46 protein-coding genes, 9 tRNA genes, 1 rRNA gene and 1 other RNA gene (1 of these 57 cut by a window edge) are annotated in these 57,671 nt (G+C 51.7%); 51 read left to right on the forward strand and 6 right to left on the reverse strand.

What is annotated here, in order from left to right:
* The 34 genes from SNR34_RS00680 to SNR34_RS00845 all read left to right on the forward strand — a co-directional run.
* Positions 1-2,007, forward strand: a 23S ribosomal RNA gene (locus SNR34_RS00680); it begins 919 nt to the left of the window's first position.
* A gap of 82 nt (positions 2,008-2,089) precedes the next feature.
* Positions 2,090-2,181: transfer RNA gene (locus SNR34_RS00685), tRNA-Ser, on the forward strand.
* A 43-nt stretch (positions 2,182-2,224) separates the two neighbouring features.
* Positions 2,225-2,301 (forward strand) — tRNA-Met (locus SNR34_RS00690).
* 9 nt (positions 2,302-2,310) lie between these two features.
* Positions 2,311-2,386, forward strand: a tRNA-Val gene (locus SNR34_RS00695).
* Positions 2,387-2,391: 5 nt separating this feature from the next.
* A tRNA-Thr gene (locus tag SNR34_RS00700) sits at positions 2,392-2,467 on the forward strand.
* 9 nt (positions 2,468-2,476) lie between these two features.
* Positions 2,477-2,554: transfer RNA gene (locus SNR34_RS00705), tRNA-Asp, on the forward strand.
* 21 nt (positions 2,555-2,575) lie between these two features.
* Positions 2,576-2,648: transfer RNA gene (locus tag SNR34_RS00710), tRNA-Phe, on the forward strand.
* Between the two features lie 13 nt (positions 2,649-2,661).
* Positions 2,662-2,747, forward strand: a tRNA-Tyr gene (locus SNR34_RS00715).
* 6 nt (positions 2,748-2,753) lie between these two features.
* Positions 2,754-2,826 (forward strand) — tRNA-Lys (locus SNR34_RS00720).
* Between the two features lie 537 nt (positions 2,827-3,363).
* Positions 3,364-4,233 carry a PucR family transcriptional regulator gene (locus SNR34_RS00725; RefSeq protein WP_486180939.1) on the forward strand — a complete coding sequence of 290 codons (870 nt, stop codon included), beginning with the start codon at positions 3,364-3,366 and terminating at the stop codon, positions 4,231-4,233.
* Positions 4,234-4,336: 103 nt separating this feature from the next.
* Positions 4,337-5,461 carry an ABC transporter ATP-binding protein gene (locus SNR34_RS00730; RefSeq protein WP_236420411.1) on the forward strand — a complete coding sequence of 375 codons (1,125 nt, stop codon included), beginning with the start codon at positions 4,337-4,339 and terminating at the stop codon, positions 5,459-5,461.
* 280 nt (positions 5,462-5,741) lie between these two features.
* Positions 5,742-6,680 carry an HPr(Ser) kinase/phosphatase gene (gene hprK, locus SNR34_RS00735; protein WP_236420410.1) on the forward strand — a complete coding sequence of 313 codons (939 nt, stop codon included), beginning with the start codon at positions 5,742-5,744 and terminating at the stop codon, positions 6,678-6,680.
* Positions 6,681-6,810: 130 nt separating this feature from the next.
* Positions 6,811-7,851: a prolipoprotein diacylglyceryl transferase gene (gene lgt / locus SNR34_RS00740; RefSeq protein WP_486180940.1), complete on the forward strand. Its 1,041-nt coding sequence runs from the start codon at positions 6,811-6,813 to the stop codon at positions 7,849-7,851.
* A gap of 7 nt (positions 7,852-7,858) precedes the next feature.
* Positions 7,859-8,515, forward strand: coding sequence for a pyrophosphatase PpaX (gene ppaX / locus SNR34_RS00745; RefSeq protein WP_236420408.1), 657 nt, complete (start codon positions 7,859-7,861; stop codon positions 8,513-8,515).
* Positions 8,512-9,039, forward strand: a complete 528-nt coding sequence (locus SNR34_RS00750) for an acyltransferase (RefSeq protein WP_236420407.1) — start codon at positions 8,512-8,514, stop codon at positions 9,037-9,039. Before ppaX ends, SNR34_RS00750 begins: the two co-directional genes overlap by 4 nt.
* 396 nt (positions 9,040-9,435) lie before the next feature.
* Positions 9,436-10,623, forward strand: coding sequence for an ATP phosphoribosyltransferase regulatory subunit (locus tag SNR34_RS00755; RefSeq protein WP_236420406.1), 1,188 nt, complete (start codon positions 9,436-9,438; stop codon positions 10,621-10,623).
* Position 10,624: 1 nt separating this feature from the next.
* A complete protein-coding gene (hisG, locus tag SNR34_RS00760; RefSeq protein WP_236420405.1) occupies positions 10,625-11,281 on the forward strand; it encodes an ATP phosphoribosyltransferase in 657 nt (218 codons plus the stop codon).
* 29 nt (positions 11,282-11,310) lie between these two features.
* Positions 11,311-12,615: a histidinol dehydrogenase gene (hisD, locus tag SNR34_RS00765; RefSeq protein WP_486180941.1), complete on the forward strand. Its 1,305-nt coding sequence runs from the start codon at positions 11,311-11,313 to the stop codon at positions 12,613-12,615.
* Positions 12,608-13,231, forward strand: coding sequence for an imidazoleglycerol-phosphate dehydratase HisB (gene hisB / locus SNR34_RS00770; protein WP_236420403.1), 624 nt, complete (start codon positions 12,608-12,610; stop codon positions 13,229-13,231). The genes hisD and hisB overlap by 8 nt, the downstream gene beginning before the upstream one ends.
* A 3-nt stretch (positions 13,232-13,234) precedes the next feature.
* Positions 13,235-13,867, forward strand: coding sequence for an imidazole glycerol phosphate synthase subunit HisH (gene hisH, locus SNR34_RS00775; protein ID WP_236420402.1), 633 nt, complete (start codon positions 13,235-13,237; stop codon positions 13,865-13,867).
* A 158-nt stretch (positions 13,868-14,025) separates the two neighbouring features.
* Complete coding sequence (gene hisA / locus SNR34_RS00780; protein WP_236420401.1) at positions 14,026-14,757, forward strand: 1-(5-phosphoribosyl)-5-[(5-phosphoribosylamino)methylideneamino]imidazole-4-carboxamide isomerase; 732 nt, start codon at positions 14,026-14,028, stop codon at positions 14,755-14,757.
* 33 nt (positions 14,758-14,790) lie between these two features.
* Entirely contained in the window at positions 14,791-15,552 is a 762-nt protein-coding gene (gene hisF, locus SNR34_RS00785; RefSeq protein ID WP_236420400.1) for an imidazole glycerol phosphate synthase subunit HisF, read from the forward strand.
* Positions 15,545-16,252 (forward strand): bifunctional phosphoribosyl-AMP cyclohydrolase/phosphoribosyl-ATP diphosphatase HisIE, encoded by a 708-nt coding sequence (gene hisIE / locus SNR34_RS00790; RefSeq protein WP_486180942.1) that lies wholly within the window; start codon positions 15,545-15,547, stop codon positions 16,250-16,252. The genes hisF and hisIE overlap by 8 nt, the downstream gene beginning before the upstream one ends.
* A 13-nt stretch (positions 16,253-16,265) precedes the next feature.
* Entirely contained in the window at positions 16,266-17,090 is an 825-nt protein-coding gene (gene hisJ / locus SNR34_RS00795; RefSeq protein WP_486180943.1) for a histidinol-phosphatase HisJ, read from the forward strand.
* A gap of 79 nt (positions 17,091-17,169) precedes the next feature.
* Positions 17,170-18,117: a ribose-phosphate diphosphokinase gene (locus tag SNR34_RS00800; protein WP_236420397.1), complete on the forward strand. Its 948-nt coding sequence runs from the start codon at positions 17,170-17,172 to the stop codon at positions 18,115-18,117.
* Positions 18,118-18,379: 262 nt separating this feature from the next.
* Positions 18,380-20,650 carry a helix-turn-helix domain-containing protein gene (locus SNR34_RS00805; protein ID WP_486180944.1) on the forward strand — a complete coding sequence of 757 codons (2,271 nt, stop codon included), beginning with the start codon at positions 18,380-18,382 and terminating at the stop codon, positions 20,648-20,650.
* 504 nt (positions 20,651-21,154) lie between these two features.
* Entirely contained in the window at positions 21,155-22,753 is a 1,599-nt protein-coding gene (locus SNR34_RS00810; RefSeq protein WP_236420395.1) for an extracellular solute-binding protein, read from the forward strand.
* A gap of 120 nt (positions 22,754-22,873) precedes the next feature.
* Positions 22,874-23,773, forward strand: coding sequence for an ABC transporter permease (locus tag SNR34_RS00815; RefSeq protein ID WP_236420394.1), 900 nt, complete (start codon positions 22,874-22,876; stop codon positions 23,771-23,773).
* A gap of 63 nt (positions 23,774-23,836) precedes the next feature.
* A complete protein-coding gene (locus SNR34_RS00820) occupies positions 23,837-24,709 on the forward strand; it encodes a carbohydrate ABC transporter permease (protein WP_236420393.1) in 873 nt (290 codons plus the stop codon).
* Between the two features lie 45 nt (positions 24,710-24,754).
* Complete coding sequence (locus tag SNR34_RS00825; RefSeq protein WP_486180945.1) at positions 24,755-25,714, forward strand: sugar phosphate isomerase/epimerase family protein; 960 nt, start codon at positions 24,755-24,757, stop codon at positions 25,712-25,714.
* Between the two features lie 78 nt (positions 25,715-25,792).
* Entirely contained in the window at positions 25,793-27,574 is a 1,782-nt protein-coding gene (locus tag SNR34_RS00830; RefSeq protein ID WP_236420392.1) for a hypothetical protein, read from the forward strand.
* Positions 27,575-27,738: 164 nt separating this feature from the next.
* Positions 27,739-29,484, forward strand: coding sequence for a tetratricopeptide repeat protein (locus tag SNR34_RS00835; protein WP_486180946.1), 1,746 nt, complete (start codon positions 27,739-27,741; stop codon positions 29,482-29,484).
* Between the two features lie 199 nt (positions 29,485-29,683).
* Complete coding sequence (trxB, locus tag SNR34_RS00840) at positions 29,684-30,643, forward strand: thioredoxin-disulfide reductase (protein WP_486180947.1); 960 nt, start codon at positions 29,684-29,686, stop codon at positions 30,641-30,643.
* A 163-nt stretch (positions 30,644-30,806) separates the two neighbouring features.
* The gene (locus SNR34_RS00845) at positions 30,807-31,838 is read left to right on the forward strand and encodes an AI-2E family transporter (RefSeq protein ID WP_486182376.1); all 1,032 of its coding nucleotides are present in this window, start codon (positions 30,807-30,809) and stop codon (positions 31,836-31,838) included.
* A 195-nt stretch (positions 31,839-32,033) separates the two neighbouring features.
* Here the strand turns inward: SNR34_RS00845 and SNR34_RS00850 are convergent, their stop codons facing one another.
* The 4 genes from SNR34_RS00850 to SNR34_RS00865 are packed head-to-tail and all read right to left on the reverse strand — an operon-like array spanning position 32,034 to position 35,474.
* A complete protein-coding gene (locus SNR34_RS00850) occupies positions 32,034-32,636 on the reverse strand; it encodes a response regulator transcription factor (RefSeq protein WP_236420388.1) in 603 nt (200 codons plus the stop codon).
* The gene (locus SNR34_RS00855; protein WP_343262115.1) at positions 32,633-33,769 is read right to left on the reverse strand and encodes a sensor histidine kinase; all 1,137 of its coding nucleotides are present in this window, start codon (positions 33,767-33,769) and stop codon (positions 32,633-32,635) included. The genes SNR34_RS00850 and SNR34_RS00855 overlap by 4 nt, the downstream gene beginning before the upstream one ends.
* Positions 33,770-33,778: 9 nt before the next feature.
* A complete protein-coding gene (locus SNR34_RS00860; RefSeq protein ID WP_339278297.1) occupies positions 33,779-34,516 on the reverse strand; it encodes an ABC transporter permease in 738 nt (245 codons plus the stop codon).
* Between the two features lie 7 nt (positions 34,517-34,523).
* Positions 34,524-35,474, reverse strand: a complete 951-nt coding sequence (locus tag SNR34_RS00865) for an ABC transporter ATP-binding protein (protein WP_343262114.1) — start codon at positions 35,472-35,474, stop codon at positions 34,524-34,526.
* Positions 35,475-35,838: 364 nt separating this feature from the next.
* Between SNR34_RS00865 and SNR34_RS00870 the strand changes: the two genes are divergently transcribed.
* The 7 genes from SNR34_RS00870 (at position 35,839) to SNR34_RS00900 (ending at position 42,475) form a co-directional block, all read left to right on the forward strand.
* On the forward strand, positions 35,839-36,789 hold the full coding sequence (locus tag SNR34_RS00870; RefSeq protein ID WP_236420385.1) for an ROK family glucokinase: 951 nt from the start codon (positions 35,839-35,841) through the stop codon (positions 36,787-36,789).
* A 51-nt stretch (positions 36,790-36,840) separates the two neighbouring features.
* Positions 36,841-37,740, forward strand: coding sequence for an RNase adapter RapZ (gene rapZ, locus SNR34_RS00875; RefSeq protein ID WP_236420384.1), 900 nt, complete (start codon positions 36,841-36,843; stop codon positions 37,738-37,740).
* A gap of 13 nt (positions 37,741-37,753) precedes the next feature.
* Complete coding sequence (locus tag SNR34_RS00880) at positions 37,754-38,740, forward strand: gluconeogenesis factor YvcK family protein (protein ID WP_236420383.1); 987 nt, start codon at positions 37,754-37,756, stop codon at positions 38,738-38,740.
* Positions 38,741-38,746: 6 nt separating this feature from the next.
* Positions 38,747-39,685, forward strand: coding sequence for a DNA-binding protein WhiA (gene whiA, locus SNR34_RS00885; protein WP_486180948.1), 939 nt, complete (start codon positions 38,747-38,749; stop codon positions 39,683-39,685).
* A 138-nt stretch (positions 39,686-39,823) separates the two neighbouring features.
* On the forward strand, positions 39,824-40,093 hold the full coding sequence (locus SNR34_RS00890) for an HPr family phosphocarrier protein (RefSeq protein WP_236420381.1): 270 nt from the start codon (positions 39,824-39,826) through the stop codon (positions 40,091-40,093).
* 147 nt (positions 40,094-40,240) lie between these two features.
* Positions 40,241-40,996, forward strand: a complete 756-nt coding sequence (locus SNR34_RS00895) for an SIMPL domain-containing protein (protein ID WP_486180949.1) — start codon at positions 40,241-40,243, stop codon at positions 40,994-40,996.
* A gap of 381 nt (positions 40,997-41,377) precedes the next feature.
* On the forward strand, positions 41,378-42,475 hold the full coding sequence (locus SNR34_RS00900; protein ID WP_486180950.1) for a PdaC/SigV domain-containing protein: 1,098 nt from the start codon (positions 41,378-41,380) through the stop codon (positions 42,473-42,475).
* A 446-nt stretch (positions 42,476-42,921) separates the two neighbouring features.
* On the opposite strand, the gene clpP is transcribed toward SNR34_RS00900, so the two are convergent.
* Both clpP and SNR34_RS00910 read right to left on the reverse strand, forming a co-directional pair.
* Entirely contained in the window at positions 42,922-43,518 is a 597-nt protein-coding gene (gene clpP, locus SNR34_RS00905) for an ATP-dependent Clp endopeptidase proteolytic subunit ClpP (RefSeq protein WP_290371490.1), read from the reverse strand.
* Positions 43,519-43,696: 178 nt separating this feature from the next.
* A tRNA-Arg gene (locus SNR34_RS00910) sits at positions 43,697-43,771 on the reverse strand.
* Between the two features lie 437 nt (positions 43,772-44,208).
* Here SNR34_RS00910 and SNR34_RS00915 point away from each other — a divergent pair.
* The 10 genes from SNR34_RS00915 (at position 44,209) to ssrA (ending at position 56,633) form a co-directional block, all read left to right on the forward strand.
* Positions 44,209-45,234 carry a sugar-binding transcriptional regulator gene (locus tag SNR34_RS00915; RefSeq protein WP_236420378.1) on the forward strand — a complete coding sequence of 342 codons (1,026 nt, stop codon included), beginning with the start codon at positions 44,209-44,211 and terminating at the stop codon, positions 45,232-45,234.
* 110 nt (positions 45,235-45,344) lie between these two features.
* Positions 45,345-46,352: a type I glyceraldehyde-3-phosphate dehydrogenase gene (gap, locus tag SNR34_RS00920; protein ID WP_236420377.1), complete on the forward strand. Its 1,008-nt coding sequence runs from the start codon at positions 45,345-45,347 to the stop codon at positions 46,350-46,352.
* Between the two features lie 152 nt (positions 46,353-46,504).
* Positions 46,505-47,686 (forward strand): phosphoglycerate kinase, encoded by a 1,182-nt coding sequence (locus SNR34_RS00925; protein WP_236420376.1) that lies wholly within the window; start codon positions 46,505-46,507, stop codon positions 47,684-47,686.
* Positions 47,687-47,719: 33 nt separating this feature from the next.
* Complete coding sequence (gene tpiA, locus SNR34_RS00930; protein WP_343262112.1) at positions 47,720-48,472, forward strand: triose-phosphate isomerase; 753 nt, start codon at positions 47,720-47,722, stop codon at positions 48,470-48,472.
* Position 48,473: 1 nt separating this feature from the next.
* The gene (gene gpmI, locus SNR34_RS00935; protein ID WP_236420374.1) at positions 48,474-50,018 is read left to right on the forward strand and encodes a 2,3-bisphosphoglycerate-independent phosphoglycerate mutase; all 1,545 of its coding nucleotides are present in this window, start codon (positions 48,474-48,476) and stop codon (positions 50,016-50,018) included.
* A gap of 225 nt (positions 50,019-50,243) precedes the next feature.
* Positions 50,244-51,530 carry a phosphopyruvate hydratase gene (gene eno, locus SNR34_RS00940; RefSeq protein ID WP_236420373.1) on the forward strand — a complete coding sequence of 429 codons (1,287 nt, stop codon included), beginning with the start codon at positions 50,244-50,246 and terminating at the stop codon, positions 51,528-51,530.
* A gap of 184 nt (positions 51,531-51,714) precedes the next feature.
* A complete protein-coding gene (secG, locus tag SNR34_RS00945) occupies positions 51,715-51,948 on the forward strand; it encodes a preprotein translocase subunit SecG (RefSeq protein WP_236420372.1) in 234 nt (77 codons plus the stop codon).
* 534 nt (positions 51,949-52,482) lie between these two features.
* The gene (rnr, locus tag SNR34_RS00950; RefSeq protein ID WP_486180951.1) at positions 52,483-55,209 is read left to right on the forward strand and encodes a ribonuclease R; all 2,727 of its coding nucleotides are present in this window, start codon (positions 52,483-52,485) and stop codon (positions 55,207-55,209) included.
* A gap of 285 nt (positions 55,210-55,494) precedes the next feature.
* Complete coding sequence (gene smpB / locus SNR34_RS00955) at positions 55,495-55,977, forward strand: SsrA-binding protein SmpB (RefSeq protein WP_236420370.1); 483 nt, start codon at positions 55,495-55,497, stop codon at positions 55,975-55,977.
* A 291-nt stretch (positions 55,978-56,268) separates the two neighbouring features.
* Positions 56,269-56,633, forward strand: a transfer-messenger RNA (tmRNA) gene (ssrA, locus tag SNR34_RS00960).
* Positions 56,634-57,671 lie beyond the last annotated feature (1,038 nt).

Below are 57,671 nucleotides of genomic sequence, written 5' to 3' on the forward strand. Positions count from 1 at the left end.
TTGGGTGCGGGGCCCGCAAGGGTTACCAAGCTCAGTCAAACTCCGAATGCCATAGACTTACTTCCGGGAGTCAGACAGTGAGTGCTAAGATCCATTGTCAAAAGGGAAACAGCCCAGACCATCAGCTAAGGTCCCCAAGTGTGTGTTAAGTGGGAAAGGATGTGGAGTTGCACAGACAACCAGGATGTTGGCTTAGAAGCAGCCATCATTGAAAGAGTGCGTAATAGCTCACTGGTCGAGTGACTCTGCGCCGAAAATGTAACGGGGCTAAACACACCACCGAAGCTATGGCTTGATCTTATGATCAGGGGTAGGGGAGCGTTGTATAAGGGTTGAAGGTGTACCGTAAGGAGCGCTGGACATTATACAAGTGAGAATGCCGGTATGAGTAACGAAAAGATCAGTGAGAATCTGATCCGCCGAAAGCCTAAGGGTTCCTGAGGAAGGCTCGTCCGCTCAGGGTAAGTCGGGACCTAAGGCGAGGCCGAAAGGCGTAGTCGAAGGACAACAGGTCGAAATTCCTGTACCACCGTAAATCGTTACGAGCGATGGGGGGACGCAGTAGGGTAGTGACGCAGGCTGATGGATGCCTGTCCAAGCAGTGAGGCTGGTTAGTAGGCAAATCCGCTAACCGCAAGGCTGAGCTGTGATGGGGAGTGAAAATTACAGTAGCGAAGGTCATGATCTCACACTGCCAAGAAAAGCCTCTAGCCAGATGAAGGTGCCCGTACCGCAAACCGACACAGGTAGGCGAGAAGAGAATTCTAAGGCGCGCGGAAGAACTCTCGTTAAGGAACTCGGCAAAATGACCCCGTAACTTCGGGAGAAGGGGTGCCCCGGTAGTGTGAATAGCACGAGGGGGCCGCAGTGAAAAGGCCCAAGCGACTGTTTAGCAAAAACACAGGTCTGTGCGAAGCCGTAAGGCGAAGTATACGGGCTGACGCCTGCCCGGTGCTGGAAGGTTAAGGGGAGCGGTTAGGGAGCAATCCCGAAGCTGTGAACCGAAGCCCCAGTAAACGGCGGCCGTAACTATAACGGTCCTAAGGTAGCGAAATTCCTTGTCAGGTAAATTCTGACCCGCACGAATGGCGTAACGACTTGGGCGCTGTCTCAACGAGAGATCCGGTGAAATTTTAATACCTGTGAAGATGCAGGTTACCCGCGACAAGACGGAAAGACCCCATGGAGCTTTACTGCAGCTTGATATTGAATTTGGGTACGATCTGTACAGGATAGGTGGGAGCCTGAGAAGCATGAGCGCCAGCTTGTGTGGAGGCACCGTTGGGATACCACCCTGATCGTATCTAGGTTCTAACCTGGTGCCCTAATCGGGTACGGGGACAGTGTCAGGTGGGCAGTTTGACTGGGGCGGTCGCCTCCTAAAGAGTAACGGAGGCGCCCAAAGGTTCCCTCAGAATGGTTGGAAATCATTCGAAGAGTGCAAAGGCATAAGGGAGCTTGACTGCGAGACCTACAAGTCGAGCAGGGACGAAAGTCGGGCTTAGTGATCCGGTGGTACCGCATGGAAGGGCCATCGCTCAACGGATAAAAGCTACCCTGGGGATAACAGGCTTATCTCCCCCAAGAGTCCACATCGACGGGGAGGTTTGGCACCTCGATGTCGGCTCATCGCATCCTGGGGCTGAAGTAGGTCCCAAGGGTTGGGCTGTTCGCCCATTAAAGCGGTACGCGAGCTGGGTTCAGAACGTCGTGAGACAGTTCGGTCCCTATCTGTCGTGGGCGTAGGAAATTTGAGAGGAGCTGTCCTTAGTACGAGAGGACCGGGATGGACGTACCGCTGGTGTACCAGTTGTTCCGCCAGGAGCACCGCTGGGTAGCTATGTACGGACGGGATAAGCGCTGAAAGCATCTAAGCGTGAAGCCCCCCTCAAGATGAGATTTCCCAGTATGTAAGACCCCTTGAAGACGACGAGGTAGATAGGCTGGGGGTGGAAGTGCAGCAATGCATGGAGCTGACCAGTACTAATCGGTCGAGGGCTTATCCAAGAAATGCAGGTTCTAAGATCGCAAGTTTCGTTTCGAATCCAGTTTTCAGAGAGCAATCTCTGAACGATCGTTAATTAGCTTTGGAGAGATACCCAAGTGGCTATAAGGGGACCCTCTGCTAAGGGGTTAGACTGCGTAAGCGGTGCGAGGGTTCGAATCCCTCTCTCTCCGCCATCTTTCAACTGGATGGACAAGCTTATAATACGATACTTAATATGGCGGCGTAGCTCAGCTGGCTAGAGCGTACGGTTCATACCCGTGAGGTCGGGGGTTCGATCCCCTCCGCCGCTACCATATTACCCAGGAGGCTTAGCTCAGCTGGGAGAGCATCTGCCTTACAAGCAGAGGGTCGGGGGTTCGATCCCCTCAGCCTCCACCATATACGCCGGTGTAGCTCAATTGGTAGAGCAACTGACTTGTAATCAGTAGGTTGGGGGTTCAAGTCCTCTCGCCGGCACCATTAATGTCTGGAACCGTGGTGTAGTTGGCCTAACATGCCTGCCTGTCACGCAGGAGATCGCGGGTTCGAATCCCGTCGGTTCCGCCATTAATCCTTACAATTAAATATGGCTCGGTAGCTCAGTCGGTAGAGCAGAGGACTGAAAATCCTCGTGTCGGCGGTTCGATTCCGTCCCGAGCCACCTTTCAAAACGTGGAGGCTTAGCGAAGTGGCCAAACGCATCAGACTGTAAATCTGCTCCCTTACGGGTTCGGTGGTTCGAATCCATCAGCCTCCACCAGTTTTTGAGCCATTAGCTCAGTTGGTAGAGCACCTGACTTTTAATCAGGGTGTCGAAGGTTCGAGTCCTTCATGGCTCATCTCACAAAAGAGTGATTAATCATTAAATTGATTAGTCGCTCTTTTTTTTGCATATCAGCGTGTTGCTGCGACCACGAAGGCGAGAACGTTTAAGATATGATAAGATAAATGTAAACGGCTATCTAAAGAGCCATAGGCGTGATCCCTATAAAGGGTTAGACAATTATAAGATTGTGTGTTTTATATTGCGGTTTTTATATCAGAAAATAAAGCAGAGTGGTGGCGTTCATAAGATGAAGCATGTTTCGGATCTTAAGCAGCGGATCGAGGAAATTTTAGACACTTCAATGAACACATTTCAATTTACTTTGGATGAGTGGAGTCAATACGAGAATCTCCTTCTCAGCTCAAATGATAGAGCAAATAATAGTACAGTCATGCTGGGTGTAGAACGGTCAGCAGACCGTGCAGGAAGCCTAACCATAGATCAACAAATATATTTTAAAATTGGCCGAAGTGCTGATCGTGAACATGTAATTTGCTGGGGGTGTTCTTCCGATCATCTGACGATAGAATCGCGCAGATTAATAGAGCTGTTGATTAGCAGCCATTCAGATGAAGCTCTTCATGAACAAACTGTAGGCGAGGGGAACGGCCAGGCGCAGCTTTTGATTGAGTTGGGCACCTGGCTGCGGGAGCAAATGAATCTGTCAAACGAAGGGTACAGTATCCCAGAACGTTTTCTGGCTGCAGGGCTGGGCGAGCATCTGGAACAAGAAAAGATTCCTTTCCTGTTACAGGGCGAGACGCCGGATGACCGGCGCGTTCATTCAAGCGAACTGAACAAGCTGCTCGAGAGCTATTTTGGTGAGGACATCGTTCTGATTCCCTTAGGAGAACAGGAGTGGGTATTTTTTGGTTCGGTTCAGACCGTTACGGCAGAGGCTGATGACGATACCACTGAGGCAAGGAAAGAGCTCTTGAATGCGTTTTGTCTTGGATTGTATGAGCTGATTGCCAGTGAATGGGCAGGTGGATTCCATTTGTCGGCAGCCTTGCCTTGTGTTCCTTACCAGCAATTGATATCTGTAACCTCTACACTTCGGGAGAGTGTAAAGCTGGGCAGATCGTTTCATGTCACTGAGCACATACATTTACCATGGAATTTGCATCTTGAACGATTGGTCGCGAGCATATCCGAACCGGAACGGCTGCGCTTTATAGAAGAGATCGGCAAGAACACATCGCTCTTCAGCGACAGTGAGACGATGGGCACATTGGAGACGTTTTTCAGTCTGGATTGCAATGTAAGCGAGACCGCAAAAAGGATGTTTATTCATCGCAATACGCTGGTTTACCGTCTGGACAAGATCAAACATGAGATCGGATACGATGTAAGGAGCTTTGAAAACGCGGTGCTGGTCCGACTTTTACTGCTGATGTACAAAGTGACGAAAAAGCCGTGATATTTTTGTGCAGTTTGCGAATAGTCAAACATCCCTTCCGTAGGTTACACTGAATTTACAAAATGTATTCGATTACAAAACGATCTCTAAGGAGGCAATAATCATGGCTGGTGTACGTTTAGAGCATATTTTCAAAAAATACCCTGGTGCTGACAAAGCGACAGTTATTGACGTTAACCTGGACATTAAAGATAAAGAATTTCTGGTGCTGGTTGGTCCGTCCGGTTGTGGTAAATCCACAACGTTGCGCATGATCGCAGGCCTTGAGGAAATTTCTGAAGGTAAACTCTATATCGGTGACCGCGTCGTGAACGATGTTGCTCCTAAAGATCGCGATATCGCGATGGTTTTCCAATCCTACGCCTTGTACCCGCATATGAGCGTGTATCAAAACATGGCATTTGGTTTGAAATTGCGTAAAGTGAAAAAAGATGAAATCGACAAACGCGTTCGCGAAGCAGCCAAAATCCTCGATATCGAGCATTTGCTGGATCGTAAACCAAAAGCGTTGTCCGGTGGTCAACGTCAGCGTGTCGCACTCGGTCGTGCGATCGTCCGTGACCCGCAAGTATTCTTGATGGATGAGCCGCTCTCCAACTTGGACGCGAAATTGCGCGGTCAGATGCGTGCGGAAATCACCAAGCTCGCGAAACGTCTGGAAACGACTGTTATCTACGTAACGCATGACCAGATCGAAGCGATGACGATGGGTGACCGGATCGTTGTTATGAAAGACGGTATCATTCAACAAGCGGCTTCTCCGGAAGAACTGTACAACCACCCAGCGAACCTGTTCGTGGCCGGTTTCATCGGTTCTCCTACAATGAACTTTATCTCGGGTAAAATTGCGGAGCAAGGGTCCAACCTGCATTTCGTAGCTCCTGGCGTGGACGTTGAAATTCCACAAGGGAAAGCGCAATTGCTGAAATCCAGAGGATACGCTAACAAGGAAGTCATTCTGGGCGTTCGTCCTGAAGACATCCACGAAGAGCCGGTATTCTTGGAAGCTTCCCCGAACTCCGTGTTCTCTACGCATGTAGACGTAACCGAGAACCTTGGTCACGAAATGCTCCTCTACTTGAGCGGTGTAGGTAGCGACACTACGATTGCTCGCGTAGACGGACGTTCCAACACGCGTGAAGGTTCCACCGTTAAAATGGCGATCGACATGAACAAAGTTCATATCTTTGATAAAGAGACTGAAGCGAACGTTCTCCTTCAAGACTAATATCCCGGGGTTCCCCGTATGGTCGGATCCTGTGTTTGATACGTAATTATATAATGAATTTCGAGCCCCTTCCGTTGTTGCTGGAAGGGGCTTTTTACATCAGGAGTCCATGGTTCAGATTGCATTCGGTCCCGAATTCATTTAAGATTTATAGAAAGCTTGCGCCTTCATTTTCGGTGTAACCATTCTTAATTGATCAGGGGATTCCCCGTTTGAATTCGAAGGACAAATATGACCAGATATACATAGATAAGCAGCCAATGCTGAAAGGAAGAGACAAATGGCGAAAAAAGTGAAGGTATCTGAATTGGTGCAGCAGTTTCAGCTTGAGGTCGTCTCTGGATCTCAAGGACTTAAGCGCTTCATTACCGTAGACGATTTGAACCGTCCAGGCCTGGAGATGGCCGGCTATTTTGAATACCACCCACAAGAACGGGTTCAGCTGTTAGGAAGAACAGAGCTGGCCTTTTTTGCAATGCTGCCGGAAGATGAACGCCGTGACCGGATGCAGAAACTTTGCACGGAGGAGACGCCATGCATTGTCGTTACGCGTGGACTTGAAGTGCCGACGGAACTGATCGAGATCAGCGAAGAGCAAAATTTGGCGGTGCTGCGCAGCAATATGGCAACGACGATTCTTTCCAGCCGCATTACCGGTTTCCTGGAACGGAAGCTGGCGCCAACCGCTACGATACATGGCGTGCTCTGCGACGTTTATGGCGTCGGCATGCTGATTACGGGAAGCAGCGGTATCGGCAAAAGTGAAACGGCATTGGAGCTCGTGAAGCGTGGACACCGTTTGATTGCGGACGATGCAGTAGAAATCCGTCAGACTTCCGACTTCCAACTGCACGGGACCGCTCCTGAATTAATCCGTCATCTTCTAGAGATTCGCGGGGTGGGCATCATTAACGTGATGACCTTGTTTGGTGCCGGTGCCGTGCGTAACAACAAACGAATTACGCTCGTCGTCCGCCTTGAAGCATGGCAGCAAGACAAACAATACGATCGTCTTGGTTTGGATGAGGAGACTACCCGGATCATTGATACGGACGTACCGCTCGTAACGATTCCGGTACGCCCTGGACGAAACTTGGCCGTCATCATTGAGGTGGCTGCGATGAATTATCGTCTCAAACAGATGGGACTCAATGCGGCACTGCAGTTTACGAATAAACTGACAGCAACGATTTCGGAAGATATGGAAGATATGGACTAGGCCATCTGGGATGTCTTCAAGAAGTGGATAGCGTGCAGAACTGACAGAGCGATTCAATGCTCTGTTTCTGCATGCATGAGAAGCTGGTTGGTACGAAAAAGTGTGAAGCAATTTATGGGAGTGTGAAGCAATGGACATGTATCTGCTGTTGAACCCAATCGCCTTCTCCATTGGTGCATTGAAGGTTCACTGGTATGGCCTGATCCTCGGCACGGCGGCATTGGTAGGCTTGCTGCTCGCGATTCGGGAGGGCAAGCGGTTCGGCATTCCTCAGGAAGTGTTCATGGACATGATCCTGCTGGGCGTACCGTCCGCCATTATCGGCGCACGTATCTATTATGTCGCGTTCAAATGGGAAGACTATAAGGACAACTTCTGGGATGTCTTCAAGATATGGAATGGCGGTATTGCCATCTATGGTGCACTGATTGGCGCAATTATTTGCGCGGTCATTTTCTTCCGCCGCAAAGGATACAATTTCTGGCGCATGGCAGATATTTGCGCACCCGGGTTGATTGTGGGCCAAATGATCGGCCGCTGGGGGAACTTCGTCAACCAAGAGGCGTATGGCGGGCCTGTGGAAGAATCTTTTTTGCGAGATAAGCTGCATTTGCCGGACTTTATCGTCAATCAGATGAATGTGGAAGGGGTATTTCATCATCCCGCATTCCTGTACGAATCCATGTGGAGCCTGGTTGGCCTGATTCTGCTGCTGATCCTGCGCAGACAAAAGTTTTTGCGTGCGGGCGAGCTGTTTATGTCGTATTTCATTTGGTATTCGATCGGGCGATTCTTCATCGAGGCGCTGCGTACGGACAGTCTGGGCTTCCAGGCGCCACAGTGGCTTGCTTCCCTGGTGAATGGACTATGGTCACCGATGACGGCGTTTGGTTTCGAACAAGGATACCTGGATCCTGCTTATGGCAATGTTAGAATTTCGCAGCTGTTGGCGATCGCCATTATTATCGCTGCGGCGGCGTTCATCATCGTAAGAAGGGTGACTGGCAAAGCTGAAGTACGTTACAGCGACCCGATTGTGTCGACCAAGGCGGTAACCGAACCTTCGGATGAGCTCCCGCACAGTGCCGGAACGGCACGCAAGCTGGACTCGGCGGCAACGAACCATGAAGCCGAAGAGGAACGCGAATCTGCCGATGACAAAAAGGAGTAATGCAAGCATGATTGAAACGGTATTGTTTGATCTTGACGGTACGATTATCGATACGAATGATTTGATTATCAATTCGTTCCTTCACGTCATGGAGGGGTGGGAGAACTCTGCCCCCTGGACGCGGGAACAGATTATCCCCCATATGGGCGGCACGCTGGAGCAGCAGTTCCGGACGTTTTCGGGTCAAGAAGACGTGGCTGAATATATAAAAGGCTACCGGGCATACAATGATATTCATCATGAGGCAATGGTCAATCCTTTTCCTTATGTGAATGAGGTTGTGGAAGCCTTGCACCAGGCAGGCATCGTAATGGGCGTCGTAACGACGAAGATTCGTCCATCGACCCTCAAAACCTTGGAACGGTTCGATCTTACCAAGTACATGAAATCGATCGTCACGGTAACGGATGTAACCCATCCCAAACCACATGCCGAACCGGTATTAAAAGCGATAAAAGAGCTGGGCGCTGATCCGGCCAAAACGCTGATGATTGGCGACAGTCCGGTTGATATTCAATCCGCTAAAAATGCAGGAGCGCTCGCGGCGGGGGTTGCGTGGTCTCTCAAGGGCGAGGCCGTGTTAAACCAGTACGGCCCTGATTATATGCTGCATGACATGAGAGATCTGCTCGATCTGGTCGGTATCAAGTCGGAACGTTCATGAGAAAGGTGACCCGCTACCCCATTGAGGGACACAATGCGTTGTGGCACATTTATCGGACTGTAAGTCCTTGGAAGGGTGTGCGCAATTTCATCTGGGTCCAGTTGTCACGCTACTGTCCGATCCTTCCGGTCAAGAACTGGATCTATCGTCGCATGCTGGGCATGAAGGTAGGGGAACATACGGCCTTTGGGCTGATGGTCATGGTGGACGTATTTTTTCCGGAGAAGATTACAGTGGGCGAAAATTCGGTCATCGGTTATAACACCACCATTTTGGCTCATGAGTATCTCATCAAAGAGTACAGGCTGGGTGAAGTGATCATCGGTGAAAATGTGTTGATTGGCGCAAATTCAACCATTTTGCCTGGTGTGACGATCGGCGACGGGGCGGTTGTGGCCGCAGGCTCGGTCGTTCACAAGGATGTGGCGCCAGGGGCATTTGTAGGGGGGAACCCGCTGCGCGAACTGACCCGGTCCACGGTGGCTCAGGACGAACCTGCTGCGATGCCGGACCAGCGAATATAAACCAATGAAACCTGCAAGAACGGTTATAAACGTTGAAGGGAACAAGCTGCTTAGGCAGCTTTTTTTCATATAACCAGGAATGTGTGCGGAACGTTAGATAGGAGAGCATACCGACGTTTTTGTTTATATTGAATGCAGCATGATTCGATGGCTGGACCAACGTTCGCCTTATTGACGGTTAAGCCGGATTCATGTTATCATATGCCATATTCTTTAGTTTGTTAGCACTTTACCATACGAAAGTAACTTAATGAAAATACATCGAGAATGTGGCGTCTATACCGAGCCATGAAGAATGAAATGAGTTAGACCGAACGGGGATTTACATAAACAAATCCTGTTGGAAAGCGGTACGCGGACCAATCTCAAATTATCGACACGGGGTGAATCGTAACAATGTCCAAACCAAAAGGCTTTGAAAAACCGATCGGTTTTCGCGACTATACGCCACGCGTGGTAAGTAAGCTGAAAACCATTGAACGGAGCGTGCTGGAATGCATGGAGCGCTGGGGGTATCGCCAGATCATCACGCCAACGATCGAATTTTACGACACGGTAGGAGTGGCCAGCTCCACATCGGACCGCAAGCTGTTCAAGCTGTTAAGCAGCCGGGGAACGACGCTGGTGTTGAGATCAGACCTCACGGCACCGATTGCGCGTGTTGTTTCTTCTTTGCTGAAGGATGAGCCATTGCCGCTGCGGCTTTCCTATCATGCGAACGTATTTCGTTCCATCGAGGAAGAAGCCGGAAGAGAGGCCGAGTTCTTTCAGACAGGCGTCGAGCTGGTCGGCGACGATTCGCCGGAAGCCGATGCGGAAGTCGTTGCGCTTGCCATTGCTTCGCTGCAGGCTGCCGGCGTAACGTCCTTCAAGATCGCGATGGGTCATATGGGTTTCCTGAACGGCTTGTTGGAAGAGGTCATCCCGGGACAGACGCAGCAGCAGGAGGAATTGAAGGAGTATTTGCTCGGGCGGGATTACGTCGGCTATCGCGAATCCATTCGTGCATTGAAGCTTGCACCGGAGCTGCAGGAGCAGCTGGAGGCCATTCTTCGTCTACGCGGGGGCAAGGAAGTGTGCGATCACGCGGCAGGGTTAAGCCGCAGCAATGAGGCGGCACAGTCGATTGCCCACTTGTGTGCGGTATTTGAAGTATTGGAGGCGTACGGCGTCTCTGAGCATGTCCTGATCGACCTGACGATGATTGGCGATTTCTCCTATTATACAGGCATGACGTTCGAAGGTTATGCTGCGGAGTTGGGCTCGCCGGTATGCAGCGGCGGACGTTACGACAATTTACTGCAGCAGTTCGGACGCTCGCTTCCGGCGACGGGGTTTGCGCTGAAAACGAACCGGATCATTGATGGCGTGCACGGCATCGCAGTGGATGAGAAGAAAGCGGTGCTGATCGAATACGGCACCGAGCACCGGGCACAGGCGTTGGCGGAAGCTGGAAGGCTCCGGGGATTCGGCCAAAATGTCGTTACCCGTTTGATCGAGTCTGGAAAGACGGGAACAAACGAAGCGGAACACGCTCAATACGAGCAAGTCATCACATATCCATCCGGGAAAGGAGCGCGTTGAGATGTCGGATATATTGAAGGTTGCGATGCCGAAGGGCCGAATCTACAAAAAAGCTTCCAAACTGTTCCGCGAAGCCGGACTGGATATTCCAGTGGATGTGGACGATACCCGCAAGCTTGTCATTGAAGTGCCGGAAGCGGGCATGGAATTCATCATGGCAAAACCGGTGGACGTGCCGACATACGTAGAGTACGGGGTAGCGGACATCGGCATCGTCGGCAAAGACGTATTGCTGGAGGAAAACCGGGACGTGTACGAACTGCTTAATCTGGGCATTGCACGGTGCCGCATGTCGGTTATCGGTCTTCCCGATTGGACCCCCGGCATCCAGCAGCGGGTAGCGACGAAGTATCCGCGAATTGCTTCCCGGTACTTCCTGGAACAGGGTCAGCAGGTCGAGGTCATCAAGCTGAACGGGTCCATTGAGCTGGCGCCGCTGATCGGACTTGCGGACCGCATCGTCGATTTGGTGGAAACCGGGCAAACGCTGCGCGAGAACGGGCTGGTCGAAATGAACGGCATCCTCGATATCACCAGCCGATTAATCGCCAACCGGGTAAGCTACCGCATGAAAAACGGACGCATCCAAGCACTGTGCGATGCACTGCAGAAGGTCATCCCGGCTTCTTCCGAAGCACCGGCTGAATTATCGCAGTAATCAGGAATCGAGAGAAGGAGGTTACGGGCATGAAAGTGGTATCTGCGCGTGAATTCAATCTGAAACGGGAAGTGGACTACGGCACCCCGGAACAAAACGAAACGGTACGGCGAATCGTCGGCGACATTCGCCGGGAGGGCGATGCGGCGCTGCTGCGGTACACCGAGCAGCTTGACCGCACCAGGCTGACGGCTGCGGACCTGCGGGTGCCGCAGGAGGAATTGCGGGCCGCTTACGCAGCCGTCGAGCCTTCTTTCGTGGAAGCGATCCGGCAGGCCGCTGCCAACATTCGCGCGTTTCATGAGAAGCAGAAACGCAATTCCTGGATGGACTGGCAGCCGGACGGCAGTCTGCTGGGCCAGGTGTTACGCCCGTTGAAACGGGTGGGCGTATATGTCCCTGGTGGTAAAGCAGCGTATCCGTCCTCGGTGCTGATGAACGTGATTCCGGCACAGGTGGCCGGGGTGCCGGAAATCGTGTTGGTGACGCCGCCGGCCACGAACGGCGGCGAGGGCATCGACCCGTACATTCTCGTTGCCGCTGCGGAAGCAGGCGTTAACGAGATGTACCGGGTAGGCGGCGCGCAGGCGATCGCCGCGCTCGCTTACGGCACGGAGAGCATCGCCCCGGTCGACAAGATCTGTGGACCGGGCAACATCTACGTGGCGCTCGCGAAGCGTGAAGTGTACGGCGCGGTCGACATCGACAGCATCGCCGGGCCGAGCGAGATTGCGGTCCTGGCCGACGACACCGCGAACCCGGTGTACGTCGCCGCCGACCTGCTCTCGCAGGCGGAGCATGACGAGATGGCGTCGGCCATTCTCGTCACCACGTCGGCCCCGCTGGCGGAAGCCGTGCGGGCCGAGGTGCAGCGCCAGCTTGAGGCGCTGCCAAGGCAAGCGATCGCTGCTGCTTCGGTGGAGCAGTACGGCGCGATCATCGTGGTCGATTCGCTCGATGAAGGCATCGACGTGGTGAACCGGCTCGCGCCGGAGCATCTGGAGATCATGGTGCAGGAGCCGATGGCCGTTGCCGGCCGGATCGAAAATGCCGGCGCGATGTTCCTCGGGCCGTACAGCTCCGAGCCGGTAGGCGATTATTTTGCCGGCCCGAACCATATCATTCCGACGAACGGCACGGCAAGGTTCAGTTCGCCGGTCGACGTGGACGATTTTATCAAGAAATCAAGTCTGATCTATTACAGCAAGGAGGCGCTGCTCCAAAACGGCGCTGCAATCATAGAATTGGCCCGGCACGAAGGGCTGGAAGGACACGCGCGCGCGATTGCCGTGCGTCTAGAACAGGAAGGAAAGGCGGAATCGGATCATGAGTAATCCAAACCAAGGGGTAGAAAACGCAAGCGCGGTTCGCCGCGCTCAAGTGGACCGCAAAACGAATGAAACAAACATTCAGCTTGCGTTTGCAGTAGACGGAACCGGGAAGGCGAACATCGAAACAGACGTACCTTTTCTGAACCATATGTTGGACCTGTTCACCAAGCACGGACAGTTCGACCTGGACGTTCAGGCTCGCGGGGATATCGAGATTGACGACCATCACACGGTCGAAGACATCGGCATTTGCCTCGGACAGACGCTGCGCGAAGCGCTTGGCGACAAACGCGGCATCAAGCGGTACGCGAACGTGTTCATTCCTATGGACGAGGCGCTCGCTCAAGTCGTCATCGACGTGAGCAACCGTCCTCACTTCGAATATCGCGCACAATACCCGTCCCAGCAGGTGGGCAGCTTCTCCACGGAGCTGGTGCATGAATTCCTGTGGAAGCTGGCGCTCGAAGCGCGCATTACGCTGCACGTCATCGTTCACTATGGACAGAATACGCACCACATGATCGAGGCAGTGTTCAAGGCGCTCGGCCGTGCGTTGGATGAGGCGACTTCCATCGATCCACGCGTAACGGGCGTTCCTTCCACGAAGGGAGTGCTGTAGGCGATGGCGATTGCGATTGTCGATTACGGTATGGGGAACCTGCACAGCGTCGGCAAAGCGGTCGAGCGCCTTGGCTACGAAGCGTTGATCACCGGGGATCGTGAGGCGATCCTGGGTGCTGACGGAGTGATTTTGCCGGGCGTAGGCGCGTTTGGCGATGCGATGGTGCATCTCCGTGAAAACAATCTGGATGCCGTCGTGAAAGAGGCTGCAGCCGGCCCGAAGCCGCTGCTGGGCATTTGTTTGGGCATGCAGCTGCTGTTCAGTTCCAGCGAGGAGCATGGCGAACATGAAGGACTGGATATACTGCCAGGTAAAGTTGTTCGGTTTGCCCCGGGTGAGTTGAAGGTGCCGCATATGGGTTGGAACCGTCTGGAGTTTCGCCAGCCTGAAAACCCGCTGTTTACGGGGCTGGAGGAAGGGCATGTTTATTTCGTCCATTCCTATTATGCCCAGCCTGAAGTGGCAAGCGACCTGCTTGCAGTGACGGATTACGGACATCCGGTTACGGCCATCGTCGGCAGAGGCTCGAACTTCGGTATGCAGTTCCATCCCGAGAAGAGCGGCGAACTCGGCATGCAATTGCTGCGCAATTTCCTCGCGCTTACGGGTGGGCCGAACGTTATCTCTCGTTAATAGCAGGAGAACCACAAGGTACGGCGTTATCGCTGCCATGGTGCGGGCGCTGAGGGGAACGGCCGGAGCAGTAAATCGCGGGTTCAGCGGGTTCGGACGGGATCAGAACATTCATTTCATTGCATTTCAATTTCAAACTTAGATTCGGGAGGCCTTGTATGTCATCTTTTATCATATATCCGGCGATTGATATCCGGGACGGCAAATGCGTACGATTGGTACAAGGAGATTACAACCAGGAAACGGTATATAACGATGATCCGGTGCAAGTCGCTCTTTCTTGGGAGAAGCAGGGCGGCACGTTTGTGCATCTCGTCGATCTGGACGGCGCCAAGGCCGGTCATCCGGTCAACGACGCTTTGATCGGGCGCATCGCTTCAGCGGTGCAGGTGCCCGTTCAAGTGGGCGGTGGCCTGCGGACAGTGGCTGACGTGGAACGTTTGCTAGGACTAGGTGTGAGCCGGGTAATCATCGGAACGGCGGCGATCGAGGATCGTGCATTTACCGAAGAAGTGCTGGGGCGTTATGGCGACAAGGTGGCTATCGGTATCGATGCCCGCAACGGTTATGTGGCAACACGCGGCTGGTTGGAAACATCGGAAGTTCAGGCAGAAGTGCTTGCCAAGGAACTGGCAGCCTTCGGCGCAGAGACGTTCATTTTCACCGATATATCGCGCGATGGTATGATGCAGGGGCCTAATGTGGATGCGATCGTATCTCTGGCCAAGGCGAGCGGCCGCACGGTTATCGCTTCCGGCGGCGTGAGCGTGATGGATGATCTCGTCAAACTGAGCAAATACACGCAAGACGGCGTTGGTGGAGCGATCGTGGGCAAAGCGCTGTATACGGGCAGCATCGACCTGTCCGAGGCCATTCGTACGATCAAGTAGCGCATCAATCATTGGGGAGAGAGGAAGAGGAGCATGCTGGCAAAAAGAATCATTCCGTGTCTGGACGTCAAGGACGGCCGGGTTGTCAAAGGCGTTAATTTCGTCAATCTCCGCGATGCGGGAGATCCGGTGGAACTGGCGGCGCTGTACGACCGCGAAGGCGCGGACGAACTCGTGTTTCTCGATATCTCCGCTTCCGTGGAAGGCCGCGAAACGATGGAAGAGGTCGTGCGGCAGACGGCGGGAGAGATCGCTATTCCGTTTACGGTAGGCGGAGGCATCTCGAAGGTGGATGACATGAAACGCATTTTGCGCGCAGGCGCAGACAAAATCGCGGTGAATACGGCTGCCGTGCTGAACCCGCAATTGATTGCGGACGGAGCACGGCGTTTTGGCTCCCAATGCATCGTGGTGGCGGTGGATGCCAAGTATAACGAAGCATGGGGAGAATGGGAAGTGTACACCCACGGCGGACGCAAGCCATCCGGAATCAAGGCGCTGGAGTGGGTGAAACAGGCCGAAGCGCTGGGCGCCGGAGAAATCCTGTTGACCAGTATGGACGCGGACGGAACCAAGGACGGGTTTGACCTGAAACTGACGGCCGCGGTATCCGAATCGGTACGGATTCCGGTCATCGCTTCCGGCGGCGCAGGCAAGGAGTCCGACTTCTATGACGTGTTCACGGCAGGCAAAGCCGATGCGGGCCTTGCGGCTACGATTTTCCATTACAAGGAAATCGCTGTGCCGGAGTTGAAGAAACATTTGAAAGAACAAGGGGTGGAAATCCGTGAGTAACGTAAGCAGAGAAATCAGGGAACAGTTGTCCCTGGAGCAAGTGGTCGAGCATATCCGTTGGCAGGACGGGCTAGTGCCCGCCATCGTGCAGGATGCAACAACCAACGAAGTGTTGATGATGGCATACATGAATCGAGAATCGCTGAAATTGTCGCTCGAATCGGGAGAGACCTGGTTCTGGTCGCGTTCCCGACAAGAGTTGTGGCATAAAGGCGCAACGTCCGGAAACGTGCAAAAGATTACTTCGATCAAATACGATTGTGACGGAGATACGCTGCTGGTAGCGGTCAAACCGGATGGTCCTGCTTGCCATACCGGCGAGGTAACGTGCTTCCACAACGAAATCGTGGGTTTGCCGCAGCAAACTGACGGCGAAAACGCGGCAGCTTCCCCGGCCTCGGGACGGTTTGATGTGCTCGCCGAGCTGGAGTCGGTCATTGCGGAACGTGAACGCGAGCGTCCGGAAGGAGCGTACACCACATATCTCTTCGATAAGGGCGTCGATAAAATTTTGAAAAAAATCGGCGAGGAAGCGTCCGAGACGATCATCGCCGCCAAAAATAAGGATAATGAAGAGCTCCGCCTAGAGGTTAGCGACCTGCTGTACCACTTGCTCGTCTTGCTGCAGGAGCGAAAGCTGCCGCTGGGCGACATCATGTCCGAATTGAGCCGTCGCCATGAGCGGCCACGCCGCGATTAGGGGGCAGCCACTTATGCGGATCGATTATCATACGCACCATGAACGCTGCGGTCATGCCGTCGGCAAGCTGGAAGAGTATGTACAGCGTGCGGTAGAGATGGGCTTTTCCCACATCGGGTTGTCTGATCATATGCCGCTGCTGCACGTCGACCCGGCTCAGTATTATCCGGAGATGGCCATGCCGATGGACGAACTCCCGCGTTATGTGGAGGAATGCTTCTCCTTGAAGGAGCGGTACCGCGGACAAATCGAAGTTCGTGTCGGGCTTGAAGGCGACTACATTGAAGGCTGGGAAAATGAAATCCGCGCCATCATCGAACGATATCCATGGGATTATGTGATCGGTTCGGTCCATTTTCTCGGCGAATGGGACATCACCGACTTCAGGCAGACGCATGGCTGGGAAGGACGCGACGTGCTGGAGGTATACCGTCAATATTATGATGCCGTCGGCAAAGCCGCAGCTACCGGCATGTATGACATCATGGGACATACGGACGTGATCAAACGTTTCGGATATGTACCGTCGGAGGAGCAGACCGGAGAACGCATTGCGCTGGAAAATGCAGCGCTTCAAGCTATTGCCCGCAGCGGCTGCGCAATGGAGCTGAACGCATCCGGCTTAACCAAACCCTGCGCCGAGATGTTTCCAAGCCGGCGCATGCTGGAGGAAGCCCTCCGGCTGGGCATTCCGCTGACGCTTGGATCGGATTCTCACGATCCGAAGAAGCTTGGCGAGAATCTGGAGCATGCCGAAGCCCTGCTCGCAGAACTTGGTTGTACGGAGGTTGCCGTGTTCGAAGGCCGGCGCCGTTCTTTCGTTCCTTTAAATGTATAGGGCACTGGAGTATAATAAGCTTGAAAGTCCTGATGCATCAAAGGACAATTAAGGGGCGTTAACGCTCGGGAGGGGCATTATGCAACAATCATTACGTATTTTTTCCGGTTCTTCGAACCCGAAGCTGGCGGAAGAGGTATGCGACAAGCTGGGCGTTGAGCTGGGCAAAATCAAGCTGTCTCGGTTCAAGAGCGGGGAAATCTACGTTCACTACGAGGAAACCATTCGCAATTGCGATGTGTTTCTTGTGCAGTCGTTGTCTCATCCGATCAATGAACTGTTTGTGGAGCTGCTCGTCATGATCGATGCAGCCAAGCGGGCTTCTGCCCGTACAATCAACATCATCGTTCCTTATTATGGATATGCCCGGCAGGAACGCAAGTCTGCCCCGCGCGAACCGATCTCCGCCAAGATGGTCGCCGATGTGCTGACCACGGCCGGAGCAAGCCGCGTGGTTACCATTGACCTGCATGCCGCGGCCATTCAAGGCTTCTTTAACATTCCGGTCGATCACATGACTTCCCTTGATTTGATCAGCGATTATTTGCTCAGCAAAGGGATCGAGAATCCGGTCGTCGTATCGCCGGATGCCGGCCGGGCCTCCATGGCCGAGAAGCTGGCGAATCGCCTGGATTCCCCGTTCGCGATCATGATCAAAAAGCGTCCAAGCCATAACGAATCGGTGATTACGCATGTCATCGGGGATGTGGAAGGCCGGACGCCGATCATCATTGAAGATTTGATCGACACGGGCACGACGATTCTGAACGTGGTTGAAGGATTGAAGGAACGCGGATCGAAAAATGTGTACGTGTGCGCAACGCACGGTCTTTTTTCCGACGGCGCATTAAGCAAGCTGGATCACCCTTCGATCGCCGAAGTGGTCGTTACGGACTCGATTGCTCTGCCGGAATCGCATCCGAATTGCGTCACCGTACTACCGGTCGCACCTATGCTGGCCAGAGCGATACGCATCATCGTCGATGGCGGCTCGATGGCGACGCTGTTCAGGGATTCCGGAATTTAGTGAAGGCGGCAGCGCCTTGTTTTCAATCTCCGTGTCGGGGCGGTCGCCGCTCTGCACGGTTTTTTGTCATGCGTGGTTAAGGTATCCGGATCACATCCGCCAGAATCTCTGCTTTGTCTCTCTATGCGATGTGTTATAATACAGAAAATTGGTACGGAATCACCTGCTGGTTACCCATTTTTGTGGTGTTGCACCAGATCTTTCGAATACAGCAGAACCGCAGCCGGGCGAAGTGGCAGCGAGAAATGAGGAGTGGGTTCCATTGTCACGTACATGGTATTATCGCTTACTGTTTTCGTATTTTCCCATTTTTCTGCTTACCGTGACGATCATCATCTTTATTGCCTTTGTATTTGTAAACGACATTTCCAGGGAGGAGACCCGGAAGGCGGACCGGATATCGTCCAGCTATCTTGTGGACAACGTGGACCGGATTATTCGGGATATTGAGTTATCCGTCTTAAACTCGGTGGAAGCTAACCCTGCATATAAACTCTATTTCAACAACCAAGGCCAGGTCAGCCGAGATGCGGTGTATGCCATTGCGCAGAATTTGCGGGAATTGACCAATTCGTCTTCCAACATTCAATCCATCTACTTATATGACAAGATTAATGAAAGCGTTTTAACAGTTAGCGGGTCCAAAGAGGTTGAGGGTTTTTCCGACAAAGCCTGGATTGACGAGATCGCCTCAGGGGCTGTAGGACCGGGCTGGCAGCCTGTCAGGGAATACAATGCCGGGTTGGTCCAGCGGACGCCGGTTCGCGTACTGACCGTCAACAAGGAGATGCCTCTGCCGTTCGGCTCGGAAGGCGTGCTTGTCATCAACGTAAAGATGAGCAGCATCGAACAGAGCATTGATAGCATGGTGAACGGACAACTATCGTTTATGACGATCCTTGACCATAACGGTCAGGTCGTATACGACGCGCATTCAGACCACGAGGGCGTGGCGAACGGAAGAAAACTGAACACCCTGACGCTGGAAAGGCTGGGATGGACATTCACCAGCGGCATTAAGGCAGGCAATCTTTTTGGATGGGTATCCGTCATTTCCTATGTGTGGGTGGGCATTGCCTTTGTCACCGTCGTGTGCTCCATCATTTATATCGTTTATATCACGCGTCGCAACTACAAACCGATCCAGGTCATCATGAACCGGATCGAGGCCCATCAGATTCGAACGATGGAACAATCGGGCTCCCGCACGGATGAGATGAAGCTGATCGACGGCGTTCTGGAGAACCTGATTAACCACATGATGGACTACGACAAAAAAAGCAGGGAAAATATGCTGCTGCAGCGCAGCAAGCTTTTCAACGACCTGCTGCACGGCGAAAATCTGGACGGCATTATGGAGCGTCTGCAGGAGCTCTCCCCGCTATCGGGCTTCGATGATTCGAATTCGGCGCGGTTTGCCGTCGTTGTCGGGGAGATCAACCGGTTTGAAAAAGTATTCCAACAGAAATACACGCGAAGCGAGCAGAACACGCTTCGATTTGCGTTAATGAACGTATTGCAGGAGTTGTCCCGCGATCAAGGGCTGCAATGCTGGACAGAGTGGATCGGCGCCGACCGGGCCGCCATTCTGTTCTTGTCAACGGGGAACGAAGCAGAAACGACGGAGCAGATTAAAGCGGTTGCCGAGGAGTGTCGGGATTGGGTCGAGCAGAATTTGCGCATCCCGCTGAGCTTCGGCATTGGACCCATTGCGGAAGGGGCGGAACATATCCGTCATTCTTATGCAGCGGCAGAAGCGGTCCTGCACCGCAAATTGCTGATGAACGGAGACGTAGCACTGGCCGCCGAAAGCGGCGAGACGCCCCAGCGTTTATTGGTGACCTATTCCTGTTTGCAAATGATCTCCGAGTTCGTGAAACGGTTCCGCATGTCGAGCAGTCAGTGGCGGGATCAACTGGAGGAAATGTTCGAGGCGTTCGAGCAGAACCAGCTGCAGGATGACCAGATTCGTTCCTTGATCCAGGCGATGCTGCAGATGTTGAGCCGCGAAGTAGCGGTCATGTCGGAGCAACTGCAGGAGCAATTGTCCGAAGAACGGATCGGGGAACGTTTGAAACGAATGGATGAGGCCGAAACATTCGAAGAGGTCAAAGCGCTACTGCTTGATGATCTGACCGACTTATTCCGAACGTATGTCTCCGCCAGCGAAACGAAGAGTTACCGGGCCATGGTCAACGAAATGAAAAATTACATCGAAGAGCAGTTTGCCAATCCGGATCTTTCGCTGAAGCATTTGAGCGAGCGCTTCCAGATCTCCGGCAAACATGCGAGTTATTTGTTCAAGACCGAGTTCAACATGAAGTTCGTTGATTTTGTCACCGAGCTCCGCATGAAGGAGGCCGAGCGGCTTCTGCTGAATTCGGATCTGTCGCAACAGGATATCGCCCTGAAAGTGGGATATGCCAATGCGATCTCCTTTGGGCGCGTGTTCAAACGGATCGTCGGCATTACGCCGGGAGACTATCGCCGTTTAAAGCGTGAGCCCCCGGCAGCAGCCGATGCGAATCACTAAAAAGCTGCGGAGAAATCAGACGTACTTTGTTTCGTCATATTCTCGAAGGAACTCTGCTAATTTCGGATCATGATTATTGAACCAGAGGGGCGGAATCCGTGCAGGCGCTCTCCGTCAGGAGATTCGTCCTGCCGGACCGCCTTTTTGGTTTACCGGCGTAATCGCTCTTTCAAGGCGTCACATGGGTTTTGTCCGCTTATTGTGTGAGGGCGTACCTTGTTATCATGGCTCTCATTTCGTGTCTTTACGAAAATAGGCAGTGCATGAAAATGGTTTATTCGTTCAAACCACGGGAATAACATCCGGTAGGACGCAGAGAGCGGTATGTGCGGTCAGAGCGGTCATGGTTATGAAACGGGAACATCTGCGAAAATAGGCAGCAGGCATAAACCATAATCCGTATGTAAGCGTTTCCGAAACTGGTTTATTGCTGAAGTGCGATGCCATATGAAATACTCGGTGCAGGCTTCAATCAATCACGCAAAGTCAAAGGAGATGACACAAATGACAGGAAGAGCACCCAAGGGGAGTCTAAAGAAATGGGTTGGGATGGCGCTTACGATGGTTATGGCCGTATCCCTGCTTGCAGGCTGTTCGTCTTCATCGGAACAAGGCACAGCAGATAACGGCTCGTCGGGCGATCGCGTAACATTAAAGGTCGAGATTTTTGATCGCGGAAACAGCCCTGCTCCGCAAACGATTACCAGCAACTACTTGCAAAAGCTGGTGCAGGAACGTTTTGGGGATCCGAATAACATTGACGTACAATTCGTGCCGATCCAACGTTCCGAAGAAGTAACGAAGCTCAACGTGCTGATGGCCAGCAACACCGATGTTCCTGATATCGTATTTGTGTATGACTCCAGCGTGTTTTACCGTTATGCCCAGCAGGGCGGTCTGACTGACGTCGGCGAGCTGCTGGACCAGTATGGACCGAATCTTAAAAAATTCCTCGGCGAAGATACATTGAAGTTCGGCCAGGTGGAGGGCCAGCAATTCGCGATCCCGGGCAAACGCGCCATTACGGGCCGCTACAGTTCCTACATCCGTCAAGACTGGCTGGATAAACTGGGCTTGCCTGTACCGAAGACAACCGATGAGCTTTATACCACGTTGAAAGCGTTTAAAGAGAAAGATCCGGGACAGCTCGGAAGCAAAAACATTCCGATGGGCATGGCGCTGGCACCGGCTCAATTCGAAACGTTAATCTATTCTTTCATTAAACCGGTGAGCGGAGACCTGACTTACGGACAGCGTTACGAGCTGCCGCTTCATGACGGATTCAAGGATGCGATGCAGTTCCTGAACAAGCTGTACAACGAGGGACTGATTAGCAAGGATTTCAGTTTGGACGAGGACAAGGCCCAGTTGGCCAAAGATATCCAAAACGGAAATACGGGGTACTGGTCCGAAGACGTCGACGCGATGTTTTATGCCGACGGTACCATCGACAACTTGAAGAAGAACGTGCCTGATAGCAAAGTGCTGCCGGTAGACGTATATACGAACCCCAATGCGGACAATAAGCATATCAAATCACGGTACGGAACGAACGGGATGTACATCATGATTCCGAAGAGCAGCAAACGTGCCGTAGAGGCCGTCAAATACTTGGATTGGATGGCGTCCGACAATAACTTGAGAGACATCTACAGCGGCGTTGAAGGCGAGAACTATGAGCTGGTTGACGGAATTCCGGTCGTTAAAGAAGACGCTTCTCAAGAAGCCAGGGATCGCCTGTTCAACGCGGGAGACATGGCAATCATCTCGAACGGTAAAAACATCGGCGACCAGGCTACCAACGAAAAGGCATGGATCATGGGCTTCCCTGAACGAAATCAGGGATTGTTGAGACAGTCCATCGACATCGCCAATACCGATACCGTGGGTCCGATCATCTTTGACAAGCCGATTCAGGCCGAGATGAAATACAGCACCGCACTGAAAGATAAGCTCAACGTCATTATCGTCAAAACGGCAATGGCCAAACCATCTGAATTCGAAGCGGTATACGAGCAGGAAATGAATGATTACATGTCCTTGGGCGGCGCGGATTTGAAGAAGGAGCTTGAGGAGGCATTACAGGGAACTGCAGCCAAATAATGCGTGGTGTAATGCACCGCTGAACGGTTTAGGTTGCCTTTGCCTGTGGCTATTAAAAAAGAGACGTGTGCCGCCGCTGCCGGCGGCACGCAGTTTCTCCGTAGATAGGAGGAGAACGACTTGACCACATCATACTTTAAACGGTATTGGCAATTGTATGCACTGCTTTCGCTGCCCTTGCTCTATTTCCTCATTTTCCGTTATGGCCCGATGTACGGCGTGCAAATCGCCTTCAAAGATTTCAACCTGTTCCAGGGCATTAACGGCAGCGAATGGATCGGTTTTGATGCCTTCCGCGAAGTTTTTGCCATGAGGGATTTCTATACGACTCTTCGCAACACGTTTATGTTGAATTTTCTGGATCTGGTTGTCTCGTTTCCGGCACCGATTATTCTGGCCATCATGCTGTATGAAATCCGCTTCAAATGGTTCAAGAAAGTATCGCAAACGATTCTGTATATTCCGCATTTCATCTCCTGGGTCATTATCGGGGGGATCGTGTACCAATTGTTCGGCAATCAGTCCGGTATGGTAAACGGCGTGCTGGAAAGCATGGGACTGAACACCATTCCGTTCCTGACCGAAAAAAATCCATGGCTTGTCACTTATCTCTTCACTGGCGTGTGGCAAAGCGCGGGTTGGGGCACGATTCTTTATCTGGCTGCGCTTACCGGCGTGAATAAAGAATTGTTCGAGGCAGCCGAAGTCGATGGCGCTTCGCGTCTGAGAAAAATATGGCACATTACGCTGCCGGGAATCCGCACCACCATTGTCACGCTGCTCATCCTCAATTTGGGGAAAATGGTCAGCATCGGCTTTGACCGCCCCTACATCATCGGGAACACGGCCGTACGCGAGTACTCGGATGTTCTCAGTACCTTCGTATACCGGGTTGGTCTAGAATCGGGCCAATATACCATTGCGACCGTCGTTGGCTTATTTCAGGCCGTGGTCGGGCTTGTGTTCGTGCTTGGTTCCAACTACATTTCGAAAAAAGTGACCGGAGACGGCATTCTATAGCCCCTGGCGGGCAATATCGCATATGTCTGTTTGGAAGAACTGTATAAAGGAGTTGTGGAGCCTATGAGTGAACGCACCTCAAACCGGATTTTCGATATCGTTAATATCTCATTTGTTGCTTTGTTTGTGCTGTTCTGCCTGGCACCGTTCTTGCACACGATCGCAATCTCGCTTAGCTCCAACCGCGCGATTACGTCCGGGGAAGTAACCATTTTCCCTAAAGAGTTCAATTGGGATGCCTATGTCAAAGTGTTCTCCGATCATTCGATGCTCTATTCGCTTGGGTACACGATCATTCTGACTATCGTGACTACGGTGCTGTGCATGGTCTTCACGATTGCTGCTGCGTATCCCCTCACCAAGAAAAAACTGAAGGGGCGCAAGCTGTTCATGTACGTCATCATTATCACGATGTTTTTCAGCGGCGGCATCATTCCCGAATACCTGCTGATTCGCGATCTGCACCTGTTGAACTCGGCATGGTCGCTAATTCTCCCGGGCTTGGTCAGCCCGTTTAACTTGATCATTATGATTTCTTTCTTCTACAGCATTCCGGAGTCGCTCGAAGAATCGGCCGAAATCGACGGCAGTTCGCATCTGCATACGTTGTTGAAAATTGTATTGCCTTTATCGATGCCGGTGATGGCGACCCTTGCTCTCTTCTATGCGGTCGGACGCTGGAACGGATTCCAGGATTCCTTGATGTATATCAACGACCCGCAGCTGTACCCGCTTCAACTGAAGCTGTTCCAGATGGTGCAAAACAACATGGTGAGCGAGCTGACGCAAATGGAAGGGGCCAACCGCACGGCGCTGACGCCGGAGAGCCTCAAGGCGGCTACGGTGATCTTCGCTACGGTGCCCATCCTGCTCGTTTATCCTTGGCTGCAAAAGTACTTCGTCAGCGGTGCGATGCTTGGGGCCGTTAAAGGCTAAGTTGGCGAGAAGAGATATCCATGTATTCGAAAGGAGTGCAAGCTGATGATGAACGGGACGGACAAGGGCGAGTATTCGTTCTCGACCTGCTGGAATATCAAGCGTCATACGTCCGGAGCCGATATGGTGCAGGAAATCGCCGATCTGGGATTCCGCCGGGTGGAGCTGAACTATAATGTGACGAAAGATATGCTCGCAACCATTGAGCCGATGATTGAACGTGGGGAGATCGGCATATCCAGCGTGCATAACACGTTCCCCCACGTACCGGATCCCGATTACGGCACGGATTCCGTGCTGCTCGGATTTGAGGATGAGGAAAAAAGGAAAAGGGCGATCGAGCTGCTCGTCGGGTCGGCCGAATATGCCCATCGTTATGGTGCGGAAGCCGTCGTGGTACACCCGGGGGAAGTGCCGTTCGAGCCGGACATCAGCAAAGAACTGTCACGGTTGTACCACGATGAAGGTAAAGATTCCCTGGCCTATCGAAGCAAATGGGAAGAATTGATGGAGCGGCGCGAGGCGCTTGCTGCCGGCTACGTGCAAAAGATTATCGCCAGTCTCGATGAGGTCTGCAACAAGGCGATATCCAAGGGCATAAAGGTTCGATTCGGCATCGAGACCCGTTCCAGGCCACAGCAGATCCCCACTCTTGCAGAAGCGAAAACGATTATTCAGGCGCTCCGCGGCGCCCCTGTCGGCATCTGGTACGATACGGGCCATGCCATCATGATGGATCGCCTCGGCCTGTATGACAGCGTAGGGGAGATGGATGGATTGATGGATGATATCGTAGGAGTCCACATCCACGAGACGCTGGGCCTTTCCGACCACTGGTGCCCGTATGTGCACAGCAAGGACATGAACTTTTACGACGCATACTTGCCGATGATCCGGCGGGCGCAGGTCAAGGTATACGAGCTGAAAGCCGCCTGTAAGCCCGAAGAAATCCATGAAAGTCACGCGTTGTTAATGTCCAAATTGGCGGAAGCGGCGTATTCATAAAACATCGCGCATGCGGGCCAAGGGTAAATGCAGAGCTTTGGTAAAACGATAAATGCCTGGGTACGGAGGGAAAGACGCATGTACAAACAACTGGTGGAGCGCAATGACAAGGCTGTAGAAAAGGGATTATCCCGGCAGGTGCTTGATCCGGACAGCCGTTATTACGGAGGAACGATCGATCCGTACACGGGAGTGGCCTGGGTAAACCATACCACAGGCACGCCGACGGATATGTGTTACTGGGGCACCGCGCTCGTGAATCCGGCATCGGCCTATTACCGGGACGAGGCGCTTTTGGAACGGTTGTTGCTGGCGACGGAGTTTGTGCTTCGCCACCAGCACGAGGACGGTTCTATCTCCCCGGGCTGGACGAATTATCACTCTCCGCCGGATACGGCGTTTGTCGTTGTAGGGTATGCCCAGTTATATCTGGTATTGCAGCAGCAGGCATGGCCGCCGCTGCAGCCGGTACTGCACAACATGCGCCTGTTTCTGGAACGAACCATGCCGGTCATGTTGACCGGTGGCTGCCATACGCCCAATCATCGCTGGGTTCTATGCGCGGCGCTCGGTTTTCTGTACCGGATATTCGGGCAGGAAGAGGCGCTGCAGCGCGCCGGGCAATGGCTGGCAGAGGGCATGGACATTACGCCTGCCGGGGAGTGGACCGAGCGCAGCAACGGCATATACAGCGCAGTGAGCGATATTATGCTCATTCATGCCGCGCGATTGCTGTCCCGGCCGGAATTGCTTGAACCGGTGAGGCTCAATCTGCGCATGATGGCATATCTTGTGCATCCTTCCGGCGAAATTGTGACGGACTACTCGGGACGGCAGGATCTGGGGCAAGTTCATGATCTGTCGCCTTATTATCTGTCCTATGCGATCATGGCCAAACTGGACGGCGATCCGCTGTTTGCCGGCATGGCCGAATGGGCGGCAGAGTCGCTGACGGATCCGGGCGTTTGCTCGGTCAACGCACTCGTCAGGCTGATGCTGGAGCCCGATTTGCAGGAAACGCAAGGCGGCCGACTTGATCTGCTCGATCAGTATGAGGTCATGTTGAACGGAAATTTTGATCGGGAGCAATATTTGGGACGGATGGATGAAGCAGGCCATCATGGCCGCATCAGCCACAGTCGCATGCATACGGACTTTGGCGCGCCGGTGGCCCGCATTCGCGATGGAAAAACGAGCGTGACCGTAATGACGGAGGTGCCTTCGTTCTTTGCGCTGCGGCACGGAGCCGTCCGTTTGTTGGCCGTGCAGCTGGCCTCCTACTTTAACCCCGGTTATGTACCCATGCAGCAAATGAGGCAAACGGAGTCCGGTTACAGTCTGATCGGCGAACAGAAAAAAGGATACTATGGCCCCGTGCCCACAAACCGGTTGCCATTGTCGGCCAACACACCAACCAGCCCGTGGTACTTGCTTCCCCATCAGGAGAGGGAGCTTACCCATGAGCAGACGTTTAGCGTGCATGCCGAGGTGGCGCAAACGAAAGACGGTTGGACGCTGGACCTGGCAGGCGAGAACCCGCAGGAGATCATGATGCAGCTGTCCTTCGTGTTTGGCAGCGAAGGCGAGCTGTCCTCAAACGGGCTGGTGGAAACGAAGAAAGGCGGCCCTTATTTCTGGGAAGGCGGCACATTGCGCTATGCCTGCGGCGGGGACTGGATCGAATTGACCGGTGGCGAGCTGGGCCATCTGGCGGCAACGGTGCGTGAAGCCAAGCTGCCGGACGGCTGCCAGGTTGTGCTGGTCAATTTCATGACGCCGTTTCGCAAAACCATTCATATTTCGCTATCGCCGTCCATGGCGGCAAATACCCTAAACACGATATTAGACGAAAAGCGCTGAGGCAGACCCAAAAGATGACGTGCCCTTCAACAATCAGGAAGGAGCCGTCATTTTTTTTTGCAATTTTTGCATAAACCCCATGAAACTGCATATTGAGATGAGGCCCTCAAGATGTGGTATACTGGAGAGTATGAATGAAAAGCTAAGAGGAGGTGCCTTGGTGGATGAAGGGCAAGCTACTGCGGGCTAAGGGACACCTTGCCAATATTATACCGATTCATTTGGATGCGTCTTTCTTTTTCGAAAGAGCGGTCCGCTCGCTGGACCGAAATCATGTCGACAAGGCATTGAAATATTTTCGCAAAGCGGTAGAATACGAGCCGGACAATCCGGTCAATCATTGCAATATGGCAGGCATTTTATCGGAGAAGGGAGATTACGAGGGCTCCAATGCCGTGCTTGCACACGTACTTGACATTGTCGATCCGTCGATGACGGAATGTTATTTTTACATGGCGAACAATTATGCCAACATGAACCGTTTCGAAGAGGCGGAGCAGGCGTTGGTAACCTATTTGGAGGAGGACCCGCAGGGTCAGTTCATGGCCGAAGCGGAGGAGATGATGGAGCTGCTCTATTATGAGCTCGATCGTCCGGCGAAGCTGAATCAGATCAAATCGCGCAAAGGCGTGGTTGAGCACGATCAGGCACGCGAGTTTCTGGAGCAAGGGAAGTTTGCCCAGGCTGCCGAGCTGCTGGAGAGCATGCAGCCGGACTACCCCGATTATTTGGCTGCCCGCAACAATTTGGCGTTATCTTACTATTATATGGGGCTGTTCGATAAAGCGCGGGAAACGATTGCCGAGGTGCTGAAACAGGAACCGGGCAATTTGCACGCCTTGTGCAACCTGGCGATTTTCTACCAGAACGAAAACCGTCCGGATCAGGTGTTGCAGCTCATCCACAAGCTGCGCGTCATGGTTCCGTTCCAGGAAGAGCAGGTATACAAACTGGCGACCACGATGGGTATTCTTGGACAGCACGAACCGGCATACGGCCATTTCCGACGTTTGCTGAAGAACGAAGAGACCGCTGCGGATCCTGCGCTTGTGCACTATGCGGCGGTTGCGGCTTTCAATACCGGACGATATGATGCGGCAGAACGGTTGTGGCGGCATGCGGGCAGGCTTGACCCGACTTCCGAGGTTTCCGGATTCTATCTGTCCGGCCTGGAGCAGGTGCGGCAAGGAGAGGCGGAGCCCCAAATGCTGAGCTACCATTACCATTTGCCTTTTGATGAGCAGTTTCGGCAATGGGAGCATGCCGGCGACGGCATTCCGGAGGAAATGAGAAACGATCCGCTCATCCGCTCGTCATTCTTCTGGGCACTGCGCCACGGAGATCGCGCAACGAAGCTTCAGGTTATCCAAGCGCTGGCCATGATCGGCGATTATGAAGTGCAGCAGGCACTTCAGACGTTTGTGGATGAAGCTGCCGATGAAGATGATGAACTGCTTCACGTTGCCGGCTCGGTTCTGAACCAGCTTCGCCAATCCGAGGCTGAGACCAAGGGGAAGAAAACGTCTTCTCCGGTGCTCGTCACCATGGTAAGGGGCCAATCGGCTTCAAAGGAACAGCTTGCCGCAAAGAAGGAGGATCCGGCTGGATCTTCCCCATCATGGCAGGCCGTAGTGGAACGCGTGGTGCAAATGACCGGATCTGCCGCAGAGCTGCGGCAGGAGGCGGAGCGGGTGTGGAACGACTTTGTGTCCCGGATGCCTTCCGAGAAGCCGAATGCAAAGCAGATTGAGTGCTGGGCAGCCGGCCTGGAATATGTTGCCGCCAAAGCGTATCATCGTTCCGTAACTTATCAGAGCATTGCGGAACGTTATGGCATCTCAGCCGCAACCGTGAGCAAATATGCCCGCCAGATTAGTCAGGTCTGCAATGAAACGCTGCCAACCGTTTAGAACATCGAAATGGCTTTGCTCGGTTGAACAACGGAAGATCGAGTGCCTGGGTAAAGAAGGTTTGTGGAAAGATTCGATCCGTTGTGGAAGGATATAACGGGTTGGAAAACGGGTAAACTTAACTGATGGGCTTAACAGGGTCATTATTGAAGTTCACGGGTCAATCCATTCTCAACCTTACCAAGGAGGCTGAATCTATATGTCTAAGCACAGAGCAATCGTGATCGGAACAGGCCCTTCAGGGCTGACAGCAGCGATCTATCTGGCACGGGCCAATCTGAACCCGCTGGTGATCGAAGGCCTTCAACCTGGAGGTCAATTGACGACGACAACCGAAGTGGAAAACTTCCCGGGGTTCCCTCAGGGAATCATGGGGCCTGAACTCATGGATAACATGCGCAAACAAGCTGAGCGTTTTGGAGCAGAGTTCCGAAACGGATGGGTTGAGAAAGTCGATTTCAGCCAACGTCCCTTTAAGATCAAAGTAGAAGGCGTTGGCGAGCTGGAAGCCGATGCCGTGATCATCTCGACCGGTGCTTCTGCGCGTTATCTCGGCATACCGGGCGAGCAGGAAAATGTTGGGCGTGGCGTCAGCACATGCGCGACGTGCGACGGTTTCTTTTTCCGCGGGAAAAAGCTGATTGTCGTTGGCGGAGGCGATTCCGCCATGGAGGAGGCGAGTTTCTTGACCCGCTTCGCAACCGAAGTGACGCTGGTGCATCGCCGCGACGAGCTGCGAGCTTCGAAAATTATGCAGGATCGGGCGCGCAGCAACGAAAAGGTGAAGTGGGCATTGAACCGTACACCGCTTGAGGTCCAAGCGGAAGGGCTGGGCGTCAAAGGCCTTAAGGTACGGAACAACGAGACCGGGCAGGAAGAGTTTTTGGAGGCGGATGGCGTCTTTGTGGCGATTGGACATACGCCGAATACAGGCTTCCTGGGCAACCAGATCACGCTGGATGACCATGGGTATGTTCTCGTCAAACCGGGAACGACGGAAACCAACGTTCCAGGCGTGTTCGCTTGCGGAGACGTGCAGGACACGAGATATCGCCAGGCCGTTACGGCTGCGGGCTCAGGCTGCATGGCGGCCATGGATTGCGAAAAGTTCCTTGAGGGCGAAATGGTTCACGACTGGAGCGAGACGTTGGATCTCTAAGCATGGCGAGGGTGTTTTTTTGCATAAACTATAGGGAAGAGACGTCGGGAAGTCTCATGGATTGACGAGAGAAGCCGGAAGGCTTCTCTTTTTTGAAACCAAATAAGCTGGAGATCGTATACATAGGGCGCATACTAGGTGTGAGGTGAAGAAATTGGGGGAAATGGTAAGGGAGTGGCTTCAGAACGCAACAGTGAGACGGTTTCTAATCCTCCTGCTGTTCTGTTTGATCCTATTTAGCATGGGAAGCATGCTGCACATGATTTTGCTGCTGTTTTTGGTGACGTACGTCATGAACCGGCTGCAACAATTCATTACGGCAAAGCTGAACAAATTGTTTCCGATAAATTATAAAGTGGTCGTCATTCTGTTATACCTGATCGTGATTGCGGCCATTGTATTGGGAATTTCGAGGTATTCTCCGAGGATCGTGGACCAGGTCATCCAGTTGACCAACGAGATCATCAAGTTTCTGGACAGCGCCGACGGCGACAATTTTACGTCCAAAATCGCAGGTTACCTGCAATCGTTTGATATCAAGAACTACACGAACGGAGCATTGAAATACATTCTGGCGCTGAGCAAATGGCTGGAATTCATTCTGCTCGTCATCATTCTAAGCTTGTTCTTCCTGCTCCAAAAGCAAGAAATCTTCAAATTTACATCCAAGTTCAAAGAGAGCAAAATTGGCTGGTTTTATAAAGAGGTTGCATACCTGGGGGATAAATTCATATCTTCCTTTGGCAAAGTGATCGAGGCCCAGTTGATGATTGCCGTGTTCAATACGATTTTAACTATTCTGGGGTTATGGATTCTCGGATTTCCGTACCTGTTCGCATTGACCATTCTGGTGTTTGCACTCAGTCTGGTTCCTGTGGCGGGGGTGATCATCTCCCTGGTGCCATTGTGCTTGATCGGATATCAAATCGGCGGACTGCAAATGGTCATTATCGTCGTTCTCATGATCATCGTCATTCACGCGCTCGAAACGTATTTCCTGAATCCGAAGCTGATGGCGCACAAAACAAAATTGCCGATGTTCTACACCTTTATCGTGCTGATCCTGTCCCAGCATTTCCTCGGCATCTGGGGCTTGATCATCGGGATTCCGATTTTTGTCTTCCTGCTGGACATTCTGGATGTGAACCGCATGGAGAAAACGGACGAACCGGTGCGGGTGGAATCGAAGCCATAAAGCATGGATCTCAGTACGCTGACATTACAGCAATGGTTGAAATTTGGAAAAAAGGAAAAACGCCTCCCATGTCGGGAAGGCGTTTTTTCGCATGCATGCCTGCGGACCATATGCGCCGGAAACCAAAGCCGGATCGGCCTGCAGCAGACGGCATGGCCCATCCATGGTATCGTATCGGCTTCCGTGGCAATCCGGCTACAGCCAGCCCTTTTTCTCGGCAATGCTGACGGCCTCCATGCGATTTTTGGCTTCCAGCTTATTGAATGCCTCGGACAAGTAATTTCGTACCGTACCGTACGAGAGGTGCAAGGAAGCGGCAATATGGTTGGCATTCAAGCCTGTAGCGGCCAGCCGCAGCACCTCTTTCTCGCGTTCGGTCAAGGGGTTGGCTTCCTTTGATGCACCGAACACAAGCTCCGGGGACACTTCGCGCCCGCCGTTCATGACGCGGCGGATGGCTTCGGCGAGCCTGTCGCTCGGCTCGTCCTTGAGCAGGTAGCCTTTCACGCCCGCTTGGATGGCCCGTTCCAGGAAGCCGGGCCGGGCAAAGGTGGTAAGGATGATGACCTTGCAGGACAAGCCCTGCTGCTGAATGCGTTCAGCCACGTCCAGCCCGGTCATGACGGGCATTTCAATGTCCATCAGGCAAAGGTCGGGTTGAAGGGAAGCAATAAGCTGCAATGCTTCTTCGCCATTGCCGGCCTCGCCGACCACCTGCAAATCATCCTCCAGATCAAGCAGGGAAGCGAGCGCTCCCCGCAGCATGCGTTGATCTTCGGCGATCAGTATTCGAATCATGATGGCACTCCTCCTTGCATTTTACTGGCGATCAGCGGAAAGGAAAGGACAAGCTCCGTTCCGGTTTGGTCGGAGGAGATTCTCAGTGAACCGTCAATGAGGCCGAGCCGTTCACCCATGCCTTTTAATCCGTTCCCGGCTGTTTCCTCCGGGTTCTCCAATCCAATGCCGTTGTCCTTCACGGTGATGCCGATCCCGTAACGGGTCCGTTCCATGCGGATCATGCTGCGCGTAGCCTGGCTGTGCTTGACGATGTTGGTTACCGCTTCGAGCAAGCATAGACCGATCATGTTTTGCGTCAACTCGGGCACGTCGCTCCAAGATTCCTGTTCCCCCGCCATGTGAAGCTCGATTTCGGCGCTGCGCAGCATTTCTTTGGCATCGGCGAGAGCCTCGGGAATGCTGATGGCCCTCATGTCCGACACCAGCTGCCGGACTTCCCGGAGCGCCGCGCGGGACGTGCGTTCGATTTCGCGGGCTTCCTGCAGTGCCCGCTCGGGATTTTTGGGGATCAGTTTGGCGACCAGTTCGCTCTTGAGCGTGATCAGGGATAGCGTATGTCCCATCGTGTCGTGCAGATCCCTGGCGATGCGCATCCGCTCTTCGCGCTTAACCAGCTCTTTGATGTGCTGCTGCGCCTCATCCAATCGTACCTCCAGGTTCTGCCGGTCGATCATGGTGCGTATGCCATAGGGGGACACGAGCATGATCAGGTAAAACGGGGTAAAGAACATCAGCTGGTCCGCGGTCAGTTCGGTGATGCGCAGCGCGACGGGAACCGTCTGTACGATGGCAAAGATCAGCAGAAACAGTCGAAACAAACGTTTGTCTGCGTACCATCCGATAAAATTGGCCGAGAAGAACCCCAGGAAGAACATATTGGGGTCGATGATCAGCGACAGCACCAGAACGGTCAACATTTGCAGGCAAAGCCAGTACGAAAATTTGGCGGTTCCGGCCGTCATGTACAGCTGCCTGTAAGTTACGATAAACACGATAAAAGCGGTCAAGCCGACGTAGAGCACGGTTCCCCGCGAATTCCACAAGTAGTAGACCGGCATGGCGAGATAAATCAACCATATATAAGGATAGAAGCCGTACCGGTTCGGGAAAAGTTCAAAGCGCCGAAGCATGCGTGTGTGTTACGCCTCCTTTTGCTTTCTGCGGATATATGTGGATAGTAACATAAAACCCGCCAAGTATGCCGCCAAAATCAGGATATCGCGTAAAGCGGGCGCTTGGCCAGCTGCGATATTCCATGCCCCGTTGCCAAAGCTGTTGGATGGCAGCCAGCTGCCGATGCGTGCCAGCCATTCGGGCATAACGTCCAGCGGCATCCACATGCCTCCGAGCAGGGCAAGCGCCAAGTACAGCATGTTGCTCAAGCCGCTCGCCGTGTCAACCCGGCGGAATGTGCCGATGCAGGTGCCAAGCGCCAGAAACGGCAGCGATCCGGCGAGAATCCACAGCGCGGAGCCGATCCATTGAGAGGCAGTCAGTTCTACGCCGTTGATGAGGTAGCCGGCGGTAAAAATGATGACGATGGAGCAAAGATGAATGGCGGTCTGGCCGACCATTTTACCGGCGAAGTAGATGGAGCCTGGCAGTGGAGTGACCTGCAGGAAGGTTGACCAGCCGTGTGCGCGTTCCTGTACGAGCCGGATGCCCAGCGTCATGATGGAGGAACCCATGATGCTGAAACAGGTCATGGACATCAGGTAATGCGCGTTCCACGCTTCCGCATCGCTGGTGCCCGTAGCGAAGATTCGGGTGTACAGCACATAGAACGCAACCGGGATCATCAGGGACCAGAATACAAAATAAACGTTGCGCGACATGCGGAGCATTTCGACTTTGGATTGGGCAATCAGCATCGACATCGACATGTTAAACGTCCTCCTTCAGGGTTTCGACGAATTGGGCATAAGCTTCATCGAGCTGTCCGGCTTCGATGCGGATGTCCCGCACCGGAAGCTGACGCTCCACAATTTGGCGAATCAGTGCATCGGTATCGCCGGCGTACAGAACGCAGCGACCTTTCTTGTATTCGATTTGGTCCACGCCGGGCAGATCCTCCACGAGTTTGCGCATATTCGGCGAAGGCTCAGGTGAGCTGCTCGGGCTGCTTTCGGTCTTTAATGGATCCGAGATGGCGAAAGACAGCGTGCGCCGGGACATTCCCGCTTTGATGCTGTCAGGCGTTCCGTCCGCTGCAACCTTGCCATTATGGAACAAGATAATACGATCGGCAGCTTCGTCCGCCTCCTGAAGATAGTGGGTGGTGAAAATAACGGTCTTTCCCCTTCCCGCCAGTTCGCGTACATGGTTCCAGAAATGTCTGCGGGCTTCCGCATCCAGGCCGACGGTCGGTTCGTCGAAGAAGAGCACTTCCGGATCTCCAGCCATCGCCAAAGCAAAACCCAGGCTGCGCTTTTGGCCGCCGGACAGCTTCTCTGCGCGCTTGTTCATGTCTTTCGGCTGCAGGCCGGTAAGCTGCATGATCTGTTCCGCATCGAGCGGGGAGGGATAGTAGCCGCGCACCAGGTTGATCATTTCGCGGACGGTAATACCGTCCATGACGCTGACGTCCTGGAGCATGACGCCGATTTTTTGGCGGACGGCCTGGTCTTCGGGCGCTTTGCCGAGCACCGTGATGCGGCCCGAGGTAGGGGTGGAGAGGCCAAGCATCATTCGGATCGTCGTCGTTTTGCCTGCTCCGTTAGGCCCCAGGATGGCCACAACCGTTCCTTGTTCCACGTGGAGAGATATATCGCCCACGGCATGTTTGCTTCCAAATCGTTTACTCACATGATCAAGCTGGATCACTGCCGGTTTCATTATGGATTCACGTCCTTTTGTTCAGTTCTAATGGCTGATTTCATCATACGAAATGAGAGGAGGTGACATTAGTAAGGGTTGTCATGACATTCGGATGACAACTGTCATGTTTTGGGCATGGAACGAATGATTGGGCAATATCATGAGTTGAGGCTGCCGGCAGCATGGTGCCGGAAGGGCGAGCTTGCGTTTGAATAAAAGAAGGAGGGTGAAAAGGGGTGTTTCGGCAGAGCTGTGATGCGGCTCACAAGAGGGCTCGGAACGCGTTCTATCACAGTTTCTATCGTCTTGACCCCGGGGTATCCTTCAATTATAGTTGGTAGGTAGGATAAACTATTTTAGATAGATAAAGGTGGCTTGCAGCATGTCTGAGAAAATCTACGTTGGGGTCGATCTCGGCGGAACAGCAATCAAGGTCGGTATATGCGATGATCAAGGTCAGCTTTTGCATACGTACGAAGGGCCGACAGAAGTGAGTCAGGGCGTGGACCGCGTTGTCGACAACATTGAGAAATATGTCCGTCATATCGTTGCCGAGTCCCCATACAGCTGGGATCAGCTTCAGGGTGTAGGAGCCGGCGTGGCCGGTTTCACCAATGTACGCGAGGGCATTATCGTTCTGGCCCCTAACATCGGATTTCGGAATGTGGCCATTCGTTCCATTTTGGAGGAACGTTTGGGCAAGCCGGTCAAAATAGATAACGATGCAAACGTGGCTGCACTTGGCGAGGCATGGGCCGGGGCCGGTAAAGGCGTGGACAATTGCGTCTGCTATACGCTCGGCACGGGCGTAGGCGGTGGTTTGATCCTGAACGGCAAAATCTATCAAGGCTTCTCCGGCATGGCAGGGGAGCTGGGGCACATCAGCGTGGTGCCTGATCTGGAAGCGATCCAGTGCGGATGCGGCAAGATGGGGTGCGTGGAAACCGTTTCCTCCGCGACGGGAATCATTCGCATGGCGAAAGATGCGGTGGAGCGCGGCGATCATACGTCGCTGGCACTGGTTGACAAGATTGCGGCAAAAGAAGTGTTCGACGCTGCCAAGGCAGGCGATGAAGTCGCTCTGCGCATCGTGAACCGTGCAGCATTTTACCTGGGCAAGTCCATGGCAGCCGTTGCGGCGGTCATCAACCCGGAACTGTTCATTATCGGTGGCGGCGTATCCAAAGCTGGGGATTTCCTGTTTGACGAAGTGCGTTCGGTATTTTCCCAATTGACGCCGGAACCGCTGCAGGAAGGCGTACGCATTCTGGAAGCTACGCTGGGCAATGATGCGGGTATCGTAGGTGCGGCAGGTCTTCATCTTCGTTCGTAGTGTACGTGCAACAAGACGGTAGGGCGGCAATATGATAAGGAGGGGAACATTATGCTTGAGAGTGAAGTTTCATCGGGCAAAAGCGCCACGCTCATTATCATTACGGGCATGTCCGGAGCGGGTAAAACCATTGCGGTGCAAAGTTTGGAGGATCTCGGCTTTTTCTGCGTCGACAACCTGCCGCCCGTGCTGATTCCGAAATTCGCGGAGCTGATCGAGCAATCGAACGGCAAAATCGGCAAAGTGGCGCTGGTGATCGATCTGAGGGGACGGGAGTTCTTTACGGCGCTGTCCGAGTCCTTAAGTTACATCAAGGATCATTTTACGATCCACTGCGAAATTCTGTTCCTGGATGCGACCGATTCCGTGCTTGTACAGCGCTATAAAGAGAGCCGGCGCAGACACCCGCTTGCGCCTGAAGGCATGCCGCTGGACGGCATACGGCTTGAACGAAAAATGCTGGAGGAACTCAAAACTTCGGCGACACAGGTACTGAATACAAGCACGTTGAAACCGGCTCAGTTGAAAGAGCGGATCATTTCCCGTTTTTCCCATCTGGAAAGCAATATGCTGTCAGTAAACATCACGTCATTCGGATTCAAATACGGCATTCCAATTGACGCAGACCTTGTATTCGATGTTCGTTTCCTGCCAAATCCGCATTACATTGATCATTTGCGTCCAAACACGGGTCAGAACAGCGAAGTGTATGAATACGTCATGAAATGGCCCGAAACGCAGTCGTTCCTGACCAAATTGCTCGATATGCTGCACTTTTTGATTCCGCAGTACAAAAAGGAAGGCAAGAGCCAAGTCATAATCGGAATCGGCTGCACGGGCGGGAAACACCGTTCTGTCGCGATCTCGGAATATTTGGGCAAAATGCTGGGTACCAGCGAAACCGAGGCTGTGACGGTGAGTCACCGCGACGCTGATCGGGATCGTCATTGAAGAGGGTGAAGGGATGAAAGAGGCCGGACCACGAAGAGAACGTCCGAGAATTGTCGTCATGGGCGGCGGAACGGGATTGTCTGTGATGCTGCGCGGCTTGAAGGAAAAACCGATGGACATCACGGCCATCGTCACGGTTGCCGATGACGGCGGAAGCTCCGGCATCCTGCGCAATGAGCTGCAAATGCCGCCTCCGGGCGACATTCGCAATGTGCTCACTGCGCTGGCCGATGTGGAGCCATTGCTTTCGGATATGCTCAGCTATCGTTTCAATACAGGCTCGGGGCTTGCAGGCCACAGCCTGGGCAACCTGATTTTGGCTGCCATGACGGATATTTCGGGCGACTTCGTAACCGCAGTGCGGGAACTTAGCCGCGTGTTTGCCGTTCGCGGGCAGGTTCTTCCTGCTGCCGGGCAGGCCGTTGTGCTGCATGCCGAGATGGAAGATGGTACGATCATTACGGGCGAATCGAAAATCCCCGAGGCCGGGGGACGGATCAAACGTGTTTTCCTTGAACCGGATCACGTGGAGCCGTTGCCAGAGGCCGTCGAGGCCATCCGTCAAGCCGACGCCATTCTGATCGGACCAGGGAGTTTGTATACGAGCATTTTGCCTAATCTGCTTGTCCCGAAACTGGCCGAAGCGGTCGTTGAGGCCAATGCGGTAAAATTGTTTATATGCAATGTGATGACGCAGCCTGGGGAAACCGACGATTATACGGTGAGCGATCACCTTAAAGCCGTATATGATCATGTCGGGCACCAGCTTTTTGACTATGTCATCGTAAATAATGGTGATATTCCACTGCAAGTTCAGAATAGATATGCAGAAAAGGGATCAAAACCGGTCGTTCTGGATATGAATGTCCTGAAAAGCGCAGGCTATCAGGTAGTTGCGGATACGCTGGTTCTGTTCCGGACTTATCTGCGCCACGATGCTGAGAAACTCAGCCATCATATTTTCCAGCTGGTTCAAAATTGGATGTTACGGAAGAGGTGAAGTCTCATGTCGTTTGCAGCACAGACCAAAAAAGAATTAACGCTGATCGAAAGCGAGCCGTGCTGCGAAAAGGCGGAACTTTCAGCCCTTATCCGTATGCTTGGTGCGGTGCAGCTATCGAATAGAAAAGTCATATTGGATATTTCGACGGAGAATGCCGCCATTGCGCGCCGTGCATACTCTTTGCTCAAAAAGCACTTTCCGGTGCATACGGAACTGCTCGTTCGCAAAAAAATGAGGCTGAAAAAGAACAATGTGTATATTGTTCGGATTCCGTCCATGGTTCAGGAGATTTTGAAGGAACTGTACATCGTGTCGGAAGGTTTCCTGTTCACGCCAGGCATTAATCGGGAATTGCTGAAAAAAAATTGCTGTAAACGCGCATACCTTCGCGGGGCATTCTTGGCCGGGGGATCGGTCAACAATCCGGAAGGCTCCTCCTATCACTTGGAGATTGCATCCATGTACGAAGAGCACTGCCAGGCCTTGGTGGATTTGGCGAATGAGTTTCATCTGAACGCCCGGTGTATAGAAAGGAAAAAAGGATTCATCCTATACATCAAGGAAGGCGAGAAAATCATTGAACTGCTCAGCATCATCGGGGCGCATCAGGCGTTGTTCAAGTTCGAGGACGTACGCATCATGCGCGATATGCGCAACTCCGTAAACCGGATCGTCAATTGCGAAACGGCCAACCTGAACAAAACGATCGGCGCCGCGGTAAGGCAAATCGATAACATCAAGCTGCTGCAGAAGTACATCGGCCTTGAAGCGCTGCCCGAGAAACTTCGGGAGGTGGCTGAAGTTAGGCTTGCGCATCCCGACATCAACCTGAAGGAAGTGGGCGAGCTGCTCAAAGGAACGGTAAGCAAATCCGGAGTGAATCACCGGCTGCGCAAGATCGATGAACTGGCTGAGAAAGTACGAAGTGAACGCCATGGTTAACGCGTGGAGGGAAGCTGCGGAATCTTTTGGGATTGTCCAATGTTTTTTTTGTAGTTTCCTTCACGGGTTAATGGTATAATTGCTATAAATATAATTGTGTATTTAATGTCCAGATTTCCTATAGGGGGGTAAGTTTATATGACAAAGCACCCGGTAGTAGTCCGTTTGAAAACGGGTCTCCATGCCAGACCTGCTGCATTGTTCGTTCAAGAAGCGAATAAGTATTCTTCTGAAGTGTTTGTTGAGAAAGAAGACAAGAAAGTTAACGCGAAAAGCATTATGGGGATCATGAGCCTTGCGATCAGCACTGGTACGGAAATCCAAATTAGTGCCGAAGGCGCGGACGCCGAACAGGCTGTAAACGCTTTAGTTAGCCTGGTAAGCAAGGAAGAGCTTGAGAACCAATAAGATAGCCTGAACGTAGGAAGAAGCCCCGAAAGGGGCTTTTTTTTGCGTTTAAGGGGATTGTCCTGCAACATTTTGGCAGTCGCTTCGTCTGTAGAAGTATCAAACCGATTCTGAAATGAAATAGTATACTTCGAGGAGGCTATTGTGATGGGTAAAACGTGGTTGAAACCGCTGGCTGCGGTAATGGTGGCAGGGACGTTGATGGTAGGAGGAACGGCTTGGGTAGCGCCTGGAAGTTATGCTTACGCAGCCGAGGTACAAGGAATACAGCAAAACACCATTAACGTTGTGGGTAAAGGCGAAATTCAGGTGAAGCCTGACGTGGCGTATTTGTCGATCGGCGTGAGCAGCACGGCAGAGACGGCTGCATCGGCGCAGAAAGCGACGGCTGCCAAAATCAACAAAGTGATCAACCTGTTGAAAAACACGTGGAAAATCAGTGCGGACGACATTAAAACCGATCAATTCTATGTACAACCAAACTACACGTATTCGGAGAAAGACGGGCAAAAAGTTAAAGGATATACGGCATACCACACGCTCTCCGTAACGTATCGCGAACTGGACAAGGTGGGTGAGCTGCTGGATGACGCTTCCCAAGCAGGCGCGAACAGCATCGACAACATCCGTTTCACGGTAGAGAGCCCGGAGAAATACGAAGCTCAAGTCATTGAAAAAGCTGTGGCCAATGCCGACGTAAAAGCTGCGGCGATCGCAAAAGCAGTCAAACGCCAACTGGGCTCGGTATTGTCCGTAACGCAAGGCGATGCGGTAGCTCCAGTATTGTATGCGACGGAAAGCTCCTTTTCCAAATCAAGCGCGGATGCTGAAGCAGGCACGGCTGTTGAAACAGGTCTGGTAAAAGTGAATACGACACTGAGCATTACGTATGAAATGAAATAGGAATTTCACACTAGGTAGGCCATTTTATGGACCATCGCTTCGGAAGCAGAATTCCGGAAGTTATGGTCCATTTATGTTGTTCGGAGGTGGTCGGACCGTTATCCTTCGAAAAATAACAGTGAGGGTTATCCTAGAAGGGATAGTTGTGAGAAGCTGCTGGACGTTGTGGAAAGTAATCCGGTCCATTGGTATCGTTTTTGTGCGTTTGTTCGTGACAAAATATTCATGAACGGCGTCCGGATCGAACAATATTGTAACTGGGGATGTAAACCTTTCCTGAATAGGGTTAATTATAATGAAGAGGTGAGCGTATGAGATATACGGTTCATCATTACATACGCAATATAACTCGATGGGATCATGGGAGAGGAGTTTTTATATATGACATCTTTGAAAAAATGGACAAGTGCGTTGTTGGCGGCAGGTGTAATGTTGGGAGGCGGCTCGGTATGGCTGGACCATTCCGTTCAGGCGGCATCGGTGACCTCGAAGGTAACAGCTCCTGCTGAAGTAACGTTGAAATCCGGCGGAAAAACACTCTCGCAAAAAGGGCTTCTGCAAAACGGTTCGACGTGGGTATCCCTTACAGCCGTGAAGGATGTAGCGGGCGGCACGCTTAAATATGATGCAAAGAAGAAAGAGTATGCCCTCTCGGCAGCTAATAATACAATGAGAATCGTTAAATCGGATGGCGAGAACATCGTTTATGTCAATGACTACTATACGCCGGTGGAAGCGAAGCTGATTCAAGGTCGTTTGTACATTCCGTTCTCTGCCATGAGAGATTATCTGGGCGTACAGGGTGATTGGGATGTCAAAACCAAAACACTGACCCTGAGCAAAGTGAAGCAAAACAACATCGTTGTTAAATCGGCAACAACGAAAGTAACGTTGAAAAACGCCACGGTGGATATTAAGTACCCTCAGGTGAGCGGGCTGGCCAATGCGAACGCCGAAAAGGCGATCAATAAAGTGCTGAAGGACGAATCCGACGCGTTTGTGGCAAGCTTCAAAAATCAGGTTAAAGAAATCGGGGCGCCTGAAGCCAACCGCCCATACGGCTTCCAAAGCTCGTATGTGGTTACTTATAATGAAAACGGCGTGCTTGGGCTGATTACCGAACGTTATGAAGATTATGCGGGCGCACATGGCATGACGACTCGCACCGGTCATACGTTTGCGTTAGACACGGGCAAGGCATTGAGCCTCGATGACGTGCTGCAAAACAATGCTTCCATGCGTCAGACGATCGGCAAAAAGGTAGGGGAACAACTGAAAGCGCTGGGTGGTTACCTCGATGGCTACAAAGGATTGAACAAGGATCAGGATTTCTATGTAACGCCTACGGGCATCGTGGTCTTCTTCCAACTGTATGAGTACACGGCGTATGCGCAAGGATTCCCGGAATTCCCGTTTACGTACAAAGAAATCCTGCCGAAGGGCAGCGAGCCATTCAGCAATGTAAGTGCGGATAAATAAGTAGGCAGATCGTATGATGCGATTCGGTCATGTGTGAGTGAGTTGAATCGAATGTGAGATAAGGAGAAGGGCATTGGTTGCCGAACAGAAATGTTTGGTGGCCAGTGCTCTTTTTTTGAGGAACTTCATACACCTTATCGGTCCCAAAAACAGCTGGTTAAAATTCTAATGAACATCAGGATCGCTATTGGGGTGAAATTGTACTTTAAAGGTGATTTACTGGGTGAATAACGTGCCTCAGGTTCATTAAAGTTCTGTAAGGGCGAAATATCGGCGAATAACGTGTGTGAGGTTCGTAAGATATCACCTTTGTACAAAAACGCATCAACTATGCGAAAAGGGCGTCTCCGTCACGTTTTTCACGTGCGGGACGCCCTTTAGTTGGATCGTCTGTCAGCAAAATGCGACAAGTCGATCTTTAACGACTATAGATGTGGCACTGCGGCTTATACGCCTTGTGCACCTACGTTTTCGATAACTTTATCTACGATACCGTATTCTGCAGCTTCAGCAGCAGTCATGAAGTAGTCGCGGTCGGTGTCTTTCTCGATGCGCTCCAGCGGTTGGCCTGTGCGCTCGGCAATGATGCGGTTCAAGGTATCGCGCATTTTCAGGATGCGGCGTGCGCGAATCTCGATGTCGGAGGCTTGGCCTTGTGCTCCGCCCAGCGGTTGGTGGATCATGATTTCGCTGTTCGGCAGCGCGAAACGTTTGCCTTTGGCGCCAGCGTTGAGCAGGAACGCGCCCATGGATGCCGCCATACCCACACAGATGGTCGATACATCTGGTTTAATAAACTGCATCGTGTCATAGATCGCCATACCGGCTGTAATGGATCCGCCAGGGCTGTTGATGTATAAGTGAATGTCTTTCTCCGGATCTTCCGCAGTCAGGAACAGCATCTGTGCAATGATAGAGTTTGCGACAACGTCATTGACGTCGCTACCAAGGAAGATAATGCGATCCTTCAGCAATCTGGAATAAATGTCATAAGCGCGTTCGCCGCGATTGCTTTGTTCAACGACCATAGGAATGTAACTCACGTGAAAAACCTCCTCGGAAATGTGATGTTAAATTTGGTGGTTATATTTAAACTGTTACCGTATTAACCACATCATAAACAATTTCAATCAAAAAGTCAAAGAAAGTCAAACTAACTTTGAAAAAAAAGAAACCTCTCCGGTTTCACTGGTTAAACAACTTATGAAAGCAAAGTAAAAATGGCGCGCCCGCCAAGAATCGAACTTGGATCTCAGGCTTCGGAGGCCTACGTCATATCCATTGGACCACGGGCGCACAATCAATCAAATATGTGACAGCAATAATGATTATAGCTCATGACCCAATCAATTGCAAGCAGATGATTCGAAAGAAATCGTTTGGAATGTGCCGAAAATGATCATGCTGAAAATATGCGGATAAAGAACTGCTTTCGGTACATGCTATAAGAGGTTTGTTGATGTGCGGTCTCCTGGTTTGCAGGGGCGATATATAGATGGGAAAGCAGCCGATCTTCTATATATAGTATGCCGAATGCGGACTACAAGTTGCCGTGGCAGGATTGTGAAAAATTGAGCGTGAAAATGCCCTGAAACGGGATGAAATGGGCCTTTGAAACACTTGCATGTCGCGTCAGTTTTAGGTAGAATATACGTGGGACTTAAAAAGTTAACCCGGGACATTTTAGGGCCATGATATGAGCTTGGAACGAGAAGCTTGCGGGAGTGGAAAGCATGCGAAAGATTTTAGAAGTGCAAAAGCAGCTTCTGCCTGATCTCATGGATGTCTTGAAGAAGAGGTATACGATTCTCCACCAGATCATGTTATCGGATGTGATCGGACGAAGAACGTTAGCCAATTCCATGCAGATGACCGAGCGGGTTCTGAGAGCTGAGACCGATCTGTTGAAGGCTCAGGGACTAATTGAAATCGACAGCGCGGGGATGAAGATCAGCGAGGCGGGGCTTGAGTTGCTGCAGCAATTGGAGCCGGTAGCCAAAGAGCTGTTCGGATTGTCCGAACTGGAAGAACGCATCATGCAAGCCTACGGTCTGCAAAAGGTAGTCGTCGTTCCCGGCGATTCGGATGCCTCACCGCTGGCCAAGCGGGAATTGGGCAAGGCCGGAGCGAAAGCGCTGAGCAGTGTTATGAACGATAATGATGTTGTAGCTGTCACGGGCGGCTCAACGACGGCCGAAGTTGCGGAGCAATTGACGCTGCCGACCTCACTCAAAGGCGTCTGGTTCGTGCCTGCGCGGGGCGGGCTGGGAGAAAGCCTTGAAATTCAGGCCAATACGATTGCATCCACGATGGCAAAGCGGGCGGGAGCACAATACAAACTCCTGCATGTACCGGATTTGCTAAGTGATCACGCTTATGAATCGCTGATTCAGGACCCGAGCGTGCAAGAGATTCTGCAGCTGATCCGCAAATCGCGGATAGTCATTCACGGAATCGGCGATGCCGTGGAGATGGCGCGGAGGCGCAAGCTTGCACCGGAGATCTTAGAAGAGCTCAAGGAGCAAGGGGCAGTATCCGAATCTTACGGTTATTACTTCAACGATCAGGGTGAAGTGGTACATACCATGCTCACTCTGGGCATGCGGCTGCAGGATATCGAAAGGACGGACGTGGTCATCGGCATTGCGGGCGGCGCCAGCAAGGCAGCTGCCATTCATTCGGTGCTCCGGTTCGGCCAGGAAGATATTCTGATCATCGACGAGGCCGCGGCGAAAGTCATCGTCGCCGAGTTGGACTGATTGCTTTTCCTATTCGTATCGTAATTCAGTTGTCTTGACGGACCTCACCGTCTGTCTTGAATATATAAAGCTTCATACAAAACTAATCAAAACTTGGGAGGAACTTACTCATGATTAAAGTAGGTATTAACGGTTTTGGACGTATCGGTCGTTTGGCATTCCGCCGCATTCAAAATGTAGAAGGCATCGAAGTTGTAGCAATCAACGACTTGACTGACGCTAAAATGCTCGCGCATTTGCTTAAATATGATACAACTCAAGGTCGTTTCGACGGCGAAGTTGAAGTACACGACGGTTTCTTCAAAGTGAACGGCAAAGAAGTTAAAGTTATCGCTAACCGTAACCCAGAAGAACTGCCTTGGGGCGACCTGGGCGTAGACATCGTTCTGGAATGTACTGGTTTCTTCACAACAAAAGAAGCTGCTGAGAAACACCTTAAAGGCGGCGCTAAAAAAGTGGTTATCTCCGCACCAGCTACTGGCGACATGAAAACCATCGTTTACAACGTAAACCATGACATCCTCGACGGTACTGAAACTGTAATCTCCGGCGCATCTTGCACAACAAACTGCCTGGCTCCTATGGCAAAAACACTGCAAGACAAATTCGGAATCGTTCAAGGTTTGATGACTACAATCCACGCTTACACTGGCGACCAAAACACGCTGGATGCTCCGCACCCTAAAGGTGACTTCCGTCGTGCTCGCGCAGCGGCTGAAAACATCATTCCTAACACAACTGGTGCTGCTAAAGCAATCGGTCTGGTTATCCCTGAACTGCAAGGCAAATTGGATGGTGCAGCTCAACGCGTACCAACACCAACAGGTTCCCTGACTGAGCTGGTAACGGTTCTGGAGAAAAAAGTAACGGCTGAAGAAGTTAACGCAGCAATGAAAGAAGCTTCCGATCCGCAAACTTTCGGATACACAGAAGACGAAATCGTATCTTCCGACATCGTGGGCATCACTTTCGGTTCCCTGTTCGATGCAACTCAAACTAAAGTTCTGACTGTGGGCGACCAACAACTGGTTAAAACTGTAGCTTGGTACGACAACGAAATGTCCTACACAGCTCAATTGGTTCGCACATTGGAGCACTTTGCAAAAATGATCAAGTAATATCTGCATCATCATAGAGCGGAAACAGAGCTATTGTTGTTTCCGCTCTTTATCTATCAACCTTTTGCAAATTTCTCAAAAACACCGGCATGAACAGGGCTATTCTGGCCCCATGATCATGCACAAAATACATGGGTGCGGAGGAACGACCAATGAACAAAAAAAGTGTACGCGATATCGAATTGAACGGTAAAAAGGTATTTGTACGTGTAGATTTCAATGTGCCGCTCGAAGATGGTAAAATTACAGATGACAAACGTATTCGCGAAACCCTGCCTACGATCAACTACTTGATCGAAAAAGGCGCAAAGGTTATTTTGGCGAGCCACCTGGGACGTCCAAAAGGCGAAGTTGTCGAGTCCATGCGTCTGACTCCGGCTGCCGAGCGCTTGTCCGAACTGCTGGGCAAACCGGTAGTCAAAGCTGACGATTCGATCGGTGAAGCTGTAAAAGCGCAAGTTGCCGAACTGAAAAACGGTGACGTTCTGCTGCTTGAAAACGTGCGTTTCCACGCTGGCGAAGAGAAAAACGATCCGGAATTGGCAAAAGCGTTTGCCGAGCTGGCTGACGTATTCGTCAACGATGCATTTGGCGCGGCGCACAGAGCACACGCTTCCACAGAAGGCATCGCTCACCTGCTGCCAGCCGTATCCGGCTTGCTGATGGAGAAAGAACTGGAGGTTTTGGGTAAAGCATTGTCCAACCCTGACCGTCCTTTCACGGCGATTATCGGCGGTTCCAAAGTAAAAGACAAAATCGATGTCATCGACAACCTGCTTAACATCGCAGACAACGTAATCATCGGTGGCGGCCTGTCCTACACATTCATGAAGGCACAAGGCTTCGAAGTGGGTCAATCCCTGCTCGACGAGTCCAAACTGGACGTTGCTCTGGGCTTCATCGAAAAAGCAAAAAAACTGGGCAAAAACTTCTACCTGCCGGTGGATATCGTGATCTCCGATGACTTCAGCGCAAATGCTAACACTAAGATCGTTGAAGTAGGCGACATCCCTGCGGATTGGGAAGGAATCGACATCGGTCCTAAAACGCGCGAGATTTACGCTGACGTAATCAAAAACTCCAAACTCGTTGTTTGGAACGGACCAATGGGCGTATTTGAAATCGAGCCATTCTCCCACGGTACTCGTGCGGTAGCGGAAGCATGCGCAACAACAGACGCTTACACTGTAATCGGTGGCGGAGACTCTGCTGCAGCGGCTGAGAAATTCAAGCTGGCTGACAAAATGGACCACATCTCCACAGGTGGCGGTGCCTCCCTCGAATTCATGGAAGGCAAACAGCTTCCAGGCGTAGTTGCATTGAACGACAAGTAAGCTTTAAGCTATAGCATGAAGGAGTTGAAACAGATGAGAACACCAATTATCGCAGGTAACTGGAAAATGTTCAAAACGGTTTCCGAGTCTACTGACTTCATTCAGGAAGTCAAAGGCAAAGCAGAGGTTGATGGCGTTGAAACGGTCATTTGTGCGCCTTTTACCAATCTGCCAGCCCTCGTCGAAGCCGTTAAAGGAACAAACATTAAAATCGGTGCCCAAAACCTTCACTTCGAAGACAACGGCGCATTCACAGGCGAAATCAGCGGCGTTATGCTGAAAGACCTCGGCGTGGACTATGTGATCATCGGCCACTCGGAGCGTCGTCAATATTTCGCGGAAACCGATGAGACGGTCAACAAAAAGATGCATGCCGCATTCCGTCACGGATTGACTCCAATCTTCTGCCTTGGTGAGACGCTTGAAGAGCGCGAAGCGGATCAAACGAAAGACGTTTGCAAAGTGCAAACCGAAGCTGCTTTTGCAGGTCTTTCCGCTGAGCAAGCAGCTCAAGTGGTTATCGCTTATGAGCCAATCTGGGCGATCGGTACAGGCAAATCCTCCACTTCCCAAGATGCGAATGAAGTTATTGCTTACATCCGCAGCCTCGTGAAGGATCTGTACAACGAGAAGGTTGCTGATGCAGTCCGCATTCAATACGGCGGCAGCGTTAAACCTGAGAACGTAACAGAATACCTCGGACAAAGCGACATCGATGGTGCGCTCGTTGGCGGTGCCAGCCTGCAGCCAGCTTCGTTTATCGCGCTTGTTGAGGGGGCGAAGTAAGATGACAGCACCAAAACCGGTAGCATTGATCATCATGGACGGTTTCGGACTTCGTAACACGGTGGAAGGTAATGCCGTGGCACAAGCCAACAAACCGAACTACGACAAATACATGAGCAAATACCCTCACACCACGCTTACCGCTTGCGGCGAAGCTGTTGGTTTGCCTGAAGGGCAAATGGGTAACTCCGAGGTAGGCCATTTGAATATCGGTGCAGGCCGCATCGTATATCAAGACTTGACCCGGATTTCGAAGTCCATTCGCGAAGGCGAGTTTTTCGAAAACGAAACGCTTGTCAAAGCGGTGCGCGAAGCAAAGCAAAACGGCAAAAAACTGCACCTGTATGGCCTGTTGTCCGATGGCGGCGTACATAGCCACATCGATCACCTGTTTGCTATGCTGGACCTGGCCAAAAAAGAAGGAATGAATGACGTGTACATTCATGCTTTCATGGATGGTCGCGACGTTATGCCGGATAGCGGTAAAGACTTCATGAAAAAACTGATCGCCAAAATCGAAGAGGTTGGTATCGGACAAATCGCAACGGTCCAAGGCCGTTATTATGCGATGGACCGCGACAAACGCTGGGAGCGCGTGGAGAAATCCTATCGTGCCATCGTTTATGGCGAAGGTCCGCAGTATACTGACCCGCTCAAAGCGGTCGAAGAATCGTACGAAAAATCCGTGTTCGACGAATTCGTTGAACCAACGGTCATCGTCAAAGCGGACGGTCAACCGGTAGGTCTCGTGGAAAGCGGCGACTCCGTCGTATTCCTCAACTTCCGTCCTGACCGCGCGATCCAGTTGTCGCAGGTATTCACCAACAAGGATTTCCGCGGTTTCGATCGTGGACCGAAATTCCCTGAAGGCCTGCACTTTGTGTGCTTGACATTGTTCAGCGAGACAGTGGATGGTTTTGTGGCTTACGAGCCGAAAAACTTGGACAACACGCTGGGCGAAGTTCTCGTACAGCAAGGAAAAAAACAGCTGCGCATTGCAGAAACCGAAAAATATCCTCACGTAACGTTCTTCTTCAGCGGCGGCCGCGATGTGGAGCTTCCAGGCGAAACTCGCGTGCTGATCAACTCGCCGAAGGTCGCAACATACGACCTGAAGCCGGAGATGAGCGCTTATGAAGTGGCTGACGCAGCGGTGCGTGAGATTGAATCGGATAAACACGATGCGATCATCCTGAACTTTGCCAACCCTGACATGGTCGGACACTCCGGTTTGCTGGAGCCTACCATCAAGGCGGTTGAAGCGACAGATGAATGCATGGGCCGCGTCGTTGAAGCTGTTCTTGCCAAAGGCGGCGTTGTGCTGATCACGGCTGACCATGGTAACGCGGATATGGTATTTGACGAGCAGGGACGTCCGTTCACTGCACATACAACCAATCCGGTTCCGTTCATCGTAACGGACGAAAACGTAACGCTGCGCGAAGGCGGAATTTTGGCGGATATCGCGCCAACGATTCTCGACCTGATGCAGCTGCCAAAACCGGAAGAAATGACGGGAACATCCGTTATTGCTGCCCGCAAATAATTTTTCTATGAGACGTGTGAAGTTTGCACAATGAACGGAGGAAGCAGAAATAGCCTGGAGAAGCGAAGCGGTCGCCTTTATCACATGATTTCAACTTATGAAAATAAGTTCAAAGAAATCAGGGGATAATTAGCGATCGGAAGGCGATTCTGCGGACGTAGTGAATCAGTGCAAACGTAAGTGGGTCCCAAATAAAAATTCCAACTACAAAGGAGATTATCACTCATGACTATCATTTCTGACGTGTACGCTCGCGAGGTCCTCGATTCCCGCGGTAACCCTACTGTTGAGGTTGAAGTATATCTGGAGTCCGGCGCAATCGGACGCGCAATCGTTCCATCCGGTGCTTCCACTGGTGCCCACGAAGCTGTTGAGCTTCGCGATGGCGACAAATCCCGTTACATGGGTAAAGGCGTTCTGCAAGCTGTTAAGAACGTAAACGAAATCATTGCTCCAGAAGTAATCGGCATGGACGCTCTGGATCAACTGGGTATCGACAAATTGATGATCACTTTGGATGGTACGCCAAACAAAGGAAAATTGGGTGCTAACGCAATCCTGGCTGTATCCATGGCTGTAGCTCGCGCGGCTGCCGATGCTCTGGACCTGCCATTGTACGTATACCTGGGCGGATTCAACGCTAAAGCACTTCCAGTACCAATGATGAACATCATCAACGGTGGTGAGCATGCTGACAACAACATCGACGTTCAAGAGTTCATGGTTCTTCCTGTTGGAGCACCAAGCTTCAAAGAAGCTCTTCGCGTAGGCGCAGAAATCTTCCACAACCTCAAATCCGTTCTGAGCTCCAAAGGCCTGAACACAGCTGTAGGTGACGAAGGCGGCTTCGCACCGAACCTGAAGTCCAACGAAGAAGCAATCACTACAATCATCGAAGCTATTGAAAAAGCAGGTTACAAACCAGGCGTTGACGTATTCCTGGGTATGGACGTAGCTTCCACAGAGTTCTACAAAGATGGTAAATACACATTGGCTGGCGAAGGCAAATCCTACACTTCCGCTGAGTATGTTGACCTTCTGGCTTCTTGGGTTGATAAATACCCAATCATCACGATCGAAGACGGTATGTCCGAAGACGACTGGGAAGGTTGGAAATTGCTCACTGAGAAATTGGGTGACAAAGTACAACTCGTTGGTGACGACTTGTTCGTAACGAACACTGAGCGTCTGGCTCAAGGTATCGAAAAAGGAATCGGTAACTCCATCCTGATCAAAGTGAACCAAATCGGTACATTGACTGAAACGTTCGATGCGATCGAAATGGCTAAACGTGCAGGATACACAGCGGTTATCTCCCACCGTTCCGGTGAGTCCGAAGATAGCACAATCGCTGACATCGCGGTTGCTACTAACGCTGGACAAATCAAAACAGGTGCACCTTCCCGTACAGACCGTATCGCGAAGTACAACCAATTGCTCCGCATCGAAGACCAACTGGGCGAATTGGCCCAATACAATGGTCTCAAAGGTTTCTACAACCTCAAAAAATAAGTTGTCTTGCGACAACTCCAGGGCAAGCCGGGTCACCGGCTTGCCTGTTTTTGTTCACCGAACAGCGCTCAGCAGCAGGATCGCTTGGGCTTATCCACTTGTGTCGCGCGATTAGCTATGCTACAATTAAACTAACTGTTTTTATGTTGAGATGTTATGCCCACAGGAGTAGGAGGTGGAAAGAATGGATATAGCTTTGAAATTGCTGCTCGTTGTGTTTTCGATCGGTCTGATCACTGTTGTATTGCTGCAGCACGGGAAAAGCGCAGGTCTGGCGGGTGCCATCTCCGGTGGTGCGGAACATCTTTTCGGTAAAACGAAAGCGCGCGGACTCGATCTTTTCTTGCAACGTGCAACGATTGTATTTGGTGCAGGATTCATGATTCTTGCTGTTGCGGTAACGTTTATTTTGAAATAAGAAGTAGACTTGCTGTAAGTTAGGCAATGGACGATTGAATGACAAAACCTTCGTTTCGACAGGAACGGAGGTTTTTTTGTAACCATCGTTAGTGGAATTTTTTTCTTGAACCTGCGTCTATACAGTGGTTTAGTGTTATTAATGCTGAACTTTTCAAAAGATCCGATCCCCTGTGTTGGGTGAGCGCTCCTTTTAATTCCCTCCGCACGCTCTTATCGTATTCCCCGCTTAACATGTATCGACCGAATTTATGTTGATCATGGTTTTTCGTTGATGTACCATCGTTTATGAATATTTTGGTGACCATGATACGGAACGTTTGCAGTCAGCTATGCAGGATGTAACCGCTTTGAATGCACAACGGCAGGACGGGGTTAATTTTGCGGAGCACGGATGGGCCGGATTAAATTCGTGTATACTAGGGTATGTGATAAGTGAGGACAACTGCTCGAATTGCATAAAATCCGCGAGGATTCCGATACATACAATAAAGCAAAACAGATTACACTCTTATGTTTCCCGAGGTGAAAATTAATGATTACTGAACAACAACTGCTCGACTTCATGCGGGAAACCGCTTATAAACCGATGACTTATCAGGAGCTGGAACAGCACTTTCAGATCGAGGACGCGGCTGATTTCAAGGATTTTCTGGTTATGCTGAACAAGCTGGAGGATTCCGGGCAAATTTTGCTTACGCGCAGTAACCGATATGGCGTGCCCGAACGCATGAATTTGGTGCGGGGACGTCTGCAGGCCCATGCCAAAGGGTTTGCGTTCCTGATTCCGGAAGATAAGGATCACCCGGATGTATACATTCATGCCAACGATATGAAAAGTGCAATGAACGGAGATATCGTATTGGTCAAAGTAACGTCTCAGGGACCGGCTGGGGGACGTTTGGAGGGCGAGATTATCCGGATCGTCACACGTGCGATTACGCAGGTGGTTGGCGTGTTCCAAAGCCAAGAAGTATATGGATTTGTTATTCCGGATGATAAAAGAATCAATCGCGACATTTTCATTCCACGCACCAATTTCGGCGGAGCGGTTGATGGGCAGAAGGTTGTCGCCAAAATTGTAAGCTACCCGGAAGGCCGTGCTGCGGCAGAGGGCGAGATTATCGAAGTTCTTGGCCATAAAGACGATCCGGGCATCGACATTTTGTCGGTCATTCGCAAACATCAGCTGCCGGAGGCTTTTCCAGACGAAGTGATGGAGGAAGCGGAGAACGCGCCGGAAACCATTACGGACGAAGAGATTTTGCAGCAGGGACGCCGCGATTTGCGTGGTCTCAACATCGTGACGATCGACGGCGAGGATGCCAAAGACTTGGACGATGCGGTCAACGTGGAAAGACTGCCTAACGGCAATTACCGCTTAGGTGTTCATATCGCCGATGTCGGATATTACGTGCGCGAAAATTCCAAGCTGGATCAGGAAGCCTACAACCGCGGATGCAGCGTGTATTTGGTGGATCGGGTTATTCCGATGCTGCCGCATCGCCTGTCCAACGGGATTTGCAGCTTGAACCCGCAGGTAGATCGCTTGACGCTTTCGTGCGAAATGGAATTCAACGACCAGATGAAGGTTGTGAAGCATGACATATTCACGAGCGTCATCAAGACGAAGGAACGCATGACATATAAGAATGTGCGCAAAATCCTGGAGGGGGAAGATCCCGAGCTGCTTGAACGCTACAAGGATTTGGTGGACGATTTCCATTTGATGAAGGAACTCGCACTGAAGCTGCGCGGAATGCGCATGAAACGCGGCGCGGTGGATTTCGACTTTGAGGAATCCAAAATCATCGTCAACGAAGAGGGCAAGCCGGTTGATATCGTGAAACGCGAACGCTCCATTGCCGAGCAAATCATCGAGGAATTCATGCTGGCTGCCAATGAAACGGTGGCAGAGCATTTCCACTGGCTGAAGGTACCGTTTATCTATCGCGTGCACGAAGATCCGGATCAGGAGAAGCTTCAGAACTTTCTGGCTTTTGCGGCCAATTTCGGACATCATGTCAAAGGCCGCGGCAATTCGATTCATCCTCGCGCGCTCCAGTCGCTGCTCGAGGACATCCAGGGCACGAAGGAGCAAACGGTCATCAGCACGATGATGCTTCGTTCGATGAAACAGGCGAAGTACGATGCGGAAATGTCGGGGCACTTCGGTCTCGCGGCCGAATACTACAGCCATTTCACGTCTCCGATTCGGCGTTATCCCGATCTGGTCATTCACCGGGTCATTCGCGAGGTCATCGAAAACGGGGGGATGCTGCCGGAAAACCGTCAAGAGCATCTGGCTGCACGCATGCCGGACATTGCCCAACAGTCATCCGAACGCGAACGCGTAGCGGTCGAGGCCGAGCGGGATACGGAGAAAATGAAGAAAGCCGAATACATGCTCGACAAAGTCGGCGAGGAATTCGACGGCATCATCAGCAGCGTAACCAGCTTTGGCATGTTCATTGAACTGGAAAACACAGTGGAAGGTCTCATTCGCCTCAGTGCCCTGACGGACGATTATTACCATTTTGACGACCAGCATATGGCCTTGATCGGAGAGCGCACTTCCAAGGTATTCCGCATCGGGGATGAAGCTAAAATTCGCGTTGCGCGCGTCAACATGGATGAGTATACGATCGACTTCGAGATGGTGGACATGAAACCACGGCGCGAACGTGACAGCTCCTTTGGCGGACGTGGCGCTGGCGGCAAAGGCGCACGCGGCGGAGGCAAGGGAGGTTCCTTTGGATCCGGCGGATCGCGGGGAGGCAAAGGCGACTTCTCGGGTAAAAACGGCAGCAAGCGGCGTGGCGGTTCCAAATCGGCAGAGTCTGGCCGGAAGGGTGGCAGCGTAGAGGCTGGCGGTGTTTCCGGCCAAGGCGGCGGTAAGCCGAGAGGAGAGCGTCATTCTACAGCGGAAATGAACGGTGGAGCAGCCCGGAGCGCGAATGCCGGAGCGGTAAGTTTCAGTTTTGGTTCGGGTAAAGGCGGATACAGCTCACCTTCACTAACGACGGAAGGTGGCAGCGGTTCAAGCGAACGCAGCTTCAAGAAATCCGGCAAAGCCGGCGGCAAGAACGGCAAAGCAAGCGGCGGCCGCAAGAAGAAAACGTCGCCGAGCGGCATCTTCATCGGTGAAGCGGCAACGCCGGGAAGCGTGCAGGAAGGTGACGCGCCGCGTCGCAAGCGCAAGAAAAACAAAGGGGCAGCGAACAACGGAACGGCTGCGTTTGTACGCAAAAAGAAAAAGTAATAAGTGAGCCGGGCAGATTCTGCTTTAAGTGGGCGGTAATGCTTTAGAATGCTTGGTAAGACTGAGAGATCGACGCGGTTGTTGACAGCTTGTTGTTGGGTAGAGAGAAACGGCTGTCCAATCGTGAAGGATCAGGTTAAGGGGAGGCGATGAAAGCCTCCTCTTTCTTGATTTTAACCGTCATACTTGCTAAAATTAAAGTCTGACCCGTGGTTTTTTAGGCGTAATTGGACGCATTGATCCTGGTTGGATACCGGGGTATTTTTATGAAGAAGGAGTGAGTACATGGGCAAGAATGATGGACAGAACAAAGTGCTTGCACAGAACAAAAAGGCTTCCCATGACTACTTCATTGAAGATACGTATGAAGCGGGCATGGTGCTCACCGGAACGGAGATCAAATCTATTCGCAACGGACGTTCCAACATTAGCGATGCATTTGCCACAATCCGTAATGGCGAGATCCACATTCATAACATGCACATCAGCCCGTTCGAACAAGGCAACCGGCATAACCCGTCCGATCCGACACGCACGCGTAAGCTGCTGCTGCACAAATCGCAGATTCATAAGCTGCTCGGTTTGTCCAAACAGGAAGGATACAGCATCGTGCCTTTGAAGATTTACATCCGTAACGGCTATGCGAAGCTGCTGCTTGGATTGGGTAAAGGGAAGAAGCAATACGACAAACGCGAATCGGCTGCGAAACGGGATGCTCAACGCGATATTCAACGGGCATTGCGCGAGAAGCAGAAGGTAGCTCGTTAACAGGTTAAGCGTACTGGCGCTGGCAAACTTTACTTCTTTTTTCGAAAGCGGTATAATGATGAAACGAGTTTCTTGCACTGGTGAGATTGGATAAGCCTGCACATGGTGCGGCCAAATGGATCGCTTTCCAGCAATCTGCACTAGAGCGGTGCTCACTGCTGTGGTAACATAATAAATGTAGCCAGCAGGAATGCCGAGATTCAAAGAGCATGCTTTTCACCTTGGAGGGAAAAGACATGCAGCACCTTTGCTCCGTATTCACGGATTAATCCAGGAGCCCTTCTTAATTGAGGGGGCGTTTATGGATTCGACGGGGATAGTTCGAGCATGGGTAGCGGGTAGTGGGGACGCGTCCGCTTCATCAACGCTAAAGCCAATTAACTGGCAAACAACAAAACAACTACGCTTTCGCAGCTTAATAACCTGTGAGCGTGCTCTCGCTCTGTATCGCCCATGTACCGGGATGAGGGCTCAACTTTAGTGGGATACGCTGTCACATCTCCGCCTGGGGTGTGCTGAAGAAGACAATCAGGCTGACCTTTGACGAAGCCGGTTACGGGGCGTCGGCTTAGGTGACATCAAAACTGTGACTACACCCGTAGAAGCTTATGTGGCGTTATCTTCGGACAGGGGTTCGACTCCCCTCGCCTCCATATGTAGTACCAGGGACGGACACCATTCGGTGTCCGTTTTTGCTTGCCCGGTCGAAGGGGGCGGGTAAACCGATTCGGCTCTAGGGTTATGGGCTTTCTGACGTCGAATACGACATTTTTCTGAAGATCTACATGGCGGTAACTCTGTACGTAGCAGTTTTGATGTCACCCGAGTATCGCCCCGTAAACGGCTTTAGGTTACATCAACTAGTTTTTCTGTTCGCCACAATTGGAGATGTGATAGGTGTATACCATGCTTAAGTCATTTTACGTTGTCAGGAACGAGGATTACTTCAAGATTATATTGAACGAATATTACAATATAAGCGGCCCGATCTAATATTTAATAATAGACAGATGCTATTAAATGGAGCTAAGTGGCTACTTGTTCATGCAAATGAGGCGACGTATAAAGACGATCCTGAAATAAGTAATCCCGTTACATTGATACACTGTTTTTACCTCTCCACTATGCTCTCCAGCTTTTATCAAATTTCCAAAGACATGAAAATATTCAACTCGAAAGTGTACAAAATGGAAACTTCAATCGAATTGTTAATAACGTGCACACTATGCAAAGAAGTATTGAATGCTATTTGAGATATAGCTTCTCAAAAGGATAGATTTCAAACAAAAGAATATGTAGATATTGCAGAAATATTTTATTAAAATACAGGAGTTAACAGCAAAACTTACTTATTCTTTATGACTACAATTACTGCATCATTTTATCCAAGTGGCGATGTCAGAGAATTTATATAAACAAATAACTCCAAGTAAGGATTGTTAGAAAAGAGAAATCGTCATGTAAAGAGGATTAAAAATAAATTATTGAAACAACAATCAGAGTTAACATGTTTTTTGTGTAGGAGTGGATAAAAAAACCCAACTCTGCTAACGAAGCGGAGAAGGGTTTTTATTGAGTACAGTCAGCTCTAGCTAACGAAGCGGAGAAGACTATACTCATCCGTATTATTTCTGTATAATCATAATATTATGTATATGGATGAAAGTCAAGCTTTACTTTATCATTTTGATTGT

Source organism: Paenibacillus sp. XP01, from assembly GCF_057364885.1.

Excerpts from the sequence above, each read along its gene's own strand:
- SNR34_RS00925 (WP_236420376.1), top strand. The coding sequence starts at position 46,505 with ATGAACAAAAAAAGTGTACGCGATATCGAATTGAACGGTAAAAAGGTA.
- SNR34_RS00880 (WP_236420383.1), top strand. The coding sequence starts at position 37,754 with ATGAAAGAGGCCGGACCACGAAGAGAACGTCCGAGAATTGTCGTCATG.
- SNR34_RS00825 (WP_486180945.1), top strand. The coding sequence starts at position 24,755 with ATGATGAACGGGACGGACAAGGGCGAGTATTCGTTCTCGACCTGCTGG.
- SNR34_RS00730 (WP_236420411.1), top strand. The coding sequence starts at position 4,337 with ATGGCTGGTGTACGTTTAGAGCATATTTTCAAAAAATACCCTGGTGCT.
- SNR34_RS00845 (WP_486182376.1), top strand. The coding sequence starts at position 30,807 with ATGGTAAGGGAGTGGCTTCAGAACGCAACAGTGAGACGGTTTCTAATC.
- hisF (WP_236420400.1), top strand. The coding sequence starts at position 14,791 with ATGCTGGCAAAAAGAATCATTCCGTGTCTGGACGTCAAGGACGGCCGG.
- hisA (WP_236420401.1), top strand. The coding sequence starts at position 14,026 with ATGTCATCTTTTATCATATATCCGGCGATTGATATCCGGGACGGCAAA.
- ppaX (WP_236420408.1), top strand. The coding sequence starts at position 7,859 with ATGATTGAAACGGTATTGTTTGATCTTGACGGTACGATTATCGATACG.
- rnr (WP_486180951.1), top strand. The coding sequence starts at position 52,483 with ATGATTACTGAACAACAACTGCTCGACTTCATGCGGGAAACCGCTTAT.
- SNR34_RS00895 (WP_486180949.1), top strand. The coding sequence starts at position 40,241 with ATGGGTAAAACGTGGTTGAAACCGCTGGCTGCGGTAATGGTGGCAGGG.
- SNR34_RS00860 (WP_339278297.1), bottom strand. The coding sequence starts at position 34,516 with ATGTCGATGCTGATTGCCCAATCCAAAGTCGAAATGCTCCGCATGTCG.
- gpmI (WP_236420374.1), top strand. The coding sequence starts at position 48,474 with ATGACAGCACCAAAACCGGTAGCATTGATCATCATGGACGGTTTCGGA.
- SNR34_RS00855 (WP_343262115.1), bottom strand. The coding sequence starts at position 33,769 with ATGCTTCGGCGCTTTGAACTTTTCCCGAACCGGTACGGCTTCTATCCT.
- hisJ (WP_486180943.1), top strand. The coding sequence starts at position 16,266 with ATGCGGATCGATTATCATACGCACCATGAACGCTGCGGTCATGCCGTC.
- SNR34_RS00750 (WP_236420407.1), top strand. The coding sequence starts at position 8,512 with ATGAGAAAGGTGACCCGCTACCCCATTGAGGGACACAATGCGTTGTGG.
- hisG (WP_236420405.1), top strand. The coding sequence starts at position 10,625 with ATGTCGGATATATTGAAGGTTGCGATGCCGAAGGGCCGAATCTACAAA.
- hprK (WP_236420410.1), top strand. The coding sequence starts at position 5,742 with ATGGCGAAAAAAGTGAAGGTATCTGAATTGGTGCAGCAGTTTCAGCTT.
- SNR34_RS00800 (WP_236420397.1), top strand. The coding sequence starts at position 17,170 with ATGCAACAATCATTACGTATTTTTTCCGGTTCTTCGAACCCGAAGCTG.
- SNR34_RS00915 (WP_236420378.1), top strand. The coding sequence starts at position 44,209 with ATGCGAAAGATTTTAGAAGTGCAAAAGCAGCTTCTGCCTGATCTCATG.
- SNR34_RS00890 (WP_236420381.1), top strand. The coding sequence starts at position 39,824 with ATGACAAAGCACCCGGTAGTAGTCCGTTTGAAAACGGGTCTCCATGCC.
- hisD (WP_486180941.1), top strand. The coding sequence starts at position 11,311 with ATGAAAGTGGTATCTGCGCGTGAATTCAATCTGAAACGGGAAGTGGAC.
- SNR34_RS00755 (WP_236420406.1), top strand. The coding sequence starts at position 9,436 with ATGTCCAAACCAAAAGGCTTTGAAAAACCGATCGGTTTTCGCGACTAT.
- smpB (WP_236420370.1), top strand. The coding sequence starts at position 55,495 with ATGGGCAAGAATGATGGACAGAACAAAGTGCTTGCACAGAACAAAAAG.
- hisB (WP_236420403.1), top strand. The coding sequence starts at position 12,608 with ATGAGTAATCCAAACCAAGGGGTAGAAAACGCAAGCGCGGTTCGCCGC.
- SNR34_RS00830 (WP_236420392.1), top strand. The coding sequence starts at position 25,793 with ATGTACAAACAACTGGTGGAGCGCAATGACAAGGCTGTAGAAAAGGGA.
- SNR34_RS00865 (WP_343262114.1), bottom strand. The coding sequence starts at position 35,474 with ATGAAACCGGCAGTGATCCAGCTTGATCATGTGAGTAAACGATTTGGA.
- SNR34_RS00850 (WP_236420388.1), bottom strand. The coding sequence starts at position 32,636 with ATGATTCGAATACTGATCGCCGAAGATCAACGCATGCTGCGGGGAGCG.
- eno (WP_236420373.1), top strand. The coding sequence starts at position 50,244 with ATGACTATCATTTCTGACGTGTACGCTCGCGAGGTCCTCGATTCCCGC.
- SNR34_RS00870 (WP_236420385.1), top strand. The coding sequence starts at position 35,839 with ATGTCTGAGAAAATCTACGTTGGGGTCGATCTCGGCGGAACAGCAATC.
- gap (WP_236420377.1), top strand. The coding sequence starts at position 45,345 with ATGATTAAAGTAGGTATTAACGGTTTTGGACGTATCGGTCGTTTGGCA.
- SNR34_RS00835 (WP_486180946.1), top strand. The coding sequence starts at position 27,739 with ATGAAGGGCAAGCTACTGCGGGCTAAGGGACACCTTGCCAATATTATA.
- rapZ (WP_236420384.1), top strand. The coding sequence starts at position 36,841 with ATGCTTGAGAGTGAAGTTTCATCGGGCAAAAGCGCCACGCTCATTATC.
- hisH (WP_236420402.1), top strand. The coding sequence starts at position 13,235 with ATGGCGATTGCGATTGTCGATTACGGTATGGGGAACCTGCACAGCGTC.
- SNR34_RS00820 (WP_236420393.1), top strand. The coding sequence starts at position 23,837 with ATGAGTGAACGCACCTCAAACCGGATTTTCGATATCGTTAATATCTCA.
- trxB (WP_486180947.1), top strand. The coding sequence starts at position 29,684 with ATGTCTAAGCACAGAGCAATCGTGATCGGAACAGGCCCTTCAGGGCTG.
- secG (WP_236420372.1), top strand. The coding sequence starts at position 51,715 with ATGGATATAGCTTTGAAATTGCTGCTCGTTGTGTTTTCGATCGGTCTG.
- whiA (WP_486180948.1), top strand. The coding sequence starts at position 38,747 with ATGTCGTTTGCAGCACAGACCAAAAAAGAATTAACGCTGATCGAAAGC.
- SNR34_RS00900 (WP_486180950.1), top strand. The coding sequence starts at position 41,378 with ATGACATCTTTGAAAAAATGGACAAGTGCGTTGTTGGCGGCAGGTGTA.
- lgt (WP_486180940.1), top strand. The coding sequence starts at position 6,811 with ATGGACATGTATCTGCTGTTGAACCCAATCGCCTTCTCCATTGGTGCA.
- SNR34_RS00810 (WP_236420395.1), top strand. The coding sequence starts at position 21,155 with ATGACAGGAAGAGCACCCAAGGGGAGTCTAAAGAAATGGGTTGGGATG.
- tpiA (WP_343262112.1), top strand. The coding sequence starts at position 47,720 with ATGAGAACACCAATTATCGCAGGTAACTGGAAAATGTTCAAAACGGTT.